Below are 55848 nucleotides of genomic sequence, written 5' to 3' on the forward strand. Positions count from 1 at the left end.
CTCGCGCACGCAGTACTTGCACCACCGAGGACGATTAGCTCAGCGGGAGAGCGCTTCCCTGACACGGAAGAGGTCACTGGTTCAATCCCAGTATCGCGCACGCAGTACTTGCACCACCGAGGACGATTAGCTCAGCGGGAGAGCGCTTCCCTGACACGGAAGAGGTCACTGGTTCAATCCCAGTATCGTCCACGCATCACGCACAGAGGCCGAGGGCCGGAGCTTCGAGCTCCGGCCCTCGGCTGTTTGCCGTTGTCCCGGCCGCGATTCGTGAGGTGCGGCCGCGCGGGCTCCTGTGGTGCGCGGGCTCCTGTGGTGCGTGCGTTCTTGTGGTGCATGCGCTCCGGTGCGTACGGGACGTCCGGGGCCCGGCCTGGACACCCCGGGCGTGTCCAGGCCGTATCGGGCCCACCGGGACATGACGCTCAGGAGGAGAAGAGCATCCGGCCGAAGCTCTTGTGGCCGTGATGACCATGGTGACCGTGGTGGCCGTGATGCCCGTGGTGCGGAGCGCCCCAGGCCGGAGCGGCCGGGGCCGGGTACGCCTGCGGCGGCGCCGGCGGGGGCGGGGCCTGCTGCGCCCACTGCGACTCCAGCCGGGTCAGCGACTCCAGCTCGCCGTAGTCGAGGAATATCCCCCGGCAGCCGCTGCACTGCTCGATCTGGACACCGTTGCGGTTGTACGTGTGCATCGGCGCACGGCACTTGGGACACTGCATCGTCGTTCAGCTCCTCGCCAGTCCATCGGACGTCGCCGGAAGTCTGCCCGGCGACGGCGACTTCACCCTACGGTGCGCGGTCACGGTCTCCGCCGGGGAGCGCGAGGATCCGGGCGCAGGCGTCGACCAGGGCCTGTTCCACCTCGTCCGGGGCACGGCGCTCCGCCGCTGCCCTGACCAGCGCGAGCGCGGCGGACTGGACCGTCAGCGCGCGGGCGGGCACGTCGAGTTCCGGCCAGGGGTCGCCCTCGGTGCACACCGCGGGGCCGGCACCGGCGCGGTAGGCGGTGAGGAACCGCTGCCAGACGTCGGGGGCGAGCAGTCCGGTGGCGTACCAGGCCGCGGGGCGGGCAAGGTCCCAGGCCGGGTCGCCGAGCCCGAGGTCGTCCACGTCGATCAGCAGCCACGGGCCGTCCGGTGCGGGGTGCCTGACGAGCTGCCCGAGGTGCAGATCACCGTGACAGAGGAGCCCGGTCCGGGGTGAGGCGGTCCGGGGCGGTGCGGCCTCGGCTCGGAGCGGGGCCTCTTGGGGACGGTGCGGTGCGGCACCGGCTCGGAGCGGGGCTGTCGGGGACTGGGGAGGTGCGGCCTCGCCGCGGGCCCACGGCGGCAGTCCGGACGCAGCCCACAGCACGGTGGCGGCGGCCGTTCCGGGGGCGTCGGCCGCGCGCAGCCTGCGCAGGGCCCTGGCCACCTTCGCCGGGCCGCGCATCGGCGGTATCGGGCCGGGCAGTTCGGCCACCGGTACGGAGTGCAGTCGGGCGAGGAGGGCCGCGGCCTCCTCCCAGGGCGCGGCGTCGGGGTCGTCCGGCGCCACGGGCGCACCGAGTGGCCACAGGCTGGCCGGGCGGCCGTCCGCGTCCAGCAGCCGGCCGTCACCGAGGGGTGCCAGGAGGATCCCGGCGAGCAGCGGGTGGCGGGCGACAGCGATCCGGGCGGCGAGGTCATCCCGGTCGCTGTCGGGGGCGTGGGCCTTGGACACCACGGGGCCGACACGGACGACGGTGCCGTCGAGCCGGTCCGCGAGCACGACCGCCCGGCCGTCGCCCGAGGCTCCCCGTCCGAGCGCGGCCAGCCGGTCGGTCAGCGGCGTGCCCATGGTGTCCCCTTGCGCGATGCGGTCCGGGCCGTCCCGGTGCGGCCCGGGGCATCGTACGGCTCGCCCGGGGAGAGCTGCCGAGTCCGGTCCGCACTCCCTGGGCCGGATGCCCCCGCCCCTCCTGTACCGGTCATGCATGACCGGTACAGGAGGGCGCCTCCGCGTGCTCAGCGCCTACGCGGCGGCAACCAGCTCACGGGCCCGGTCATTGAAGTCCGCCACGAGTCGGTGCCGGCCGAACGGCTGCATGCGCCGCTGCAGGTCCTGCACCGCCTCGACACACCGCGACGACTTCACCTGTGCCGACAGCTTGAGCGTTCGGACGCCCGCGGAGTGCGCTGCCTCGAGGTCGCGCCGTTGCAGATGGGACACCGCAAGCGCCGCTTGCGACATCGCCCCACGACGGGCTCGCTTCTGCAGGGCCGCGTGACCGATGGACCGGCGGGCGTGTTTCTCGGCCGCCTCGGCGTCGCCCAGGTCGCGGAAGGTGTTCGCGTGCTCCCCATGCAGGTATGCCGGGTCGATGAATGCCGCCCAGTCCGGTTCGTCGGCGAGGTCGACCCGCTCGTACGCGCGCTCCGACTGGACGACGGCGTGCGCGGCCGCCGACTTGTCGCCGAGCAGCGCGAGCGCTCGCGCCTCCAGGCACCACAGGTCCGCCAGGCACGCCGCCGAGGTGGTCCGCGACAGACCCTGACGGCCGGCTTGTGCCAGCCTGCGCCCCTCGCCGGGGTTACCGAGCAGTGTGGCCTGATCGGCCATCCCGGCGAGCACGTGCGCGCCGAGCGCTGGGTTCCGCGACTCCTCGGCAAGGCGCAGCGACTGGATCAAGTAGCGCTGCGCGATGCTGTGCTCGCCGTTGTCGTAGGCCATCCAGCCCAGCAGATAAGTCTGTTCCCCTGCCGCCTCGCACAGGGCGCGCCGCACGTCCTCGCTGTGGGCACGGCGCAACAACGGATACACATGGGCGTTCATGTAGTCGGCGAGCAACAACCGACCCGATCCTCCGCCCTGGAAGATGTCCATCCGCTGGAAGGTCGTGAACATGTTCTTCACTGCGGACACGTCTTCGAGACGGACTCGCGGCCCCGGCTCCGGTTCTTGATCAAGCGTGTTCAGGAGCCAGTCCCGCGAGGGCCCGACCCCCGCGACGGCGGCAAACGGTGCGGCTGCAAGGAACTTTCGTCGGTCCACGTCAGCTCTCCCCAGGTCTGCGACGACTTCCACCGTAGTCGCGTATGAAGGGTTGTATCCGAGCGCGGCGTCGGCCGCCCCGATGTCACCGAGCCCGAGATCGTAGGTGGTGACCCGGAATCCGAAGTGGTCCGAGAACACGGCGGCGAGGATGTCCGGGAGCGGGGCACGAGGCGTCTCGCCGTTGAGCCAGCAGCGGATGCGCGTCGCATCCGGTGAGATGTGGGGCTGCCCCCACTGCACCGCTGTGGACTTCACACGCCGCGCCAGCTCCCCGCGGCTCATCCTCGACCGGACCAGCCACTGCGCGAGGCTGCCGTTCGGCTCCTTCATCCTCAGCTCCTCCCGTGACGAGGGGTAGTGGGAGCGACACCCTTCGACACCCCTTCCGACGGTACCCGCTGCTCTGTCAGAGGTGTTGCCTACTTCGAGGAACCATCCGGTCCCTGCAGCAGACCGCGACAGAGCATCCGTGAGGAAGGCGCATGACCGAACGACGGCGGGGCCCCGGTCCCATCAGCTCACTTCCAACGGACCCGCCACCGCAGGTCCTCTACGCCAGCGAACCGGCATCCGTCGGCCACGCCCGTGACTACGCGCGCGAGGTCGTCGAGCGCGCCTTACCCGGCATCGATCGCGAGTTCGTTCGCGACGTGCAACTCGTCGTGTCGGAGCTGGTCACCAACGCCGTCCGGTACGGAACCGAGCCGGACGACTTCCTGGCCCTGGTTGTCACCGTGACAGCCGGCCGGGTCCGCATCGAGGTGCACGACCCGGTCCGCAGGCGACCGCGCTTCAGGCCGGAGTCCGGGGAACGGCTGCGCGGACGCGGGATGGTCATCGTGGACCACCTCGCGAAGTGGGGCGTGGACGACCGTCCGTTCGGCAAGGTCGTCTGGGCAGAAATGAGCAGATGATCGGCCCGGCGCAGCCGGTGCCGGGCCGATCGCACGGACGGCCGATGGGCCTGGGTCCCCTATGTTCCCGTCCCGCTGCGGCAGGCCGGGCTCCGGTGTCGTGCCCCGACCTCATCTGTGACCTGTTCACGCAGGTCACAGGCCTCGGACGGCGCGATGCCCGGACGGCTCCCCAGCCGTCCGGGCATTCGTGCCGTCCGTCGCACCCCCGTCCCCACGGGGTTGTTGACCGGATGCCTTACCGGGCCGCTCTCCCGGGAAGACGGAGCGCGGTTCAGCGCCCCAGGGCTCCGGCCACGGACGACGCCTGAGTGACGACGGCCTCCCAGCCGCCGAAGGTGACCGCCAGGAGCAGCGCGAGGGGCAGCACCATGGCCGCGGCGACCAGGGGGTGACGCGTGCCGGAGCTGCGGACGCCGATGGTGGCGACCGCCTTGAGTCCCCGCGACCGGCCGATGGTCCGTCCTGCCGTGTCCGCCATTGCCCCCGCCTCCTGATGGTCTGTGGGGCGGCGGGCGTCTGACCTCGGGGGACGAGTGCTCCGCCCGCCGCTTGTGATCAACATTAGGGCCGCATCGGCTCGGGGTCGTCATGCCCTCGTACTGATTGCCGGGCATCCCGGAGGATGACGGTCAACCCGCCGGGATACTCCGCAGGGTGGAGATCCGCCCTCCCGCGTAAGGGTTCTCCCGGCCGGATCCGGTGTCCGTGCGGGTCCCGCACCGGGCGTTCGGTGTGCTTCCGCCGGGCACTCTCCGGCCCGGCACCGGCGCCTCTCCCGACCGTACCGGGAGGGCCGTCGGCGCGAGCGGGAAGGGGGCGGGCCCGACGGTGTGCGGCCCGTCCCGCCCCCGCCGGGACCAGGAGGCCGTTCGGGTACAGGGCCGGAGCCGCCCGCCTCCCGGAGGGGTGGACAGGGGGTGACATCGCTCACGCGCCCCCTCCCCCGGCCGCGACGCGCCCCGGCTGCCGCGGGCGCGTCGGTGGAGCCGTGCGCCGCCGCTCCGGCGGCCGACTCGGGCCCCGGGCGCCGCCCGGCATGGGGCCTTCACCGTCTCAACTGGCCTGCCACAAAAGGAAGTTGATCTTCCGTGCAGCCCCGGCGGGGGCGGGCCGGGCCGCGTCCCGACGGCTCGTTCGGGATTCCTGTCCGGTACTGACACTCCGTCTGACGACGCATGCGCGGCCTATGAGCACACCGGGCCGTCAATCCGTAAGCTGTGCCACGTCAGACGGATGGGCAGCGGAGTGGGGCCTCCCCACCGGAGGTAGGGGTGGGGCATCCCCACCAGAGGTAGGGGTGGGGTATCTCCACCGGAGGTAGGCGTGGGGCATCCCCACCGGAGGTAGGGGACGGACATGGCGATGATGCGGCTCCGGCGCGAGGACCCGCGTGTCGTCGGCTCGTTCAGGCTGCACCGGCGGCTGGGTGCCGGCGGGATGGGCGTGGTGTACCTGGGCTCGGACCGGCGCGGTCAGCGGGTGGCGCTGAAGGTGATCCGGCCGGACCTGGCGGAGGATCAGGAGTTCCGGTCTCGGTTCGCCCGTGAGGTCTCGGCGGCCCGGCGCATCCGCGGCGGCTGCACCGCCCGGCTCGTGGCGGCCGACCTGGACGCCGACCGGCCCTGGTTCGCCACCCAGTACGTACCGGGCCCTTCGCTGCACGACAAGGTCGGCGAGGACGGTCCGCTCTCCGCCGCCCGGACCGCGTCCATCGGCGCCGCGCTGTCGGAGGGGCTGGTGGCGGTGCACGAGGCGGGAGTTGTCCACCGCGACCTCAAGCCGTCGAACATCCTGCTCTCCCCCAAGGGCCCCCGCATCATCGACTTCGGTATCGCCTGGGCGACCGGAGCCAGCACGCTCACCCATGTGGGCACCGCCGTCGGCTCCCCCGGATTCCTCGCCCCGGAGCAGGTGCGGGGCGCGGCCGTCACCCCGGCGACCGATGTCTTCGCGCTGGGCGCGACGCTCGCCTACTGCGCGACCGCGGATTCGCCGTTCGGACAGGGCAGTTCGGAAGTGATGCTCTACCGGGTGGTGCACGAGGAGCCGCAGCTGCACGGTGTGCCCGACGCGCTGGCGCCGCTGATCCAGGCGTGCCTGGCGAAGAACCCGGAGGAGCGGCCGACCACGCTGCAGCTGTCGATGCGGCTCAAGGAGATCGCGACGCGCGAGGCCCACGGCCGGGAGCCGGACCGGTCGCCGGTGGCCCTCGCCGACGACTACCCGCGGCAGCGCGCGGAGCGGCGCCCGGCGGTGGGGCAGGCGTCCCGCGACCGCTCCACGCGCCCCTTGCCGCCAGGGACCGGACCGCACTCCGGGCCGCACTCGGGACCGCACTCCGGGCGGCGTACGCCGCCGCCGCGCAACGGGACGCGCCCCACCGGCCGGCGGCCCGCGCGCCCCACCCGGCCGGGACGCCGTCCCGGCCCGGACCGGCGGCTGCTGCGGCAGCGGCTCATCGTGTTCGTCACGGTGACCCTGCTGGTGGCGCTGGGCATCGCGGCGGCGCAGGGGTGCCAGGGCCCGGCGCGGAGTCTGGGGCTGATCGACCGGCCGGGGCAGAGCACCCTGCGCTGATCCGGGTGCGGTTGCGCGGTGCCTGCCGCCACGGCCGCCGATGCTGCCGACGCGTGCCGGCAGCGGCCCCGGTCGCGGCCCGTGCGGCGCCCGCCGGGGTCGGCCCCGCTCGGTCGGTTCCCTCCGGGAGGCTGCCGCCACCGCGATCGACCACGGCGTCCGGTCGGCCGGGGACACCGGGGCCGTCCCCGAAGCCGTCTCAGTCCCGCGGCCGGCCGGTGGCGACGGCGTAGAACGCGACGGCGGCCGCGGCCCCCACATTGAGGGAGTCGACGCCGTGGGCCATCGGGATCCGGACCCATTCGTCCGCGGCGACCAGTGCCTGGGTGGACAGCCCGTCGCCCTCGGCGCCCAGCATCAGGGCCACCCGGTCCAGCCGGTGCGGAGCGGCCTCGTCGATGGCGGAGGCCTTCGGGTCCGGGGTCAGGGCGAGCAGGGAGTACCCGGCCTCGCGCACCGACTCCAGGCCGCGCGGCCAGTTCTCCAGCCGGGCGTAGGGGACGGAGAAGACGGCGCCCATCGAGACCTTGACCGACCGCCGGTAGAGCGGATCGGCGCAGTCCGGGGAGAGGAGCACCGCGTCCATCCCCAGCGCGGCGGCGCTGCGGAATATGGCCCCGATGTTGGTGTGGTCATTGACGGATTCCAGCACGACGACCCGGCGGGCCGCGGCCAGCAGTTCGTCGGCGGTGGGCAGCGGCTTGCGCTGCATGGAGGCCAGCGCGCCGCGGTGCACGTGGTAGCCCGTGACCTGTTCGGCGAGTTCGGGGCTGACCGCGTAGACGGGCGCCGGGACCTCGTCGATCACATCCCGCATCACGTCGACCCACTTGGCCGACAGCAGCATGGAGCGCATCTCGTACCCGGCGTGGCGTGCGCGCCGGATCACCTTCTCGCCCTCCGCGATGAACAGGCCTTCCGCGGGCTCCCGCTTCCGCCGGAGTTCGACGTCCGTCAGGCCCGTGTAGTCGCGCAGCCGGGGATCGCCCGGGTCGTCGACCGTGATGAGATCAGCCACAGGGTGATCCTGCCTTGTCCCGACCGCGGTGCCAACGGTGGGGGGTCACGCGCGCCCGGCCGGGCCGACGCCGACGACGTCGCCCACGACCACGACGGCCGGCGGCCGGATGCCCTCGGCCCGCACCTTCGCGGCGACATCGGCCAGGGTGCCGTCCACCCGCCGCTGGGCGGCCGTGGTGCCCTCCTGGATGACGGCGACCGGGGTGTCCGCGGGCCGGCCGTGCGCGACGAGCGCGGCGGCGATGGGCTCGATGCGTTCGACGGCCATCAGCAGTACCAGGGTGCCCCGCAGCCGGGCGAGGGCCTGCCAGTCGACGAGCGAGCGCGGGTCGTCCGGGGCGACGTGTCCGCTGGCCACGGTGAACTCATGGGCCACCCCGCGGTGCGTGACCGGGATCCCGGCGGCGGCGGGCACGCTGATGGAACTGGAGATGCCCGGCACGACGGTGCACGGGATCCCGGCTTCCGCCAGCGCCTCGGCCTCCTCCATGCCGCGGCCGAAGACGAACGGGTCCCCGCCCTTCAGCCGGACGACGGCCTTCCCCGCCTTGGCGTGCTCGATGAGCGCGTTGTTGATGGCCTCCTGGGCCATGAACCGGCCGTACGGGATCTTCGCCGCGTCGATCACCTCGACGTGCGGCGGGAGTTCGTCGAGCAGGTCCCGCGGGCCCAGCCGGTCGGCGATCACCACGTCCGCCTCGGCGAGCAGCCGCCGGCCGCGCACGGTGATGAGGTCCGGGTCGCCGGGGCCGCCGCCGACGAGGGCGACGCCGGAGGCGTGGGCCCGGTGGTGCGGGGCGGCGAGCGTGCCGTCGCGCAGGCCCTCGACCACGGCGTCGCGCACCGCGGCGGACCGGCGCGGGTCGCGGCCGGTGAGCACCGCGACGGTCACGCCCTCGCTGCGGCCGGTGGCCGGGGTCCACGCCGTGGCGGCCTCGGCGTCGTCGCTGCGGACGCACCAGATGCGGCGGTCCTCCGCCTCGGCGGAGGCCGTCGCGTTGGCCTCGGGGTCGTCGGTGGTGATCACCACGTACCAGGCCTCCGCGAGGTCGCCCTCGCGGTAGCGCCGCCGCTCCCAGCGCAGCTCGCCGGCCTCGGCCATCGCCTCCACCGACGGGGTGGCGGACGGCGAGACCAACAGCACGTCCGCTCCGGCGGCGAGCAGTCCCGGCAGCCGCCGCTGGGCCACCTCGCCGGCGCCGAGCACGACGACGCGGCGTCCGGCGAGACGCAGTCCGACTGGGTAGGCGGTGGCGGCGTTCTCGGTCATGGCGGTGGGGCTCCTCATGCGGGGAGAAGGGAGTGGTGCCGCTGCGACCCTGGAGCGGCGGAAAGGGGTGCCCTGCTGCGGACACCCTACGGGGCGACTCCGCCCGCGGCACAGGAGATCATCGCAGGCCCGGGGCCCGCGACGGCGGCGGGGGCGGCCCGGTGGCCGCTCCCCGCCGCCGGTGCGGCTACGCCTTCTCCGTGACGCCGGCCGCGTCGAAGGTCGCCACCTCGTGCATCGCCCGCGCGGCGCTCTGCACCAGGGGCAGCGCCAGCAGCGCGCCCGTGCCCTCGCCCAGCCGCAGGTCGAGATCGACCAGCGGCCGCAGACCGAGCTTGGTCAGCGCCGCGACATGGCCCGGCTCGGCGCTGCGGTGGCCGGCGATGCAGGCCGCCAGCACCTCCGGTGCGATGGCCCGGGCCACCAGGGCCGCGGCGCCCGCGCTGACGCCGTCCAGGATGACGGGCGTGCGCAGGGAGGCGGCGCCCAGCAGCAGGCCGACGATCGCCGCGTGCTCCAGGCCGCCGATCGCGGCCAGCACACCGACCGGGTCGGACGGGTCCGGCTGGTGGAGTTCCAGGGCCCGCCGGACGACGTCGACCTTCCGGGCGTGCGTCTCGTCGTTGATGCCGGTGCCCCGGCCGGTGGCCTCGGCGGCGTCCACGCCGGTGTAGACGGAGATGAGCGCGGCGGAGACGGTGGTGTTCGCGATGCCCATCTCGCCGGTCAGCAGGGCCTTGTTGCCGGCCGCGACCAGGTCACGGGCGGTCTCGATGCCGACCTCCATGGCGCGCAGCACGTCCTCGCGGGACAGCGCCGGCCCGGCGGTGAAGTCGTCCGTACCGGCCCGCACCTTGCGCGGCAGCAGCCCCGGGGTCTTCGGCAGCTCGCCGGCGACGCCGACGTCCACCACGCACACCTCGGCCCCCACCTGGTTCGCGAAGGCGTTGCAGACGGCGCCTCCGCCCAGGAAGTTGGCGACCATCTGCGCGGTGACCTCCTGCGGCCACGGGGTGACGCCCTGGGCGTGCACTCCGTGGTCGCCGGCGAAGATCGCCACGGCCGCGGGCTCCGGAATCGGCGGCGGGCACTGCCGGGACAGGCCGCTGAGCTGCGCGGAGATGATCTCCAGCATGCCCAGCGCGCCCGCGGGCTTGGTCATCCGCTTCTGCCGCTCCCACGCCTCGCCCAGGGCCTTGGCGTCCAGCGGACGGATGCCCTGGAGCGTCTCGGCGAGCAGGTCGTGCGGGTCCTCGCCGGGGAGGGCGCGGCGGCCGTACGTCTCCTCGTGGACGACCCAGGACAGCGGGCGGCGCTTGGACCAGCCCGCCTGGAGCAGTTCGGGCTCGTCGGGGAACTCGTCGACGTAGCCGACGCACAGGTAGGCGACGACCTCCAGGTGCTCCGGGAGGCCGAGCGTCCGGACCATCTCCCGCTCGTCGAAGAAGCTCACCCAGCCCACGCCCAGACCCTCGGCGCGTGCCGCGAGCCAGAGGTTCTCCACGGCGAGCGCGGAGGAGTAGGGGGCCATCTGGGGCTGCGTGTGGCGGCCCAGGGTGTGGCGGCCGCCGCGGGTCGGGTCCGCGGTGACGACGATGTTGACCGGGGTCTCGAGGATCGCCTCGATCTTCAGTTCCTTGAACTGCTTCGCCCGCCCCTTGGGGAGGGACTTCGCATAGGCCTCCCGCTGACGGACGGCCAGTTCGTGCATGGCCTGCCGGGTCTCGGCGGACCGGATGACCACGAAGTCCCAGGGCTGGGAGTGTCCGACGCTGGGCGCGGTGTGCGCGGCTTCGAGGACGCGCAGCAGCACGTCGTGCGGGACCGGGTCGGTGCGGAATCCGTTGCGGATGTCGCGGCGCTCGCGCATGACCCGGAGCACGGCCTCGCGCTCGGCCTCGTCGTATCCGGCCGCGGCGGTTCCGGGCATGACGGCGAGGTCGTCCGCGGCTTCCGGGTCGTCGCCGGATCCCTCGGTCGCGCTCTCCGGCTCCGGCTCCGCGGCGTCCGGGGCCGGTTCCGCGGCGTCCGGTTCCGTGGAGGCCGCGCCCGATGCGTCGGAGTCCGGCGCCGGGTCCGCGTCGTTCACGGGCGTTCCGGCGTCTTCGGCGAGCGTTCCGGTGTCGTCCGCGAGCGTCCCGGCGTCGTCGGCCGGTCCGGCGTCGTCCGCGGCCGGGGCGTCGGTGGACTGGTCAGCGGCCGGTTCGGCGGTCGGTTCGGCTGCCTGGGCCGGGTCCGCCGGGGTCTGTTCCGTGAGCTGCTCCTCCTGGGCCGCGGCAGCGGCCGGTGTCCCGGAATCCGGCACCGCGGCAGCGGCCGGTTCCGCGTCGGAATCCGGCACCGCGGCGGGGTCCGGGACCGTCTCGGCGGCGGTCTGATCGGTCTCGGCCTCAGCGATAGGGGCCTGCTCGATCTCGGCCTCAGCGATGGGGGCCTGCTCGGGCTCGGCGCCCGGCGCTTCGGTCCCGCCGGCAGCCTCCGCACCGGCCGCGGCTGCGGCCTCCGGCGAGGCGCCCGCCGTGGCGTCCGCACCGGCCTCGGCCGTCTCCGGCTCCACCGCGTCCGCGGCGTCGGCGCCCGTTGCGGCGTCCGCCTCGGCTCCGGCCTCGGCCTCGGGTGCGGGGTTCGCCGTGGGTGCGGGGTCGGTCCCGGGGGCCGACTGCGGCCGGACGAGCGCGTCGGCCAGCACGAATCCCTGTCCGGCCGTTCCCTCTCCGGCCGTTCCCTGTCCGGCCGTGGGCACGGCGTCGGCGGCGGCGGCCTCGGACGCCCGGTCCTCGGGCGTCGCCTCCGTCGCCGGCGCGCCGTCGGGCTGCACGTCGGCATCGCCCTCGCCCACGGGCTTCTGAGGGGTCGCTGCGGCGTCCGGGGCCGTCGCCCCGTCGTCGCCCCCGGTCGTCGCACCTTCCGGAGCGTTCTCCTCCGCGCCCTCGGACGGCACGGCTGCCTCAGCACCGGCGGCTGCGGCCTGCGGGTCGTCGGAGCCCCCCGGGCCTGCCGGGTCCGCGGACTCGGCGCCGGGCCGCCCCGCCTCCGGGGCCTCGGCCGGGCTCTCCGCGGCGGGATCGGCCGCGCCCGGAGCGGGCTGCGCGCCGGACGGCGCGGGGCCCGCGGCGGGCTCGGCGCCGGGAGTTGCCGACACGTCGGGCGCCGGAACGGTCCCGGGCGCCGCCAGGGCCTCGGCCGCCGTCGGGAGTTCCGCCCCGGGGCCGGGCTCCCCGGCCGCGGGGGACGGACCGGCCGCGTCCACCGGGGTCCCGGCGGGCGGGGTGGCCGTACCCGGCTGCGCCTCCGCCGTCGCGGCGGCCTGCGCCGCGGCGGCCTGCGGGGAGTCCGCCGCGGGCCCCTCCCAGGGCGTGTGCTGCGACGGGATCTCGCCCAGCTGCGGGCCGGGCAGTGACGCCGCGGGCTGCTCCGCGTAGAGCGGTACGGAGGGAGCGTCCTCGCGCGGGACGTCCAGGTACTCCGGCCCGACCGTGGCCGGTCCGGCCGTGCGCGGCGCCGGCGCACCGGCCGGTCCGCGGTCGGCGAGGGAGCGGACGACCCCGCCGGAGGTCTCGGGGACCGGAGGCCCCATGTGGAGCGGCCGCCGGGAGGGCGTGGCCGGCGCCGTCGGGGCGGCGGAGGAGGAGGCGGAAGGGGCGGACTGCGGGGTGGCCGGGTGCGGGATCCGCACCGAGCCGTAGTCGACCGATCCGGTGTCGCGGCCACCGGACTCGTGCGTACCGGACCGGTCCGCCGCGGCCTCCGCGTGCTGCCCCGACAGGCCGTGCGCCCCGGGCTGCGGGGGGATTCCGGACGGATGTATCGCGGGGTCGTACCCGCCCTGGTCCGGCATCCCGGCACCGTGGTGGGGCTGGTGCGGCTGCGTCTGGTGCGGCAGGTGCACCTGCGGCGGGAGCTGTCCGGCGAAGGACGGGTCACCGTGCTGCGCGGGGTCCGCGTAGACCGAGTGCTCGGTCTGCACGGAGTGTTCGGCCTGCATGGAATGCCCGGTCTGCCCAGGATGAGGGGTGTGGACGCCGTAGTCCGGGGCGCCTGGGTACGGGACCTGGGGCGGCTGGTCGCTCCAGGCGCCCTGCGCCCCGGGCATCAGCAGTTCATCGTCCCCGGCACCGGTGCGGCCGGGGTAGGCGTACGCGTCGGGGCCCGGCATGGGACCCGGCTGTTCCGACGGGCCGGCACCCGCGGGGGCGGAGGGAGTCGCGTACTGCGGCATCTCCTGCTGTCCGCCTGCGTTCTCCGGCAGTCCCTCGCCCGGGACCTGGCCGGTGTCAGTCATGCGTACCCCTCGCCCATTGGTAGTGATCCTTCCCACCGCTCGTCCGGCGCGCCCGACCACGGCGCGGCGACCGCCCGTAGGGACAACGAGCGTATGCGCAGCGCGGCACGTCGCGCGTCCCCCGATCGTCGTACCCGCTCACCTCAAACCGGGGGTTTTTTCGGGACATTGGCGAACGAAGCGCCGAACGCCGCGCGGCAGTACAACGGTCCGCCAGCCTACCCCGCGCGGGCAGGTCCACAGGTCAGGGGGCGAATGCCGGACGACCGGCTCAGAGCCGGGGAATGCGGTGGCCGCACAGCAGGAAGGCGACCGCGCGCTCCCGTTCGGACCACGCCGAGGGGCCCGACGTGTCCAACTCCACAGACTGGATCAGGGCGCATTCCACCGCGTATCCCGCATCGGAGAGCGCACGGCCGATGGCCTCGGCGGCGTCCCGGGTCGGGGCGTGGGCGACGATCCGTTCCGGCCGCCGTGCGGCGCAGGCCGCGACGACGGGTGCTCCCCCGCCGCCGACCCGGACGACGTCCGGCTCGGGGAGGTCCTCCAGGATCTGCGGTGCCACGCCGTGCACGAGCTCGAGCTGGACGCCGAAGCGGCGGGCCACGGCGGCGGTGCGGCCGCAGGCGTCGGGGTCCCGGTCGACGGCGATGACGGCGGCGCCGAGGCGGGCGGTCTCGACGGCGGCGGCGCCGCAGCCGGACCCGATGTCCCACACCAGATCGCCGACACGGGGCCCGAGCCGGGCCAGTTGAGCGGCCCTGAGCTGCGGGGACTCCCCTTCGCCCAGTTCGACGGAGCCGTAGTCATAGGAGGGCAGGGCCCAGCCGCGCACGGCGGGCGGGGGCACCGGGTCCCGTCCGGCTATCCAGCCGCCGCCCTGGGTGGCCGCGCCGGGCACGAGCCGGGAGCCGCCGATGGAGATGACGACGTTGGGGTCGCGCCAGGTGTGGTCGGGGACCTTGTCGGAGGTGAGGACGGTGACCTGTTCCCGGTCGGTGCCGAGTTCCTCGCAGATGACGAAGGTGCGGTGCACCCGGCCGAGCAGCAGGGCGAGTTCGGCGGGGCCCGCGCCGGGTGAGGTGAGGACGGCGACCTTGGTGTGGGCCCGGCAGACATTGACCGCGCGGCGCAGGTCCCGGCCGTGGGCGACGACCACCTGGGCGTCGTCCCAGGGCATGCCGGCCCGCGCGAAGGCGGCGGCCACGGAGGAGACGGCGGGGACGACCTCGACCTCGAGCCCGTACTCGGGTGCGCGCAGGGTGCGGACGACGCCGAAGAAGCCGGGGTCCCCGTCGGCGAGGACGACCGCGCTGCCCCGGTGGCCGGCGATCCGGCGGGCCGCGAGGCCGACGCTGCCCAGCCGGATGCGTTCGGCCGTGGGCGGCACTTCCGGCAGCGCCAGGTGGTGCGCGGCTCCGGCCACCAGCGTGGCCGCGCCGAGCGCGGAGCGGGCAGCGGTGGTCAGCGGCGAGCCGTCCCATCCGATCACCGTGACCCGGTCGGACATCGTCGTCAGTCTCCTGGGAGGTCTCAGGTGGTGCCCGCGGGTGTGCGAGCGGGGCACCCGGGGTGCGGGGGTTCGCCCCGGGGCTGCACAGTACCGGGCAGGTCCAGGCCTGTGCGCTGCGGGTGTGCGGCTCGACGCGCGGGGGCGGACCCGCCGGCGGAGCCGCCGTCCGGGTCCGGGCTCTCAGCTCCAGTCGGGGTACGCGGGGTAGCCGCCGGTGTCCGTCAAGGCGCCCGAGAGGTCTTCCAGGTCCTCCGGCAGGAGGCTCCACACGATCAGGTCGGTGCGCATGTCCGTCCAGCTGCCGTTCGCGCCGTTTTCCACCTTGCTGCGGCATATCCCCGCATTGCGCAGGACGCCCTCGCTGATGCAGCCGATCCTCTGGGCGACCTGCTGGGAGGCGGTGTTGTCGGCGGCGGTGCGCAGTTCCATCCGCTCGAACTTCTGGTCCCGGAACAGCCAGAGCGCGACGGCCTGCATCGACTCGCAGGCGTACCCCTCGCCGCGCGCCCAGGGGGCGGTGATGTAGCCGGCCTCGGTGGACAGGCAGTGCCAGTCGGTGTTCCGCAGGTTCACGGTGCCGACGAGCCGCTGGGTGAGGAACTCGGTGACGGCGAAGACGACACCGCGGCCCTCGGTGCGCTGGGCGGGGGCGAGGCGGGTGGCCCAGTCGCGGGCGTCGGCGGCGGTGTACGGCTGGGGGACGGGCGTCCAGGCGGTCACCAGTTCGTCGCTCATCATGTCCGTGAGCGCGGGAACGTCCGCTTCCTCGAACGGGCGCAGCACCAGCCGTTCGGTACTGATGGTGATGTCCGGGAAGGTGGATGTCATGCGCCGCTCCATAGCCAGGGACCTGCCAGAAAGCCCAGCATGCAGCATCGGCCTGCGAAAACGCAGCCTGGGGGGTCATCTCGCAGGGTGGGAACGGGAGATGACGGAGTGCCGGGAGCGGCCGAAGGCGATGGTCCCGCGCCCCGCGCGGGGGTGCGGAACCATCGCCTCACCGTTCGAACGCCCGCCGCGGCCGGGGGCCGGGGCGCGGTGTCCGTATCCGGCCCGACGCCCCGGCGTCACCTCGGTGTTCGGGAACGACCGGACGTTCCGGTTCGGCCGGGTGCCGTCCGGCGCCGACAACCCTGCGGCGCCGGACCGGGCACGCGGCATCCGGTCCCGGCAGTCCTCCGGGACCTGGTGCGGAGAACGGGCGGGACCGGGTACGGAGAACCGGCGGGGCCGGGTGCGGAATCCGTGAGGGACGCCGGCACCCGGCCCCGGCGGGGTGCGGTCGGACGGGGGATCAGAACGACGCGGTGACGGAGCCGTTGTACTTGTCCTCGATGAACTTCTTGACCTCGGGGCTGGTGAGGAGCTTGGCGAGCTTCTTCACTCGCGGGTCCTTCTCGTTGCCCTTCTTCACGGCCAGGAAGTTGCCGTAGGGGTTGTTCTTGGGCGACTCCAGGACCAGCGCGTCCTTCGACGGCTTGAGCTTCGCGTCGATGGCGTAGTTGCCGTTGATCACCGAGGCGTCGACATCGTCGAGGGAGCGGGGCAGCTGGGCGGCCTCCAGCTCCTTGAACTTCAGCTTCTTGGGGTTCTTCGCGATGTCCTGCGGGGTGGCCTCGTTGCCGACGCCCTTCTTGAGCTCGATGATGCCGCGCTCGTCCAGCAGCTTCAGCGCGCGGGCCTCGTTGACGGTGTCGTTGGGTATGGCGACGGTGGCGCCGCTCCGCAGGCCGTCGGCCTTCTTCACCTTGTGCGAGTAGAGGCCCAGGGGCTCCAGGTGCACGGTGACGACGGGCACGATGGTGGTGCCCTTCTTCTTGTTGAAGTCGTCGAGGTAGGGCTGGTTCTGGAAGTAGTTGGCGTCGACCGAGCCGTCCTGGGTGGCGGTGTTCGGCGTCACGTAGTCGGTGAAGGGCTGCACCTCGAGCTCGAGGTTCGCCTTCTTCGCCAGGTGGGTCTTGACGTAGTCCAGGATCTCCGCGTGGGGGACCTGGCTCGCGGCGACCTTGAGCGGGGCGTTCGCGTCGGCCTTGGCGGAGCCGGATCCGGTTCCGCAGGCGGAGAGCCCCAGGGTGAGGGCTCCCGCGGCGAGGACGGACGTTGCGATCTTGGCAGTGTTACGCACGAAAAGTGCCTTTCTCCATGGGTGGTACGCCCTGCTGGGGGTGGTGCAGGGAGATCAGGGGTTGATGGTCGTCGCGCCCGGCGCGGGCCGGCTGAGGATCCGCCACCGGGTGCCCGCCGAGACCGACCGGCCGCGCTTGGACAGACGGCGGGCGGCCAGGTCACCGGTCAGCTGGACCGCGGTCACGATCACGACCAGGACGCCGACGGTGATGAGCATCAGGTCCGTCTCGAACCGCTGGTAGCCGTAGCGGATGGCCACGTCGCCCAGGCCGCCGGCGCCGACGGCCCCGGCCATCGCCGAGTAGCCGATGAGGGCGATGACAGTGGTGGTGAGCCCGGCGACAACGGAGGGCAGCGACTCCGGCAGCAGGGCCTTGCGGACGACGGTCCAGGTGCTGCCGCCCATCGCCTGGACGGCCTCGACCAGCCCGTGGTCGACCTCGCGCACGGAGGTCTCGACGAGCCGCGCGAAGAACGGGATCGCGCCGACGGCGAGGGAGACGATCGCCGCCTCCGGGCCGATGGTGGTGCCGACGATCGAGCGGGTGAAGGGGATCAGCGCGACCATGAGGATGATGAACGGCAGCGAGCGGCCGATGTTCACGACCACGCCGACGACCTTGTTCACCACGATGTTCTGCAGCAGTCCGCCGCGGTCGGTCAGGACCAGCAGTACGCCGAGCGGCAGTCCGCCGACGACCGCGAGCAGGGTGGACCAGCCGACCATGTAGAGGGTGTCCCAACAGGCCTGCGACAGCAGGGGCTGCATCTCCGACCAGGTCACTTGGCGCCCTCCTTGGCGAGCTCGACGGCGGCCTCGGGGCCGGCGACGTCCACTTGCAGTCCGTGTTCGCGCAGGAAGCCGATCGGGACGACGTTCTCCTCGAAGCGTCCGGGCAGTTCGATGCGCATCCGGCCCACCTGCCGGCCGCCGACGGTGTCCATGGCGGCGCCGAGGATGGAGATGTCGATGTTGTAGGTGCGCGAGAGCTGGGAGATCACCGGCTGGGTGGCGGCCTCGCCGTGGAAGGTGAGGTCGACGACCGTACGGTCCGGGCCGGAGGCCTCACCGCCGACGGGGAACAGCTCGTCCGCCAGCTCGGAGCCGGGGGTGGCGAGGATGTCGGAGACGGTGCCCGACTCCACGATCCGGCCGCCCTTCATCAGCGCGGCGGAGTCGCAGACCGACTTGATCACGTCCATCTCGTGCGTGATGAGCAGCACGGTGAGGCCGAGCTGCCGGTTGAGGTCGCGCAGGAGCTGCAGGATCGAGCGGGTGGTCTCGGGGTCGAGCGCCGAGGTGGCCTCGTCGGAGAGCAGCACCTTCGGGTCGCCGGCCAGTGCGCGGGCGATGCCGACGCGCTGCTTCTGGCCGCCGGAGAGCTGCGCCGGGTAGGCCTTGGCCTTCTCGGCGAGGCCGACCAGGTCGAGCAGTTCCAGGGCCTTGCGCGACCGCTCCCGCCCGGAGACCCCGAGGATCTCCAGCGGCAGTTCCACGTTGTCCTGCACGGTGCGTGAGGACAGCAGGTTGAAGTGCTGGAAGACCATGCCGATGTGGCTGCGCGCCTGGCGCAGTGCGGCGCCCGCGCGGCTGCCGCCGGGGAGGATCCCGGGGCCGCGGCCGGTGAGGGCGGTGAGGTCCTGGCCGTCCACGGTGACCGTGCCGGAGCTGGGGCGCTCCAGCAGGTTCACACAGCGGATGAGGGTGGACTTGCCGGCGCCGCTCTGGCCCACGACGCCGTACACCTCGCCCTCGCGGACGTGCAGGTCGACGCCGTCCAGGGCGGTGACCTCACGGCCTCGTGAGCGGTAGACCTTGGTCAGGCCCGTTGTGGTGATCACAGGGGATTTCCATTGCTTCGAGTGCGCGGCGGGATCGCCGCCGGGCACGGGGGCATTCGTCTCGGGGCGCGCCACGGTGCGGGGGGTGGTCCGGACGGGCCGGAGGGAACGTGACGCGGGAGGGCGCGGTCCGCAGCGTCAGTGCGTGCGGAGCAGCGGGGCTCTCTCCTGCCGGATCGGGCAGGGGGAAGCGGTCTCGCTTCGGGGCGCGAGGCTCAGGCGGGGGCCCTCAGCGGTCACACATTCGACACAGGCAACGAGCACCGGGCGTCGTCATCGCCTCGGTCGCAGGGGTGCGGCAGCTCGTCGTGGTCATGCGGGCCAGTAAAGCAGACACGTATACGGGCCGATCAAATGCGTCCACATAGCGGACGCATTTGATCACCCTTTGAAAAGCCGCAGCTCAGAGGCGTGCAGAGAGCTCGATTCCGGTGTCCGTGGGACGTGCGGAGACCGCCGAGAGGTCGGTGACGAGCGTGTCCGCGCGCAGTTCCGCGGGCTCGTGGGTGGTGGCCAGCGCCACGGTGTGCATCCCGGCGGCGCGGCCCGCGGCCAGCCCGGCCGGAGCGTCCTCGAAGACGACGCAGCGCTCCGGAGCGGCGCCCAGCTTCTCGGCGGCGAGCAGGAACGGCTCCGGGTCAGGCTTCCCGCGGGTGATGTCGTCGGCGGCGACGAGCAGCGGCGGACGGATCCCGGCCTCGGCCAGCCGCGCCTCGGCGAGCCGGCGGGTGGCGGAGGTGACGACGGCCCAGCCGCCGTCGGGCAGCGAGGAGAGCAGGTCCCGGGTGCCGGGCAGGATCACGACGCCGCCGCGCGCGTCCTCGACCTCCAGCTGCTCGATCCGGGCCAGGGCCCCGGGGATCCGCTCCGCGGGCAGCAGATCGGCGATGATCTCGGCCGCGGGACGGCCGTGCAGCGGAATCCGGGCGAACTCCTCGGCGGATATGCCGTGCTCCCGTGCCCAGCGGGTCCAGCACCGCAGCACCGACTCCATCGAGGAGATCAGGGTTCCGTCCATGTCGAACAGCAGCGCGTCAGCGGAGATCTTCATGAGGCGGGAGCCTACGTTCCGGTTCCGGGGGCGCGCGCAGCCGGGCGTTTCGGGCGCATTAGAGTCGTCCCATGCTTGTCAACCGCTTGACCGCGCGCGCCCGGGGGCCGCGCACCTCCACGGTGAGGTACCGGTGATCGACGCGCTGACGATCGCGGTCGGTGCGACCGCGCTCGCCCTCGCCGCGTGGTGCGGATTCGCCTTCCACCGTGACCAGCCGACCAAGGACTGGCACTTCATCGGCATGGCCGTGGTGACGCTGCTCGTCGTCGTCCAGCTCGCCGTCGGTCTCGTCCGGTTGGCGGGCGGGGAGAAGCCGCACGACGGCACCGCCATGTTCGTCGCGTACCTGCTGGGCGCGGCCGCCGCCGTGCCCGCGGCCGGATTCCTCTCGCTGTCCGAACGGACCCGGTGGGGGTCGGCGACGGTGTCGGCCGGTGCCCTGGTCCTGGCCGTGCTCGAGGTGCGGCTGTTCGACATCTGGGGAGGATCGGGTGCCTGAGCCCGCCGCGTCACACGAGTCCGCCGCGGCGCCGGAGTCCGCCGCCGCACGCGAGTCCGCCGCCTCCCGGGAGCCCGCCGCGGCGCCGGAGTCCGCGACCGCGCGGGAGTCCGTCGTCGGTCCCCGCCGCCCGGCGGACAGCACGCCGGAGCCGGCCACCGGGGCCCGCGCCGGACGCCTCGGTGAGGGACCCGGCCGGCTGCTGGTGCTGCTCTACGGGGTCTTCACGGTGGGCGCCACGTCCCGTTCCGTGGTCCAGATGCTCATGAAGTTCGACGAGGCGCCGCTGGCATACGTGCTCTCGGCCGTCGCCGCGCTGGTCTACGCGTTCATCCTGGTCTCGCTGGTCCGGGGCGGCGAACGGGCCCGCCGGCTGGCGATGGTGTGCTGTGCCGCCGAACTGGCCGGCGTCCTCACCGTGGGCACCTGGACCCTGGCCGAGCCGTCCGCCTTCCCGGACGCCACCGTCTGGTCCGACTACGGCATGGGCTATCTCTTCCTGCCGCTGGTGCTGCCGGTGACCGGACTGCTCTGGCTGCGCCGGGCCCGCCGGGCGTGACCGCCCGACGGGCCCGTGCCCGGAGGAACGCTCAGGCGCCGGCCACGAGGTCCGGCACCCCGTCCCTCTCCGGGGTGACCGTCTTCTCCGGGGTGACCGTCTTCTCCAGGGTGACCATGCTCAGCTTCCGGGAGATCTGCTCGGTGGAGACGGGCTCGTAGCCGCAGCGGCGGTAGAGCCGCAGATTCCCCTCGCTGCGGTGTCCGGTGAGGAGCCGGTACCGCTTGGCCGCCGGCTCCCCGGACAGCCGCTGCTCGATCGCCCGGAGCAGCCGTCCGCCCAGACCGTGGCGCTGCATCCGCGGATGCACGATCAGATGGGCGATGCCCGCCGTGCCGTCCCCGTCGACGGTGCCGCGCACCGAGCCGACGACCTCCTCGCCGAGCCGGGCCACGAGCACGCAGCCCCGGCCCAGTTCGGCGCGCAGGGCGTCCAGGGACTGGGTCAGGGGTTCGAGGGTGTAGTCGCCGTAGAGTGCCGCCTCGCTCTGGTAGCAGAGGTACTGGAGCTTGAGAATCTGCTCGGCGTCGTGCTCGGTCGCCGCAGAGATGGTCACGCTCATGCCCATGTGCGCATGCCTCCCCTAGTCGGTCCGTCCGGGCGCGAGGAGGGTGGTTGGCCGCGCCCGGGCCGTGGGCCCTTCCGTGGAGCCGCCGTGGGGTGCACGCCGCCTCCGTGGCGCCGGTCGGCTAACGCTCCTTTCCCCGAAGTTCGGGAGCCGCAACCTCCGCCAGGAGCATTCTGCGCAAACATCCAAGGCATCGGGAACGCGTCGGCCCCAAACTCCCTTGTGAGATACCCAACTCGCCTGCGACTTCGCGGTACGTGGGGTCTTTCGGCGACAACATCGCAGTCAGCAGCCCCGGGCAGCGCCCGGGGAGCCGGGCCACGGCCGTACGCACCGCCCGGCACGTCTCGGCCACCAGCACCCGGTCCTCGACCCCGGGGGACGGGTCCGGCGCCCGGTCCACGGCGGGCCCGCCGGTGCCGGCAGCCCGGTGTCCGGCGGGAGCGGCCGCCCCGTACGGCACCTCGTGCAGCGCCCGTCGCCGGGCGAGCCGTCCCTCGGTGCGCACGGCGGCCCGCAGCCAGGCGGCCGGAGAGGCCGGCGGCCCGGCCTGCCGGCTGCGCTCCAGCAGCCGCAGCCAGACGCTCTGTTCGAGATCCGCCGGCTCGACTCCGGTGCCGTACGCCTCGGCCGCGGCCTCGGCGGCGAGCAGCGGGCGCAGGGCGGTGAGCAGATCGCTGGATGTCATACCGGGCGGGACATCCGGGGCGTGTGCGCCGGTTTCACCGCGCGGACCGGCTCACCCGTCCGTGTCAGTCCGGGGTAGCACGCGGGGCTTCCGGCGGACGGTCGCGTTCCGGCGAGGGCAGCCGTTCCGGGAGAGGCCGGAGGACGGCGCACCGCCACCGGGCGCCCCGGGACCGTGCGGTCCGCGGGGGCCCGGTGGCGGTGCGTGCCCCTCGGGTCAGCTCTTGCCGAGGAAGGCGTCCCGGGCGAGCAGCGCCGTGTCGCAGTTGTCGGAGAAGATGCCGTCGATGCCGGTCTCGAAGTACCGCTTGAACGCCCCGAAGGCGTCACCGTAGGCGTTGGGATCCGTGCCGCGCCGGAAGTCGGCGGGCAGGAAGCTGTTCTCGTTGCGCATGGTGTACGGGTGCAGCAGCAGCCCGGCCGCGTGCGCGTCCTTGACCAGCGTCGTCTCCTTGCCGAGGTTGCCCTTGGCGTCCTGAGGAATGATCAGGTTCAGCCAGGGTCCGATGCCGTCGGTGAAGCCGGCCATCCACTTCAGGCCCTCGGGCTTGACCAGGTCGGCGACGGTGCGGGGGTCGCCCGCCTCGACGAAGTCGTACGGCCGGGTGTCCGCGGCGTCCAGCAGCACGATGCTCGGGGTGGACACCATCTTGCGCAGCCGCTGGATGCTGCTCGGCTCGAAGGACTGCAGGAAGGTCGGCGAGTCCTTGCGGTGCCGGCCGTGCGCCCGGAGCAGCTTGACCAGGCGCTCCTCCAGACCGAGGCCCAGCTTCCGGAAGTAGGTGGGGTGCTTGGTCTCGACATAGAGCCACACCGGCCGGCCGCGGCGCCGGCCCTGCTCGTCGGCCCAGCGGAGGACCTCCTGGAAGGTCGGCACGGCCCAGCGGCCGTCGTAGAGGGTGTTGTGCTGTCGCGTCTTGGGGATGCGCTCCTTGGCGCGCAGGGTCTTCAGCTCGGCGAGGGTGAAGTCCTCGGTGAACCACCCGGTCAGGCTCTTGCCGTCGACCTTCTTGGTCGCCTTGCGTGAGGCGAACTCGGGGTGGTCGGCGACATCCGTGGTGGCGGTGATGTCGTTCTCGTGCCGGCAGACGAGGTGCCCGTCCTTGGTGGGCACCAGGTCCTGCTCGATGATGTCCGCCCCCATGTCCAGCGCGAGCTGGTACGAGCCGAGGGTGTGCTCCGGTCGGTAACCGCTGGCGCCCCGGTGGCCGATGACCGTGGGCACCGGGAGACCGCGGACGCCGCGGTCCGCCGCCCGTCCGTCGGCCGCGGCGGTCCCGGCCCCGCCGAGAACGGCCGCTCCCGCGCCGAGGGCCGCGACCCCCAGGAGGGCGCGCCGCCCCGGCTGCATCTCCTGCTGCATGAGCACTCCTCGATGTGATCGGCTGCGATCAAGTCCATTCGGAAAAACTTCGGATGATCGTATGCGGCACCGCACTTCGCAGGGGAGACACCCCGCAGAACGCGGGAGTAACAGACATCAACACCACGTATCAGTCGGGTGAACCCGACGTGCGATCGTGGTTGACCCGCGAGTATCGTCCTCACCTGCGCACTCGTACGGTGGACTGGTTCCCCCTGGGTGCACCAGCCGACCACCACGACCGGAGGGCCCGTTGTCCCGCATCATGCTCAAGGCGTTTCTCGGATTGCTCATGCGCGTCCTGTTCCGCCCGAAGGTCGAGGGCATGGAGCACATCCCGGAGTCGGGTCCGGTGATCCTGGCCGGCAACCACGTCACCTTCATCGACTCCATGTTCCTGGCCCTCACCGTGAAGCGGCAGGTCTTCTTCATCGGCAAGGACGAGTACGTCAAGGGCAAGGGCGTCAAGGGCCGGCTGATGGCGTGGTTCTTCACCACCTCCGGCATGATCCCGGTCGACCGGGACGGCGGGCGCGGCGGTGTCGCGGCGCTGATGACCGGCCGCCGGGTGCTGGAGGAGGGCAAGGTCTTCGGTATCTACCCGGAGGGCACCCGCTCCCCCGACGGCCGCCTCTACCGCGGCCGGACGGGCGTCTCCCGGCTGGCGCTGATGACCGGTGCCCCGGTGGTCCCGTTCGCGATGATCGGCATGGACAAGGTGCAGCCCGGCGGCAAGGGCCTGCCCCGGATCAGCCCGGTGACCGTCCGTTTCGGCGAGCCGCTGGACTTCGCCCGCTACGACGGCATGGACCGCGACCGCTATGTGCTGCGGGCGGTGACCGACGAGGTGATGAGCGAGGTCATGCGACTGTCGGGCCAGGAGTACGTGGACATCTACGCCACCAAGGCGAAGGCCGCGTAGCTTCGTAGCTCGTAGCTTCCGCGCGCGGCGGCCGGAGCGCCGACGGCCCGTCAGGGCCCGCCCGGACTCCGCGCCGCGGTCCCGGCCGCGGCACCGCGGACACCTGAGAGGCCCCCGCCCGAGGCGGGGGCCTCGTCGTATACGGGCCCGCGTCGCCGCGTCGTGCACCGGGCCGCGTCGTGCACCGGACCGGGCCCACACCTCGCCGCCCGGCCACATCGCGGGCCGCCGGCCCGGCTCTGCGGCGGGTCGGCCGCTCCCCTACTCCTCGGCGCCCTTGCGGGTGCCGGCGATGCGCTGCGCGTAGTGCTGCACGATCTGGGTCTCCGCGTCCTGCAGATACGCGGCCAGCAGCTGCTCCGCCTTGACCGGGTTGCCGGTGCGGAGGGCGCCGAGGATCTGCCGGTTGCGTGCCAGGTACGGCTCGTGGAAGCTGCGCTTGTTGTCCATCATGTGGAAGACCAGGCGCAGTTCGGCCAGGATGCCCTGCATCAGCTCGTCGGTGCGCGGGCTGTTGGCGAGGGCCACCAGGTCGCGGTGGAAGTGGATGTTGGCGGTGCCCAGGTCGAGCCAGGAACCGGCCTCGGCGGCCCGCTCCCCCTCGGCGACGGCGGCCTCGGCCGCCTTGAGCTGGTACGGCGGGGCGCCCAGATTCCGGATCACCGCGCACTCCACGAGCGTGCGCACCCGGAAGATGTCGACGACTTCCTTGACCGCCGGGATCCGGACGAAGACACCCCGGTTGAGTTCGTGGGTGAGCAGCCGCTCGTGGGTGAGCAGCCGGAACGCCTCGCGGAGGGTGTTCCGGGAGATGCCGAGGGCTCCGCCGATGGCCTCCTCGGAGAGCTTGCTGCCCGGTGGCAGAAAACCTTCGGCGATCCGCGTCCGCAGGATGTCCGCCACGCGTTCGGCGGTGCTGGTGCGGCCCAGCAGGGCACGGTCACCGGCGAGCGCCGCCGGATCGACCTCGGTTCCCACGGTCTGTTCCTCTCGGAGAGGGCCCAATCGTCACCGGTGCGGTCCACACCGCTCCGCTGCGCATTCTAGGTGGCCCGAGTGAGAACAAGGCAACAGACTTCTTGTCGGATCGTTCAACGATAACTAGCATGAGATGCGGCTGCCGACCCCGGCGGCATCCCCACCTCGCGCCCGGCCACCGGGCCGGTGACCTGCCGGCCGTACAGCCCGGCGGACCGGTACCGGGCCCGGCCCGCCTCCGGACCGCACCGCGGACCGAGGCGGCACGGGACCGACGGCGGCACCCCCGGGCAGCGGCCGTGTCCGTCCGCGAGGCCGTGTCCTTCCGACAGGAGAGGAACGTGATGACCGCTACCGCCGCCCCCGGAGCACTCACGCCGGAACGGGCCCGCGCCCTCTTCCGGGACGGCACGGCCGCGCCCACCACGGGCTGGTCGGCCGGGTACACGCAGGTCAACCTGGTCTCCCTGCCCCAGGACTGGGCGTACGAGTTCCTGCTGTTCTGCCAGCGCAACCCCACCGCCTGTCCGGTCCTCGACGTCACGGACCCGGGGGGCCACTCCACGCCGCTCGCGCCCGGGGCCGACCTGCGCACCGATCTGCCGCGCTATCGGGTCTGGGAGCACGGCGAACTCGTCGACGAGCCGGACCGGGTCGTGGACCGGTGGCGTCCGGAGCTGGTCACCTTCCTCATCGGGTGCAGCTTCACCTTCGAATCGGCGCTGGCCGAGGCGGGGGTGCCGCTGCGCCATGGGGAACAGGGGCGGAGCGTCCCGATGTTCCGGACCACGGTGGAGTGCCGTCCGGCGGGGCGGCTGCGCGGGCCGATGGTGGTCAGCATGCGGCCGGTGCCCGCGGATCTGGTGGACACCGCGGTCCGCGCGACCGCGCTGATGCCCGGGGTGCACGGCGCCCCGGTGCACACCGGCGACCCGGCGGCCCTGGGCATCGACGCCCTGGACCGGCCGCACTTCGGCGATCCGGTCTCCCCCGCCCCGGGCGACGTCCCGGTCTTCTGGGGCTGCGGAGTCACCCCGCAGGCCGTACTGATGGCGTCCCGCCCGCCGTTCGCCATCACCCACGCACCCGGGTACATGTTCATCACCGACGCACGGGACACGGACTACCGCATAGCGTGACCGGTCGTGAGGACCGGTCCGAGACCCTCGGGAGAACGAAAAGCGATGTCAGGCACAGTCGTCGACCTCAACGCCGACCTGGGTGAGAACTTCGGACGGTGGACCCTCACCGACGACGCGGCCCTGCTGTCGATCGTCAGCAGCGCCAATGTCGCCACCGGATTCCACGCGGGCGATCCCAGCACCATCCGGCGGGTCTGCGATCTCGCCGCGGAGCGCGGCGTACGCATCGGGGCCCAGGTCTCCTACCGGGATCTGGCCGGGTTCGGACGGCGGGCGATGGACGTGCCGCCGGACGAGCTCGCCGACGAGATCACCTACCAGATCGGCGCCCTCCAGGTGTTCGCCCGGGCCGCCGGTGCGGACGTCGCCTACGTCAAGCCGCACGGCGCGCTGTACAACCGGGTCGTCACCGACCGGGAGCAGGCGGCCGCCGTCGTCGCGGGGATGCGGCACGCCGATCCGGCGCTGCCGGTGCTGGGCCTGCCCGGCTCCGCCCTGCACGCCGCCGCGGAGGCGGCGGGCCTGCGGACCTTCGCCGAGGCGTTCGTCGACCGGGCCTACACCGCCGAGGGCACCCTGGTACCCCGGCGGCAGCCGGGAGCCGTCGTCACCGATCCGGACCGGATCACCGCCACGGCGCTCTCCCTGGCCCTCGACGGGAGGACGAGCGCCCTCGACGGGACCGATGTCGCGGTCCGGGCCCGGTCCCTGTGCGTGCACGGGGACACCCCCGGAGCCGTCGCCCTCGCCCGCCGGGTCCGGCAGGCACTGGAGGAGGCCGGGGTCAGGGTGGAGGCCTTCGTATGAGGGTGATCCCGGTCGGGGAGGACGCGCTGCTGGTCGACCTCGACGGTGCCGAGCAGGCGCAGGCGCTGTACGCGGAGCTCCGGCGGCGCGGCGCGGCGGGAGAGCTGACCGGCGTCCGGGAGATCGTGCCCGCCGCGCAGACGGTGCTGCTCCGGGGCGTCGACGCCCCGGAGGGGCTCGCGGCCGAGCTCCCGCGGTGGCGCGTACCGCCGCTGACCCTGGACGAGGGCCCGCTGGTGGAGATCCCCGTGCGCTACGACGGCGCGGACCTCGCCACCGTCGCCGCGCTGTGGGGGGTGGCGCCCGAGGAGGTGCCGGAGCTGCACGCGAGCCATGAACACCGGGTCGCCTTCTGCGGGTTCGCCCCGGGATTCGGCTATATGACCGGGCTTCCCGAGGAGTACCACGTGCCCCGCCGGGACACCCCGCGCACCTCCGTCCCCGCCGGGTCCGTGGCCCTCGCCGGGCCGTACACCAGCGTCTATCCCAGCTCCTCCCCCGGCGGCTGGCAGTTGATCGGCACCACCGGGCTCCGGCTGTGGGACGTGAACCGTGACCCGGCGGCGCTGCTGGCTCCCGGTACCCGGGTGCGGTTCGTCCCGGAGGGCCCGGCCCGGCCGGGTGCGGAATCCGGGGCCGTGCGGCAGCCCGCGCGGACTGCGGGGCGGTCATGACGGGGGCCGGGCTCGACATTCTCCGGGCGGGTGCCCTCACCACCGTCCAGGACCTGGGGCGCTTCGGCCACGCGGCCCTCGGCGTCCCGCGGTCCGGCGCCCTGGACCAGCCCGCGCACCGGCTCGCCAACCGGCTGGTGGGCAACGCCCCCGGGGCGGCGACCCTGGAGACGACCATGACCGGGGTCGCCCTGCGCGCCACCCGTCCCGTCATGGCCGCCGTGACCGGGGCTCCGGCGCCGGTACGGGTCGACGGCCGGCCGGTGCCCTGGGCGGCTCCGGTGCGGCTGCCCGCCGGAGCGGTGCTGGAGGTCGGCGCCGCGTCGGCGGGGCTGCGCAGCTATGTGGCGGTCAGCGGCGGCATCGCGGTGGAACCGGTGCTGGGCAGCAGGTCCACCGATCTGCTCTCCGGTGTCGGCCCGCCGCCGCTCGCGGACGGGGACACCCTGCCCCTGGGCGGGACGTTCGGGCATCCCGCCCCCGCCGACATCGCCCTGTGGCAGGCGCCGCCGCGGGAACTGGTGCTGCCGGTCCTGCCGGGGCCGCGCGACGACTGGTTCACCCCGGCCGCGTGGCACACCTTCACCTCGGCGCGCTTCACCGTCTCCTCGCGCAGCAACCGGATCGGGCTGCGCACCGAGGGGCCCGCGCTGGAACGGGCGCGGACCGGCGAACTCCCCAGCGAGGGCATGGTGCTGGGCGCGGTCCAGGTGCCGCCCGACGGCAAGCCCGTGGTCTTTCTGGCCGATTGCCCGACGACCGGCGGCTATCCGGTCATCGGGGTGGTACCCGAGGCGCATCTCGCCGCCGCCGCGCAGGCCGTACCGGGGCTGCCCGTGCGCTTTGTGACGGCGTCACGGCGCCGGCCGTCGGCCGCGGCCCGCCCGGCGCCCGCTGCGGCGGGGCGGGGCTGAGGGGACTGGACCGAGGGGACCCCGACGACGCAACGGAGGTGAGGCCCGGTGGGCCGCGGGTGAGACCGCGGCCCACCGGGCCGATGGTTTCTCCGGCCCATGGTCTTCTCCGGACGATGGCTTTCTCCGGCCGATGGCTTTCTCCGGTGCAGCGCCGACTCCGCAGCTCAGCAGGGGATTTCAACACACGCTCTCGCGTGCCGCGCCATGTCACACGCCACACGCCGTCCCCGCCACACGCCGTCCCCGCCACACGCCGTCCCCGCCACACGCCGTCCCCGCCACACGCCGTCCCCGCCACACGCCGTCCCCGCCACACGCCGTCGCAGGCCTTCCGTGGACGGAAGGCCTGCGACGTGGCGGCGAGGGAGGCGCCTTGATGAGGAGTCCGAGCGGCTGCTCCGGCTCCTACGCTTCGAGTTCCTGGCCCCGGGTCTCGGGCAGGCCCAGCAGGGCCACCAGCGCGATCACATAGCCGATCGCCCCGTAGATCAGGGCGCTGCCCACCCCCGCGCTGCCCGCGGAGAATCCGACGGCCGTGGGGAAGAACGCGCCGACCGCGCGGCCCACGTTGTACGTGAAGCTCTGCCCGGTGCCGCGGACCGTGCCGGGGTACAGCTCGGCGAGGAAGGAGCCGAAGCCGGAGAAGATGGCCGACGAGCAGAAGCCGAGCGGGAACCCGAGGAACAGCAGCAGGGTGTTGGAGCCCGCGGGGATGTTGATGTAGGCCATCAGCAGACCCGCGCTGAGGACCGCGAAGAGCGCGAAGGACTTCTTGCGGCCCAGGAAGTCGGTGACGTACCCGCCGGTCAGATAGCCGCAGAACGCGCCGGTGATGAGCAGGAAGAGATAGCTGCCGGTGCCGACGACCGTGAGACCCCGCTCGGCCTTGAGGTAGGTCGGCAGCCAGGTGGCGATGGTGTAGTACCCGCCCTGGACACCGGTGGCGAGGAGCGACGCGAAGAACGTCTTGCGGGCCAGGTCGCCCTGGAAGATCGCCGACAGCGGGAGGCGGGTCTCCTCCTTGGCCAGGCGCTCGGCCACCGCGGGGGCGTCCTTGACGTTGCGGCGCAGGTAGAGCAGCAGCAGGGCCGGCAGCGCACCGGTGAAGAACATGACCCGCCAGGCGAGATCGGGCGCGACGGTGTCCATCACCACCGTCGACACGATGACGGCGAGGCCCCAGCCGACCGCCCAGGAGCTCTGGATGAAGGCCAGCACCCTGCCCCGGTAGCGCGCTCGGGCGTACTCGGCCACCAGGACCGCGCCGGCCGCCCATTCACCGCCGAAGCCGAGCCCCTGGAAGGCCCGGCAGACCAGCAGCATCGGGTAGTTGACCGCGAAGCCGCACAGCACGGTGAAGACCGCGTAGGTGCCCACCGTGATCATCAGCGTCCGGACCCGGCCGACCCGGTCGATCAGGACCCCCGCGAGGATGCCGCCGAACGCGGACACCAGCAGGGTGACCGTGGTCAGCAGCCCCGTCTGCGCCTGCGTGAGGCCGAAGTAGGCCGCGATGGCGACCATGCTCAGCGGCAGCACCTGGAAGTCGTAGGAGTCCAGGGCGAATCCGCCGAAGGCCCCCTTGAAGGCGCGTCGGCCCTGGGGCGTGAAGGACCGGTACCACCCGAGGCGGCCGGTCACCTCGTCGGCGACGGGCGGGGAGCTGGTGGGTGTGGCTGTCACAGGGCACCTCACTGGGGAAGGACGGCAGTCCAGGACGGATGCCGCGCCGCGCCGGCGAACGGACGGAGCGGACGCCGTGGCCCCGCCGACGCGGGACACCGACGGCGGGCCGTCGACATGCATCCTGGCATGAGAGACAACGTAGGTATCGTTGAACGATCCCTCAAGAGTTCGGGAAGGATTTCCTCAGCATCGGTTGTGTCACGGCCGCCGCGACGCGCCGGAACGGGGAGCGACCGCTCCGGGGCCGACGCGGCCCGCGCGATGGCCGGCAGGGCCTCCGACCTGGGACGTTGCGGGCACGGAAGCGGAAGCCGACGAGGCGCCTCGGCCGGGTGACGGGCCTGCGACAGGCCGGGGCGGCGTCCGGGCCGATCTTCACCGCCGTCGCGCCCTCGGCGTCACCGCCCCGCCCCAGGCACGGCCACCGCCACGACTTCCAGCACGGAGACATTGAGGAATCGTTCAACACCGATAGAGTGCGGTGTCGGCTCCGCGACGGGGCCCCTGGGCTCCGCTCGGTTCAAGCGCCGTTGCCCGAGCGGAAACGGCCCCGGCCGCTCCCTCGATGCCTCGAAGGAGCGGCCGGGGCCACACTCGCGTCTTCCGACTCCTGCTTCCTGCCCCCTGGCCCCTACCTCCTGGCTCCTGCTTCCCGCATCACTGCGCAGCGAGCCAGGCCGTCAGACCTCCGCTCCGGCGGCCGGGGCCGCTTCCGGCTCGCGGCCGTCGCCCTCGGGCTCATCCCGCTCGCCGTCCTCGAGCTTCTGGCCCCGCAGCAGGAACCAGGCCGCCGCGGCGGTCGCCAGGAGCACGACGGCGCCGAGGCCGGCGGCGATCCGCAGCCCGTCGACGAAGGCCTCCTGCGCCGACGACAGCAGCGCACTCCGCACTCCGCCCGGCAGCCCCGCGGCCACCTCCACGGCGCCGCCCAGCGACTCGTGGGCCGTGGCCGACACGGTCTCCGGCACGCCCGCCGGGGCGGTGAAGCCGCGGTAGACGCCGGTGACCACCGAGCCGAGGAGCGCGATCCCCAGGGCCGCGCCGAGCTCGTACGCCGTCTCGGAGACGGCCGACGCCGCGCCCGCCTGCTCCTTGGGGACGCTGGAGAGGATCACGTCCGCGGTGACGGTGAAGGAGAAGCCCGCACCGATGCCCACCACCAGCAGCGCCGCACCGAGCATCGGGTAGCCCGCCCGCACGTCCAGCAGGGTCAGCACGGCGAGCGCGAGGCCCACCGCGGCCAGCCCGCCCGCGACGACCATCCGCACCGAGAAGCGCCGGGCGAAGGTTCCGGCGACGAGTCCCGCGGACACCGCACCCACCGCGGCGGGCAGTTCGGCGAGCCCGGCCTCCAACGGCCCCCGCATCTGCACGAGCTGGAAGAACTGCGAGAGGAAGAAGACCAGACCGGAGAGGCCCAGAACGGTGAGCAGGTCCGCCAGCACCGCGCCGGAGAAGCCCCGGTTCCGGAAGAGCCGCATGTCCAGCAGCGGCGCCCGGAGGGTGAGCTGGCGCCGGGCGAACACCGCCAGGGCCAGGACTCCGACAAGCCCCGCGGCCACGCCGTCCCAGCGGAGCCCGTGGGCCGCCAGCTCCTTGACGCAGTACACGACGCCGACCATGCCGACGAGGGACAGCGCGACACTGAGCAGGTCCCAGGGGCCGGGGTCGGGGTTCCGCGACTCGGGCAGCAGCTTGGCCCCGACCAGCACCAGGACGGCCATCACCGGAAGGTTGATCAGGAAGACCGAACCCCACCAGAAGTGCTCCAGCAGGAATCCGCCGACCACCGGCCCGACGGCCGCGCCCGCGGACGCCATGGCACCCCAGATGCCGACGGCGAGACTGCGCTCCCGGGGGTCCGGGAAGAGGTTGCGGATCAGCGCCAGGGTCGCCGGCATCAGCGTCGCACCGGCGACACCCATGAGGCCCCGGGCCACGATCATCATCTCGGGCGAGGTGGCGTACGCGGCCAGCGCCGAGAGCCCGCCGAACGCCACCGCACCGATCAGCAGCAGCTTCTTGCGCCCGACCCGGTCGCCGAGGCTGCCCATGGAGACCAGGAGTCCGGCGATGACGAAGGAGTAGACGTCCCCGATCCACAGCAACTGGGTGCCGGACGGGCGGAGATCCTCACTGAGGAATGGCGTGGCCAGACCCAGGACGGTCGCGTCGACCGCCACCAGCAGCACGGCAAGCACCAGGACGGCGAGCGCGATCCAGCGTCCGGGCGCTCCGCCCGGTATCGCACTTCCCCCTCGCTTCCGGCCGGTCGTACCCGAGGCCGACAGACGCTCGGCGGTCTCGCTGCTCACTGCTCCACTCTCCGAATCATTCCGCCGAGCAGCAGCTCGGCGACCAGGTAACCGGCGTCCTTGGACGCCACTCTGCCCTCCTGGACGGTCCAGGCCGAGGCGGCGATCAGGGCGTAGAGCGCCTCGGTCAGCCAGGCGGGGGTCAGGTCGATACGGAACAGGCCCTGCTCCTGCCCGCGCCGGAAGAGGGCGCCGACCCGCTCGTCGATCCGGTTCCAGCCCTCGTCCATGAGCTCGGGCTCGAACAGCTGGTTCTCGCTGTAGAGAAAGGCCAGGAAGCCGGAGACCGGGACGGCCTCGGCGACGAGCCGGCGCACCGCCTCGACCGGGTCCCCCTCGTCGATCCGGGCCGCCGTCACACAGGCCTCCACCTGCCGCACACCGAGTCCGCCGAGCGCCTTCACCAGGGCGTCCCGTCCGGCGAAGTGCCGGTGGAGGGTGGCCCGGCTGATGCCGGCGGCCTTGGCGATCTCGTCCATGGAGGCGGTCGCCTTGCGGCTGAGGAGGGCGGCAGCGTCCCGCAGCACCCGTTCACGATCGACTGACATGAGACGACTCTAACCCGAGTGAGACATCATTGTCTCACGCGATACATAGAAGGCTCCGACGAGGCAGCAGTGTGTGACGTTCGCATGACGGAGGGCGCCGCCGGGGCGGCGCGGGAGGCCGCGCCCTCACGGCCGGGCACAACCTCAGGTGATGACGCGCGCAGGCGTCCGCAGGTTGCCTGAGTCCTGTCGTCCGGCACGAGCCCCGGAACCCCGTCGAGCCCCGGAACCCCTCCGAGTGCCAGGCGTCGCCGCGGCGGGCCGCCGCCCCCGGCCGAGGACACCGAGCAGAGCGGCGGCGCATTCGGCCGGAGCGCCCTCGTGGACGAGGCGGCCGGGGACAGGGATCAGCTCCACGGCAACCGGGACCGATGCCGCCAGTACGCGGCGGGCTCTTCCGCGATCCCGGCGAGCGAGGCGATGTCGCCGTCGTCCAGCCGGAGGTCGGCGGCGGCGAGGTTGGAGGCGAGCTGACCGGGGGTGGCCGCGCCGGACAGGACGGTTCCGGCCCACGGCTCGTGCAGCACCGCCGCCAGCGCCACCGTGTCGCACCCCACCCCCCGCCGCTCGGCGACGCGGGTCACCTCGGGCGGCGCCACCTCGGGCGCGGCCAGCCGGCCGTTGGCCATGGACTCCTTGACGATGACCTGGAGGCCCGCGTCCCACGCCTCGGCGAGCGCCGGGCCGGCCGAGCTCTCCAGCAGGTTCCAGGTGGACTGCACGCTGCGGAAGAGCCGTTCGCCGTCCACCGTCACCTCCAGGGCCGCGCGGATCGCGTCGGCCTGGGCGGGCCCGCTGGTGGACAGGCCGATCGTGACGCCCTCCGCCGCCAGGCGGGCCAGGCGCTCGTGGAGTCCGCGGTCGGTCAGGGCCGGGCTCTCCGGAGTGACGGAGTGGATCTGGTACACGTCGAGCCGGTCCCCCAGAACCGCGCGGGTCTCGGCGTACTGGCGGTCGAACGCCGCCGTGCTGTGGTCCTTGACCTCGTGCACCTCGGCATCGGTGCGCCAGTCGGCGGTGTAGGTGTAGCCCCACTTGCTGCCGACCGCCACGTCCCGGACGTCGGGGCGGCGGCGCAGCCAGTCGGCGAGGAATTCCTCGGACCGTCCGTAGGAGCGCGCCGCGTCGTAGTAGCGCACGCCGCGGGCGTACGCGGCGTCCAGCAGGGCGTGGGTGTGCTCGCGCAGCGCGTCGACCGTGCGCTCCGCCGGAAGGTCGCGGTCGCGCCCGAGGGTGATGTAGCCGGGCCGGCCCACGGCGGCGAGGCCGAGTCCGATACGGGCCGTCGGCGCGGTGCCTCCCGCGCCTCCGGCACGGCGGGCGAATGCCATTCCGGCTCCCTGACGTGCTGTCCGACGGTGGGTTCGCCCGTCACCGTAGCCGATGGCGGCACCCTCCCCCGCAGGTGACGGGCTGTTCCGCGGGGCTGCGGCAGAAGCGGGGAACCGAGTCGTGAGGGCCTGAGGGCCCCCGGGTGCGTGATGTCCCGGATGGTCACACTGCACCCCGGAGCGGTCGCAATAATCACGTGTGGTAGGCGTTCGCCCCATGAGACGCTGGCGGCCGGTCCGCCACGGACGGTCGCCGGGCGTCCCGCCGGAGCGGGCGACACGGCGCGGACGGCCACTCGGCTCTCGCGGCCCGGGAGTTCGGCGCCCGCCGCCGAACCTCACCGTCGATGAGCGGTGATGCCCGGCAGAAGAAAGGGCTTTCCGTTGTCATTGCGATGCGTTCGCCATTGCCGCACCGAATTGGATCGCACCATGCGCACCTTTATCGGAGCGCTGTGCACCACCGCCGGAAAAGCCCTCCCGTCCTTTTCGATTCGCGCCGCACTCAGGGGCGTCGCGCGCCACGTCCGGGCCCCTCGGGGAGAAATGGAGAAGCCCCCCGGAGGCCCTCGGCGCCGGGCCTTCCAGGAGGCTTCCTCTCCCCCTCGCCATGTGGCTTGTCGCGAAAGGCCGCCCGCTCCGTCGGTGAGCCGACAGCCCTGCGGCACCTCACGTCCTCAGCACCGGCCCGGCGAGCAGTCGACCGCCCTGCAGAGCCATGGCCTGCACCGACGCCCCGGCGAGCGCGGCGAAGGACGCGTGGTGGTCATCGGCCGCCGCCGCGGCCGCCGGGAACAGTGCCCGCGCCGCCGCACCCCCGGCCGGCCCGCCTCTCAGCAGCCGCGCAACGGCCGTACGACCGAAAAGCCTTTCCATGACTCCCCCTTCGGTAATTCCCTGAACAGTGACCGTGTATCCCGTCCTCATTGCTGTCTCTCCCCCCATACATGACGGCTCCGGCGACGGACACACTTCTCCCCCGTCCGCACCGGGCACGGGCGTTGGTATTCGTCCGTGGCGCTGCCGTGCTCAACTGGTATTCACTCTAAGGGGAGGCACTGACAATGAGCCCCTCAATTCCGCGGGGCGCGAGCTCGGGGGGCTGTGCGTACGGGTGACCGGGCGGGGACATGCCCGGAATGGGTGGTTCGCGGGCAGCGCCGGCTGAGGTCCGCCCGGAGGCGTGGGGCAGCCCGGACGGAGGCGGGCGGTCCGGGCGTCGCAGGCCTCTGACCAGGTGATTCCACGTGGAGCAACGGTCCGTGGGGGTACGCGGGCCCATGGCGCCCCGGCCGGAGCGGAGCCCTCCGGGGCAGGCCCGGACGTGCCGTGCGGACCGTGCGTAACAGAACAGGAACAGAAGAGAACGGACAGGCGGGAACACGAGGAGCCGGTCCCGCGGAAGGCGCGGGAGGGTGCCGCGCAGAACGGTGTGCGGTCCAGGGCCGGCGGACGGAACGGGCCCCGCTCCGGGCGGTCGTACCGCTCGGAACGGGGCCCTGCGCCGTCGCCGGCCGCGTGGCGCGGCCGGTCAGCCCTTGGCCGCGGCCCACTCCTGCTGCCGGGTCAGATCGGCCTTGACCTCGGCGAGTTGCGCGGCCACCGCCGACGGCGCGGTGCCGCCGCGGCCGCTGCGCGCGGCGAGCGCGCCCGGCACGTTGAGCACCGTGCGGACCTCGGGCGTCAGGTGCGGGGAGATCCTGGCGAACTGCTCGTCCGTCAGCTGGTCGAGCTCGATGCCGTGCGCCTCGCACTCCTTGACGCACTCGCCCGCGACCTCGTGCGCCACCCGGAACGGCACGCCCTGCCTGACCAGCCACTCGGCGATGTCCGTGGCGAGGGAGAAGCCCGCGGGCGCCAGTTCCTCCATGCGCTCCCGGTTGACGGTGAGCGTGGCCATCATCCCGGTGAACGCGGGGAGCAGCACCTCGAGGGTGTCGCAGGAGTCGAAGACCGGCTCCTTGTCCTCCTGGAGGTCGCGGTTGTACGCGAGCGGCAGCGCCTTGAGGGTGGCCAGCAGACCGGTGAGATTGCCGATCAGGCGGCCGGACTTGCCGCGCGCCAGCTCCGCGATGTCCGGGTTCTTCTTCTGCGGCATGATCGACGACCCGGTGGAGAAGGCGTCGTGGAGGGTGACGAAGGAGAACTCCTTCGTGTTCCAGATGATGATCTCCTCGGCGATCTTCGAGAGATCGATGCCGATCATGGCGGTGATGAAGGCGAACTCGGCGACGAAGTCCCGGGACGCGGTGCCGTCGATGGAGTTGCCGGCGGAGCCGCGCTCGAAGCCCAGGTCGGCGGCGACGGCCTCCGGGTCGAGACCGAGCGAGGACCCGGCGAGCGCGCCCGATCCGTAGGGCGACACCGCGGTGCGCTCGTCCCACTGCCGCAGCCGTTCGGCGTCCCGGCCCAGCGCCTGGACGTGCGCGAGGACATGGTGGGCGAAGAGCACCGGCTGGGCGTGCTGGAGGTGGGTGCGGCCGGGCATGGCGACGTCCGGGTGGGCCTCGGCCAGGCCGATCAGCGCCCCCTGGAGGTCGGCGATCAGGCCGCCGATGATCCGGGCGTGGTCGCGGAGGTACATCCGGAAGAGGGTCGCGACCTGGTCGTTGCGGGAGCGGCCGGCGCGGAGCTTGCCGCCGAGGTCGGGGCCGAGCCGCTCCAGCAGGCCGCGCTCCAGGGCGGTGTGCACGTCCTCGTCGGCGATGGTTCCGGTGAACGAGCCGTCGGCGACATCGGCCTCCAGCCGGTCGAGACCGGCGAGCATGCGCTCCAGCTCGTCGGCGGTGAGCAGCCCGGCCTTGTGCAGCACCCGGGCGTGCGCCCGCGAGCCGGCGATGTCGTACGGGGCGAGCCGCCAGTCGAAGTGGACGGACGCCGACAGCTTGGCCAGGGCCTCGGCGGGTCCGTCGGCGAACCGGCCGCCCCAGAGCCGGACGTCACCGGACGCCTTCTCCTGCGACTCCTGCGACTGCGCGCCGTTGCTCAACTCTCTGCTCCTCGTGGCTGGGATAGACGCCCGCCTCCCCACCGGGGGCGGGGAGGCGGGCGGTGGTACGGACGTTACCGCGGGGCGGCGTCGGTCCCCGTCAGGCCAGGTCGCGCTTGGCGGCGATCTTCGACGAGAGGCCGAAGATGTCGATGAAGCCCTGCGCCTTGGACTGGTCGAAGGTGTCGCCCGAGTCGTAGGTGGCCAGGTTGAAGTCGTACAGCGACTCCTCGGAGCGCCGGCCGGTGACGACGGCCCGGCCGCCGTGCAGGGTCATCCGGATCTCGCCCGACACGTGGGCGTTGGCCTCGGCGATGAACCCGTCCAGCGCGCGCTTCAGCGGCGAGAACCACAGGCCGTCGTAGACGAGCTCGCTCCACCGCTGCTCGACCTGCCGCTTGTAGCGGGCCAGCTCGCGCTCGACGGTGACGTTCTCCAGCTCCTGGTGGGCGGTGATCAGCGCGATCGCGCCCGGGGCCTCGTAGATCTCCCGGGACTTGATGCCCACGAGGCGGTCCTCGACCATGTCGATCCGGCCGATGCCCTGGGCGCCCGCCCGCTCGTTGAGCTGCTGGATCGCCTGGAGGACGGTGACCGGCTTGCCGTCGATGGCGACGGGGACGCCCGCCTGGAAGGTGATGATCACCTCGTCGGCCTCGCGGGGCGTGGCCGGGTTCTGGGTGTACTCGTAGACGTCCTCGATCGGCGCGTTCCAGATGTCCTCCAGGAAGCCCGTCTCGACGGCGCGCCCGAAGACGTTCTGGTCGATGGAGTACGGGGACTTCTTGGTGGTGGCGATCGGGAGGTTCTTCTGCTCGCAGAAGGCGATGGCCTTGTCCCGGGTCATCGCGTAGTCCCGGACCGGGGCGATGCACTTCAGGTCGGGCGCGAGGGAGGAGATGCCGGCCTCGAACCGCACCTGGTCGTTGCCCTTGCCGGTGCAGCCGTGCGCCACGATCGAGGCGTTGTGCTTGTGCGCGGCGGCGACGAGGTGCTTGACGATGGTCGGCCGGGAGAGGGCCGAGACCAGCGGGTAGCGGTCCATGTACAGGGCGTTGGCCTTGATCGCCGGGAGGCAGTACTCGTCGGCGAACTCGTCCTTGGCGTCGGCGACCTCGGCCTCCACGGCACCGCAGGCGAGCGCGCGCTTACGGATGACGTCCAGGTCCTCGCCGCCCTGGCCGACGTCCACGGCAACGGCGATGACCTCGGCGCCCGTCTCCTCGGCGATCCAGCCGATGGCGACGGAGGTGTCCAGGCCGCCCGAGTAGGCGAGTACGACGCGCTCGGTCACGGGTTTCTCCTTACGGTGCAAACGCTGATGGGTATAAGTATGCAGCCCTCTGCATGATTCGTCAATGTCGGCCCGTGCGGAGTCGTACCGTCCGGTCGGCCCGCCCGCGGACGCCCCGCCGGGCCCGTTCCCGGACCGCTGTCGGGCCCGTCCCCGGACCGCCGCCGGCCCGCCGGCCATCCGTAACCGGAACCGAATGAGCAACCCGGCCCGCAGTTGCGTACCAGTGGGCGAGCCCCGGCGCCTCGTAACCGTCCCGGGGTGATCCGGGAGGGCGGCACCGTGGCAACGATGCAGATGATTCAGGAGGGCGGCAGGGCCGCCAGACGACGGGCGGAAGCGCGGATGCGGCCACGCCGCTCCCCCGCCACACCCCTGTTGGCCGTGCTGTGGGCCGGGGTGGCGGGCGTGGTGGCGCTCTGGTGGCAGGGCACCACCGCCGTGACGGCCACCGCCGACTGGCTCACCGGCGCGGGGCGGATCACCGGACTGCTGGCCGGCTACTCCACCGCCGTGGTGATCGCGCTGATGGCCCGGGTACCCGCGCTGGAGCGGCGTGTCGGCTCCGACCGGGTGGCCCGCTGGCACGCGATGGCGGGCCGCTACACGGTGTTCCTGGTCCTCGCCCACTTCCTGCTGATCCTCGGGGGCTACGCCGTCGAGGCGGGCACCGGCCTGGTGGAACAGACCGTCACCGTGGTCCTGGAGTACCCCGACATGATCGAGGCCACGATCGGGACGGTCCTGCTGCTGGTCATCGGCGGTGTCTCGGCCGCCGCCGTCCGCCGGCGGCTGCGCTACGAGACCTGGTACTACCTGCACCTGCTGACCTACGCCGCGGTCTACCTGTCCTTCTGGCACCAGCTGTCCACCGGCTCCGAGTTCGCCGCCGTCCCCGCCGCGCAGACCGCCTGGTACGCGCTGTACGGCACGGTCACCGCGCTGGTGCTGTGGTACCGGGTCCTCGTCCCCGTCCGGCTCAATCTCCGGCACCGGCTGCGGGTGGAGTCCACCGTCCAGGAGGCGCCGGGGATCGTCTCGGTCATCATCCGCGGCGAACGGCTGGACAGACTCGACGCGCAGGCCGGGCAGTTCTTCCGCTGGCGCTTCCTGGCCCCCGAGCTGCGCTGGACCTCCAACCCGTACTCGCTGTCCGCGCCGCCCGCCTCCGGCCTGCTGCGGATCACCGTCAAGGAGGCCGGTGACCACAGCGCGGCCCTGGCCGGCCTGAGCCCAGGCACCCGGGTGTGGGCGGAGGGCCCGTACGGAGCCCTCACGGCGGCCCGCCGGCAGCGCGGCCGGGGCACCAAGGTCCTGCTGATCGCCGGCGGCGCCGGGATCACCCCGCTGCGGGCGCTCTTCGAGACGATCCCCGCGGGCCCCGGCGACCTGACCCTGCTGTACCGGGCGCGCAGCCAGGAGGACCTGGCGCTGTGGGGCGAGCTCCAGGCCATCGCCCGGACCCGCAAGGCGCGGCTGCTGTACGCCGTCAACGGCCCGGACGGCGAGCGGCCGGAGATCAGCGCCGAGTCCCTGAGCCGCGTGCTGCCCGACATCGAACGGCACGACGTCTACCTGTGCGGACCTCCCGGCCTGGCCGAGGAGTCCCATGCGGCCCTGCGCGAGGCCGGAGTCCCGGCCCGCCGAATCCACCACGAGTCCTTCGAATTGTGAGCAGATGAAAACGCACCCGATCCGCCGCATTCTGCTGACCAGTGCGGCCACCGTGTCCGGCGTCGTCCTGCTGCTGGCCCTCAAGGCCCCCGGCCTGCCGGGGTCCTCCGCGGAGGCGGGCGCTCCCGCCGCGCAGGCGAGCGCCCCGGCGCAGCCCGGGAACGCCGGGGGCCAGGGGGCCGGGCAGGCCCCGCCGTCGTCCGGAGGGGAGAGCGGCGCCCGGACGGTCACCGGGAAGGCCGTGCGCACCGACTACGGGCCGGTCCAGGTCCGGATCACCCTCTCGGGCGGCCGGATCACCGCGGCGACCGCCGCGCAGGCCCCGTCGTCCAGCCCGAAGTCCAAACAGATCACCGCCAAGGCGGTGCCCCGGCTGGGTGAGGAGGCGGTGGCGGCGCAGAGTGCGGAGATCGACGCCGTCTCGGGCGCCACGTACACCAGCCAGGGCTACCAGGAGTCCCTGCAGAGCGCCCTGGACGAGGCCCGATGACCGACCTCCGGCGCGTGCGCCGGGTCGAACACGCCATGGGGACGGTCTTCTCCTTCGACATCCGCGGTGAGGGCGCGGCTCAGGCCGAAGCGGCGGTGGAGGCGGCGGCGCGCTGGCTGCACCGGGTGGACGAGCTCTTCTCCACCTACAAGCCGGAGAGCGAGCTGAGCCGGCTGTCCCGGGGCGAGCTGACCCAGGCCGAGTGCGATCCGCTGATCGCGGAGGTGCTGTCGCTCTGCGAGTCCGCGGAGGCGCGCAGCCACGGCTGGTTCAACGCCCGCTACGGGGGCCGCCTGGATCCGACGGGGCTGGTCAAGGGGTGGGCGGTGGAGCGCGCCTCGCTGCTGCTGACCGCGGCCGGGGTCACCGACACCTGTATCAACGGCGGCGGGGACATCCAGTTGAGCGGCCGGCGCGATCCGGGCGGCCCCTGGCGGGTGGGGATCAGCGACCCGCTCCATCCGGGCCGGTTCGTGACCGTGGTGGAGGGCGAGGGCGAGCTCGCCGTGGCCACGTCCGGGACGGCGGAGCGCGGCTGTCACATCCTCGACCCGTACACCGGCTCCCCGCCCCGGCACGGGCTCGTCTCGGTCACGGTGCTCGCCCGCGGACTGACCGCGGCGGACGCCTGGGCGACGGCGGCGTTCGCCTGGGGGCCGGGGTCCCGCGAGTGGCTGGAGGAACTGCCGGACGTGGAGGCCTTCGCCGTCACCGCGGACGGGAGCACCTGGTGCACCGCGGGGTTCGGGCAGTTCGCGCCCGTCGCCTGAGGACGGGCGAGGCGTGAGGCGCGCGGGCCGCGGCACGGGCCCGCCAGGCCGGGGGCACGCCTGGCGTGCCCCCGGCGGACTATCGACGGCCGGCGCTCAGCGGGCCTTCTGAGCCAGGCTCAGCAGGTGGTCGGCGAGCGCCTGGCCGCCGTCCGGGTCCCGGCTGATGAGGAGCAGGGTGTCGTCCCCGGCGATGGTGCCGAGGATGACGTGCAGCTCCGCCTGGTCGATCGCGGAGGCGAGGAACTGGGCCGCCCCCGGCGGGGTGCGCAGCACGACGAGGTTGGCGGAGGCCTCGGCGGAGATCAGGAGTTCACCGGCGAGCCGGCGCATCCGCTCCTCCTTGGCCGACTCGCCGAGCGGCGCCTGCGGGGTGCGGAAGCCGCCCTCGCTCGGTACGGCGTAGATCAGCTCGCCACCGGTGTTGCGGATCTTCACCGCGCCCAGCTCGTCCAGGTCGCGGGAGAGCGTCGCCTGTGTGACGGAGAGGCCGTCGTCGGAGAGGAGCTTCGCGAGCTGGCTCTGCGAGCGCACCGGCTGCCGGTTGAGGATGTCGACGATCCGCCGGTGGCGGGCGGTGCGGGTCTGGGGCACGGCCGGCCCTCCCCCGGACTCCGTCTGGGGGGCCTGCCAGTTCTCCGTGTCCTGCGCCTCGGTCATCGTCGTCATTCTCCGGATCGTCGGTCCCCGTGTGCGGCGTCGAGGACGGCCGGGAGGGCCCGGAGGAACGCGTCCGCCTCGTCGTCGCCGAGGATGAGCGGCGGTGCCAGCCGCACCACGTCGGGTGCGATCGCGTTCACCAGGAGACCGGCGTCCTGTGCCGCCCGCTGCACCTGCGGCGCAGCGGACTCGGTGAGCACGATACCCAGCAACAGGCCCGCGCCGCGGACCTGGCCGACGAGCGGGTGGCCGAGCGCCTCGATGCCGGAGCGCAGCCGCTCGCCCGTCCGCTTCACCCGGTCGAGGATGCCCTCGTCCCGGATGGTGTCGAGGACGGCGAGCGCGGCGGCGCAGGCGACCGGGTTCCCGCCGAAGGTGGAGCCGTGCTGACCGGGTGTCAGCAGCTCCGCGGCCGGCCCGAACGCGACGGTCGCGCCGATCGGCAGGCCGCCGCCGAGGCCCTTGGCGAGGGTCACGATGTCGGGCTCGACGCCCTGGGCCTGGTGCTCGAACCAGTGGCCGGTGCGGCCGATGCCGGTCTGGATCTCGTCGATCACCAGCAGCGTGCCGGTGGCCCGGGTGATCTCCCGCGCCGCGGCCAGATAGCCGCGCGGCGGCACGATCACGCCGTTCTCGCCCTGGACGGGCTCGATGATCACCAGCGCGGTGTCGGTGGTGACGGCGTCCCGCAGCGCGTCTGCGTCCCCGTACGGCACATGGGTGACGTCGCCCGGCAGCGGCCGGAAGGGGTCCTGCTTGGCGGGCTGGCCGGTCAGGGCGAGGGCGCCCATGGTGCGGCCGTGGAAACCTCCGGTGGTGGCGACCATCCCGGTCCGGCCGGTCCGGCGGCCGATCTTGATCGCGGCCTCGACCGCCTCGGCACCGGAGTTGGAGAAGTAGACCCGACCGGGGCGGCCGAAGAGCTGGATCAGCCGCTCCGCCAGATCGACCACCGGTTCGGCGACGAAGAGGTTGGAGACATGGCCCAGGGTGGCGATCTGGTCGGAGACGGCCTGGACGACCGCGGGATGGGCGTGTCCGAGGGCGTTGACGGCGATGCCGCCGACGAAGTCGGTGTAGGCCGTGCCGTCGGCGTCCCAGACGGTGGCCCCCTCGCCGCGGACCAGCGGCACGCGCGGGGTGCCGTAGTTGTCCATCAGGGCGCCCTGCCAGCGCTGTGTGAGCTCCTGGTTGGTCATGACTCCCCCTCGGCCTCGGTGCTGTCGGTGCTGCCGTCCGGCACGACCATGGTGCCGATGCCCTCGTCGGTGAAGATCTCCAGCAGGATGGAGTGCGGCACCCGGCCGTCGATCACCCGGGCGGTGTTGACGCCGTTGCGCACGGCGTGCAGACAGCCCTCCATCTTCGGGACCATGCCGCTCGCCAGCTCGGGCAGCAGCTTCTCCAGCTCGGCGGCGTCGATCCGGCTGATGACGTCGTCGCTGTTCGGCCAGTCCTCGTACAGGCCCTCGACATCGGTGAGGACCATCAGGGTCTCGGCCTTCAGCGCGGCGGCCAGCGCCGCGGCGGCGGTGTCGGCGTTGACGTTGTAGACGTGGCCGTCGTCGGCGCTGCGGGCGACGGACGAGACGACGGGGATCCGGCCGTCCTCCAGCAGCGCCCGGATGGCTCCGGTGTCGGTCGCGGCGATCTCCCCGACGCGGCCGATGTCCACCTGCTCGCCGTCGATGTCGGCGTACCGCTTGGTGGCGGTCATGGTGTGGGCGTCCTCGCCGGTGATGCCGACGGCGAGCGGGCCGTGCTGGTTGAGCAGGCCCACCAGCTCCCGCTGCACCTGGCCGGCGAGGACCATCCGGACGACGTCCATCGCCTCGGGCGTGGTGACCCGCAGCCCGGCCTTGAACTCGGAGACCAGGCCCAGCCGGTCGAGGTGGGCGCTGATCTGCGGTCCGCCGCCGTGGACGACGACCGGCTTGAGCCCGGCGTGCCGCAGGAAGACGACGTCCTGCGCGAAGGCGGCCTTCAGCTCCTCGTTGACCATGGCATTGCCGCCGAACTTGATGACGACCGTCTTGCCGTGGTGCCGGGTGAGCCAGGGCAGCGCCTCGATGAGGATCTGCGCCTTGGGCAGTGCGGTGTGCTTGCGTGCGGTCATGAGGAGTACGCGCTGTTCTCGTGGACGTAGTCGGCGGTCAGGTCGTTGGCCCAGATGACCGCGGACGCGGTGCCCTCGGCCAGGTCGGCGGTGATGCGCACCTCGCGGTAGCGCATGTCGACCAGGTCACGGTCCTCGCCGACCGAGCCGTTGCGGCAGACCCAGACGTCGTTGATGGCGACGTTGAGCCGGTCCGGGTCGAAGGCCGCGGAGGTGGTCCCGATGGCGGACAGCACCCGGCCCCAGTTGGGGTCCTCGCCGTGGATGGCGCACTTGAGGAGGTTGTTGCGGGCGATGGACCGCCCGACCTCGACGGCGTCGTCCTCGGTCGCGGCGCCCACCACCTCGATGCGGATGTCCTTGGAGGCGCCCTCGGCGTCGCCGATGAGCTGGCGGGCGAGATCGTCGCAGACCGCGCGCACCGCTTCGGCGAACTCCTCCTGCCCCGGGGCGACCGCGGAGGCTCCGGAGGCGAGCAGCAGCACGGTGTCGTTGGTGGACATGCAGCCGTCGGAGTCGATCCGGTCGAAGGTCGTCCGGGTCGCGTCGCGCAGCGCCCGGTCGAGGCCGGGGGCGTCGACGTCGGCGTCGGTGGTGAGCACGACGAGCATGGTGGCCAGGCCGGGCGCGAGCATCCCGGCGCCCTTGGCCATGCCGCCGACGGTCCAGCCGTCCGCGGACTCGACGACGGCCGTCTTGTGCACGGAGTCGGTGGTCTTGATGGCGATGGCGGCCTTCTCGCCGCCGTGCGCGGAGAGTTCGGCCGCGGCCTTCTCGACGCCCGGCAGCAGCTTGTCCATCGGGAGCCGGAGGCCGATCAGGCCGGTGGAGGCGACGGCGATCTCGCCCGCGCTGTGCCCGTCCGGATCGCTCGCGCTCAGGACCTCGGCCGCCTTCTCGGCGGTGGCGTGGGTGTCCTGGAAGCCGAGCGGGCCGGTGCAGGCGTTGGCGCCACCGGAGTTGAGGACCACCGCCGAGACCCGGCTCCCCTTGAGGACCTGCTCGGACCAGAGGACCGGGGCGGCCTTGACGCGGTTGGAGGTGAAGACGCCCGCGGCGGCCCGGCGCGGCCCGGTGTTGACGACGAGCGCCAGGTCCGCACCACCGTTCTCCTTGATTCCGGCGGCGATGCCCGCCGCCGTGAACCCCTGTGCTGCCGTGACGCTCACGGTGCGACTCCGATCATGGAAAGTCCCAGCTCCTCGGGGAGTCCGAGGGCGATGTTCATGCTCTGCACCGCGCCGCCCGCAGTGCCCTTGGTCAGGTTGTCGATGGCCCCGATGACGACCACGCGGCCCGCCGCGGTGTCCAGGGCGACCTGGAGCTGCGCCGCGTTGGAGCCGTACACCGCGGCGGTCGACGGCCACTGGCCCTCCGGCAGCAGGTGCACAAACGGTTCGTCGGCGAGCGCCTTCGCGTACGCCTCGCGCAGCCGGGCCTCGGTCGTGCCGGGCTTCGCCTTCGCCGTGCAGGTGGCGAGGATGCCGCGGGGCATCGGCGCGAGGGTCGGGGTGAAGGACACCGAGACCGGCTCACCGGCCGCCGCGGAGAGGTTCTGGATCATCTCGGGGGTGTGCCGGTGGACCCCGCCGACCCCGTACGGGCTCATGGAGCCCATGACCTCGCTGCCCAGCAGATGCGGCTTGGGCGCCTTGCCCGCGCCGGAGCTGCCGGACGCGGCGACGATCACGGCCTCCGGCTCGACGAGCCCGGCCGCGTACGCCGGGAAGAGCGCGAGGGAGACGGCGGTCGGATAGCAGCCGGGGACCGCGATGCGGCGGGCACCGCGCAGCGCCGCGCGGGCGCCGGGGAGCTCGGGGAGGCCGTAGGGCCAGGTGCCCGCGTGCGGGGAGCCGTAGAACCTCTCCCAGTCCTCCGCGTCCGCGAGCCGGAAGTCCGCACCCACGTCGATGATCAGCACCTCGTCGCCGAGCTGCTCGGCGACGGCGGCGGACTGCCCGTGCGGCAGCGCCAGGAAGACCACGTCATGACCGGCGAGGGTGTCCCCGGTGGTCGGCTCCAGCACCCGGTCGGCGAGCGGCAGCAGGTGAGGCTGGACGGCGCCGAGCCGCTGACCTGCGTTGGAGTTCGCCGTCAGGGCGCCGATCTCGATCTGCGGATGCCCGAGCAGAAGACGCAGGAGTTCCCCTCCCGCGTACCCGCTCGCTCCGGCCACCGCTGCCCGCACTGCCATCGAAACCTCCTCATCGATGGCATGACTATACGGAATGCGGCAGCTTTATGCAATGAATATGCGGGGGCCCTCGAACATGCGGCGCCCCTCCGGACCGAATACGACCGGGCATTCCCGTTGGCCGGCGAGTGTTGCGCTCGGCCAGTTGAGCGCACCCCTGGGCGCCCGGCGGGATCGGCGCGCCGGGCGCTTGCGAGGCCCCACCGCCCCCTCACCCCTCAAGCAGCCGGGTGCCGGCGGGGAACGCGAGGGGTCACCCGGAGGGCCGACGACGGTTTCGATCAGCCTCCGTGCGCGGTGAGCGCATACCCCTCCGGCCCCTCGAAGGAGAACTTCGGCCCGAAGGGACTGCCCGCCATCGGCTCGAGGATCTTGACGCCGGCGGCGACGAGCCGGTCGTGGAGCTGATGAGCATCCGGAGTCCGGAACCAGAGCACCACGCCGAGGCCCGGCCGCGGGACGTCGGCGAGGTCGACACCCGGGAGGAGCTCGCGGACGGCGAACGGGCTCGGCTCGGTGTCGAACACGACCGCATGCGGGGGCGAGACCGCGGCCCGGCGCAGCCCCAGGCGCTGCTCGCAGAAGGCCGCCGCGGCTTCCAGGTCGTGAACCTGCAGGGCGACGAAGTCGGGCCCGGCAATGGCGAATGACACGAGTTTCCCTCACTCTTCTATGTCAGGACTTTGACATAGGGAACCTAGGGTGCCGGGATCACCTATGTCAAAATGCTGACATGAACGAGAGTGTGCCGACCGAGCCGTTCCGTCCCTCGGACGACGTCACCCACCACGTGGGGTACCTGCTCAAACGCGCCCAGGCCGCCCTGCGCGGCGCGATGGACAAGGTTCTGCGCGAGCACGGGCTGACCGTGCCGCAGTACGCCACTCTCGAACTGCTGGCCCTGCACCCCGGCATGTCGAACGCCGACCTCGCCCGCGCGACCTTCGTCAGCCGGCAGTCCGGGAATGTCGTCCTGCGGGGCCTGCAGGACGCGGGACTGCTCACCCGCCCTGCCACCGCCGATCACGGGCGGGCACGGCCCGCCCGGCTCACCGAAGAGGGCCACGCACGTCTCGCCACGGTCCAGGCCGCCGTGTACGCCGTCGAACAACGCATGGTCGAAGCGATCCCGCCCCAGCGCGTCGCGACACTCCTCACCGACCTCGACCGCATCGCAGCGGCCCTGGAAGACTGACCCGCCCAGCCGGTGCGAAGGGCCTGATGACGACAGTGACGGTTGCGTTGGCGTCGAGGCGGGCTCTGCCGGCCCGACCCTGCAGGGTGCGATCGCGCGGGCGGATGCCGGTTCAGGTCTCGGAGGCGGTTGCCGCCGAGGCCCGACGGGGCGGCGGGGTGGCCACGGGGAGCTCGCGCAGCTTGCGGACGGGGGAGCGGAAGACCGGGAAGAAGGCGCAGGCCATACAGATCGCGCCGGCACCGACGGCCACGCGTACGCCTGCCGTCTGGCCGATGAGGCCGCCGAGAGCGGAGCCGATCGCCAGGGCTCCGGTGAGCAGGAATCGGAAGGTGGCGTTCATGCGGCCGAGCAGCGGATCCGGCGTCATGTGCTGACGCAGCGTGACGCCGAGGACGTTGGCGATGCCCGTCTTGGCCATGGTGAGAAGCCATCCGGCGCCGGCCACCCAGAGCCACGGTCCGTCGTCGACGAGGGCGACGGCGAGTGCGGCGGGTGAGAACCAGAGGCCGGCCAGTCCCAGGGTGCGCCCGTGGCCGAGGCGGGCGGCGAGGCGGCCGGCGACACCGGCGCCGAGCAGAACGCCCAGGGCGCCGGCCGCCCAGTACGCCCCGAGCGCCCCGGCGGGCAGGTGCAGTTCGCGGACGAAGAGCACGGGCAGCATGGCATTGATCATCTGCGCGCCGAGGTTGCTGAGGGCCGCGGTGAGCGCCAGCGCGCGCAGCTCGCGGCTGCCGAGGACATGGCGCAGTCCCTCCGCCACCTCGGCGCGCAGGCGTTTCCGGCCGGCCGGTGCCGCGGCAGGGGCGTGGCACCGGCGGATGCCCGTCAGACCGGCGGCGGAGGCCAGGTAGGCGATGGCCCCGCCGAGAATCGCCAGGGGCGCCGTGCAGAGCTGGACCAGGAGGCCACCGGCGCCGCGGCCGGCGATGCCGGCGCCGGCCATCAGGCTCACCAGGACCGTGTTCGCCGGCACCAGGCGTTCGCGGCCGACCAGTTCGGGCAGGACGCTCTGCGAGCCGACATCGAAGAACACCGTGGCGCAGCCGGTCAGCAGCACCACCACGTACAGCTGCGGCAGCGACAGCACCCCCAGCCACCAGGCGACGGGGATCGAGGCGAACAGCACGGCGCGGGCGGCGTCGGCGGCCACCAGCACCCGGCGGGCGTGCAGTCGGTCCACCCAGGCTCCCGCGGGCAGTCCGACGACAAGAAAGGCGGCGGTGGACAGCGCGGCCAGCGCACCGGCCTGGCCGGGGCCCGCACCGAGGGTGGTGACGGCGAGCAGCGGAATCGCCACGTAGCCGACATCGCTGCCCAGGTGGCTGAGGGCGCCCGCGGCGAAGAGCGTGCGGAAGTCGCGCAGCCGCCAGGGGGAAAGGGATGCTTCGGTCATGTGCCGTACCGTGCGCGGCCGTTGACCGCTTCACCATTGTTTTACCCTGAGCTGAATGATCGAGATCGAACTCGGCATGGAGGACGTGGCCCGCACCCGCTTCGCGATCTCCCCGCTGTGGGAGGTGGTGGCCAGCGTCCGGGTACTCAAGGGCGTGGACGAACACGGCCTGCACCGCACCTGGGCCGACCGGGTGCGGCAGCGGCTGGCGGCGGCGGGCCTCGACCCGAGTCCGCTGTTCGACCTCGTACCGACGCGGACGCACTCGGCCCGGACCGGGCGCATCCCGGGGTTCGTCTGCCCGCCGCCCACCACTCCGCTGCCCTCGCTGGACATGGAGCTGGCCACGGTCCGGGCCACCCCGCCGGCGCTGCTGCACACGACGGCCGAGGTGCCGCCCGCGCGGATGGCGGCGCTGCACGCCGACCCGGCAGCGGAGCTCGGGCGGCTGGCCGACACGATCGAGGCGTACTGGGAGCTGGCCCTGGCGCCGTACTGGTCGCGGATCCTGACCCTGCTGGAGGGCGACATCCGCTACCGCGCCGGCCGCCTGGTCGAAGGCGGCGCCCAGCACCTGTTCGCGGACCTCGACCCACAGGTCACCTGGGTTGGAGGCACCCTGCAGGTGGCGCACCGCGCCGCGTGCGGAGCCCGTCGGCCGGCCGGCCGGGGGCTGCTGCTGGTCCCCTCCGCCTTCGTGTGGCCGCGGGTGTTCTCCGTGTTCACCGAGCCGTGGCTGCCCTCGCTGCGCTACCCGCCGCGCGCCGTCGGCACCCTCTGGGACGCGCGGCCCGCGACCGTCTCCGCCGCCCTGGCCGGGGTGCTGGGCCGGTCCCGCGCGACCCTGCTGACCGAGCTGAGCGCCCCCGCCTCGACCACCGGCCTCGCGCGCCGCACCGGGCTGACTCCCGGCGGCGTCTCCCAGCACCTGACGGCCCTCCGCACGGCCGGCCTGGTCAGCGCCCACCGTGCGGGCAGAGAGGTGCTGTACGCACGCACCCGGGCCGGAGAGATCGTCGTGGAGGCCGCAGGCGCAGGATCGCCACCGACTGCCACCCCCGTCTGAGACCGGCGCTCACGTGTGCCATCAGGCCCCGCCGGCTCACCACGGTGCCCAGCCGCGCCGCACCGGCCCCGATCACGGCATCCGACCCGCCCCCACCTGCGCCCCGTCCCCACGGCACCCGCCCCGCGGCACCGCGTGAAGGCTCCGGAAGGCGGGGCGCTAGCATATGAGCACCGCCTAGCTCGAAAGATACGCCTGTGACTGTCAACGAGGACTCGTTCACCAACTGGAAAAACCGCGAGGAGATCGCGGAGTCGATGATCCCGATCATCGGGAAGCTGCACCGGGAACGGGACATCACGGTCCTGCTCCACAGCCGCTCCTTGGTGAACAAGTCGGTGGTCAGCATCCTCAAGACCCACCGATTCGCACGTCAGATAGCCGGCGTGGAACTCTCGGTCACCGACACCCTGCCGTTCCTCCAGGCGCTGACCGCGCTCGATCTCGGCCCGTCCCAGATCGACCTCGGCCTGCTCGCCGAGACCTACCGGGCCGACGACCGCGGTCTGACGGTGGAGGAGTTCACCGCCGAGGCCGTCGCCGGTGCCACGGGCGCCAACAAGATCGAGCGCCGCGAGCCGCGCGATGTCGTCCTCTACGGCTTCGGCCGCATCGGCCGCCTCGTCGCCCGCCTCCTCATCGAGAAGGCCGGCTCCGGCAACGGCCTGCGGCTGCGCGCCATCGTCGTCCGCGGGGGCGGCGAGCAGGACATCGTCAAGCGCGCCTCGCTGCTGCGCCGCGACTCCATCCACGGCCAGTTCCAGGGCACGATCACCGTTGACGAGGCGAACAGCACGATCGTCGCCAACGGCAACGAGATCAAGGTGATCTACGCCAACGACCCGTCCGAGGTCGACTACACGGCGTACGGCATCAACAACGCCATCCTCATCGACAACACGGGCAAGTGGCGCGACCGCGCCGGCCTGTCGACGCACCTGCGCCCCGGGATCGACAAGGTCGTCCTGACCGCCCCGGGCAAGGGCGACGTCCCGAACATCGTGCACGGCGTCAACCACGACACGATCAAGCCGGACGAGCAGATCCTGTCCTGCGCCTCCTGCACCACCAACGCGATCGTCCCGCCGCTGAAGGCGATGGCGGACGAGTACGGCGTGCTGCGCGGCCACGTGGAGACCGTCCACTCGTTCACCAACGACCAGAACCTGCTGGACAATTACCACAAGGCCGACCGTCGCGGCCGGTCCGCGCCGCTCAACATGGTCATCACCGAGACCGGCGCCGCCTCCGCCGTCGCCAAGGCGCTGCCCGACCTCGACGCGCCGATCACCGGCAGCTCGATCCGGGTCCCGGTGCCGGACGTCTCGATCGCGATCCTCAGCCTGCGGCTCGGGCGCGAGACCACCCGCCAGGAGGTCCTCGACCACCTGCGCGACGTCTCGCTGACCTCGCCGCTGAAGCGCCAGATCGACTTCACCACGGCCCCCGACGCGGTCTCCAGCGACTTCATCGGCTCGCGCCACGCCTCGATCGTCGACGCCGGCGCCACCAAGGTCGACGGCGACAACGCGATCCTCTACCTCTGGTACGACAACGAGTTCGGCTACTCGTGCCAGGTCATCCGCGTGGTTCAGCACGTGTCCGGTGTGGAGTACCCGACCTTCCCCGTCCCGGAGGTCTGATCGGGCACCCGCTCTCCACCGCCGCGGACGAAGCGGCGGATGAAGCGGCGGACGAGCAGCCAACTGTTGTACCTGCCAGGGCCGCAGCCGGAACATCCCGGCTGCGGCCCCGGCCTTTCCACGGGCGCCGACGGCTGCCGGACCGCTCCCCCTGCCGACCGCGACGAACGGGCCCGGGCACGGAGCCGCCCTCGTGAGGAGCGGCGCGGCGCACCCCGGAACGGTCGGGCCGGGCGCGCGGGCGGACGCCGGCCCACGTGCGGTATGGCAGGTGTCACCCGTGCTCCGTAGGCTCGGAGAAGCGGCAGGGGGGCTCGGTGACGGGTGCCCCCGGGTGCCGGACCGCAGGCGGCGACGCGCCGCCACCACCGCCTCCGACGGGGAGTCATCGATGACCACACCGCGCGACCTCTCGATCGCCGCCATGGACGAGGCGCCCCGCCGCCCCGTGGAACAGGGCGACCTGTCGCTGGCGCTCGCGGGAGCCGAGGTGATCGACCTGCTCGGGGCGGGGGCCGTCACCCTGGACGACGACCGCATCGTGCCGGGCGGCCACCGGCCGGCGCTGGCCGACCGTCTGCTGGACGAGGCGGCGCAGTCGCTCGTCCGGGAGGCGCCGTACGAGTCGGTCGACGACTGGCTGTGGCGCCGGGGGCACGGTCTGCATGCCGCCTATGTGGCCGCCCTGGAGGCGGACGGGCAGCTCACCCGGGAGCGCCGCCGCGGGCTGTCGTTCCGGGCCGGCCGGACGCTGCCGGCCGACACCCCCGAGCACCGGCAGGCGACGGAGCGCTGGACCTCCGACGAGCCCGTCCTCGCCGCCCTCGGGGCAGCGGTCGGAATCCGCGACGAGCCGGCCGAGGACTCCCTGAGCACGGCCGACGAGGCGGTGGTGACGGTGGTGGCCTCCGTCCACGACGCGCTGCGGGAGCTGGAGGCGGTACGGCAGCGGCGGGCCATCGAGAACGCGGCGTTCGACAACGTCTGGCGCGGCCCGTGACGTGAACGGCCCCTCAGGACACGCCGGACCAGCGGAGCACCGCGGTGGTGGCCGCCGCCGCGATCACGGCGACCAGGAAGGGCGCCCGCCGCAGCGCGAGCGCGCCGCCCACCAGGACTCCGGCCGGCCTGGCCCATCCGGCGAGGCTCTGTCCGTCGGCGACGGCCGAGGTCGCTACGAGGGCGAAGAGCAGCACGGTGGCGGACACCGTCAGCATCCGCCGGGCCCGTTCGGACGGTTCGAACCGGCCGTGCGACAGCGGTCCGGCCATGCGGAGCGCGTATGTTCCGACGGCCAGCACCAGGACAGCCCATGGCGTCATGCCCGGCTCACCCCCTTCGACCCGTCTCCCGTGGCGGACCCGTCTCCCGTGCCGGACTCGTCACCCGTGGCGGACTCGTCACCCGTGCCGGACTCGCCCCCCCGTGCCGGAACGGACGAGCACCACCAGGCCCGTCAGCGCCAGCAGCACCGGCACCCCCGGTGGCAGGAAGGGCGTACCGGCCAGGGCCACCACCGCACCGACCAGCGCCGCGCCACGGGCCACCGGATCGCGCAGCGCCGGGAGCACCAGCGCCAGCAGGACCACGGGCGAGGCGGCGTCCAGACCGAGGGCGGCCGGGTCGCCGACCACGCCGCCGGCCAGCACACCCAGCACGGTGCCGAGGTTCCAGACCAGGAACATCAGGATTCCGCAGGTGAGGTAGACGGCCCTGCGGCGTGCCGGGTCGCGCTCCGCCATGACGAAGGCCACGGATTCGTCGATCAGCAGATGGGAGGCGGACCACCGCCCGAGTCGGCGCAGGTCCAGCACATCGGCGACGGCGAATCCGTACGGCAGGAGGCGGGCGTTGAGCACCAGCCCCATGACCACGGCGGCCACCGCTCCCCCGCCGCCCAGCACCACACCGAGCGCCGCGAACTGGGCGCCACCGGCGAACACCGCCAGGGACATGACCACCGGGACCCAGGGCGGCTCACCGCCGGAGACGGCGAGCGCGCCGAAGGACACCCCGACCACTCCGTCGGCCAGGCACACCAGCCCGATGTCTCGCAGGAGCGGGGGTTCGAGTATTCGCCAGAACGAACGCATGGCCGATATGGTGAACACCTGGCAGAGTGTTCGTCAAGCCGAACGAAGCGACCGATGGAGCGAACAGATGGTGGAGCAGGCCCCCCGCCCCCCGCTGGACAGGATCGCGGCGGCGATCCGCCGGGAGCGCGGGCGCACCGGACTGTCCCTGTCCGAGCTGGCCAAACGGGCCGGTATCGCCAAGTCCACGCTCTCCCACCTGGAGTCCGGCACCGGCAACCCCAGCGTGGAGACGCTGTGGGCGCTGAGCGTCACCCTGGACGTGCCGTTCAGCCGGCTCGTCGATCCGCCGCGCCCGCGGGTGACGGTGCTGCGCCGCGGTGACGGCGTCGCCGTACCGTCCGAGCAGTCCGACTACGTGGCGACGCTGCTGTCGTCCTGCCCGCCGAACGCGCGCCGCGATCTGTACCTGGTGCACGTGGAGCCCGGCGTTCCGCGCAGCTCGGACCCGCACATGCCGGGCACGATGGAGCACGCGGTCATCTGCTCCGGGCGAGCGCTCATCGGCCCCGACGACGATCCCGTCGAGCTGGGGCCGGGCGACTACATGGCCTACCCCGGCGATGTGCCGCACCTCTGCCGGGCCCTCGAACCCGGCACCTCCCTGCTGCTCGCGATGGAGCACAGCTGACAGCACCGCTGATCATCGGATCACCGCGGTGCGTCACTCCGCGTCGGCGAGTTCCGCGATGACCTGGGCGTGGCAGGGCAGCGGGACGCACCAGCACCCCAGCCTGCGGCCCCGGAGGTCCGGGAGCAGGGCGAGGAGATCGGGGCGGTCCAGGAGGTAGGCCCGGTACTGCTCGAGGACCTCCTCCCGGGTGCCGTCCCGCCCCGGACGGAACGGGCTCGCCAGCGGTGACCCCTCCAGGTGCCAGCCACCACGGTGCATCGCGCGGCCGACGTACACCACGTCCGCGTAGTCGGGGTCGCCCCGGTGGCCCTTGAGATTGACGACGGTGGTCCTGCGCATACCCCTATCCTCCGGCCTCGGCCCACCGCGGGGCGAGCGGCACAGGCCGGCATCCGCGCCCGGTGCCGGGCTCGCGCCACCGGCCCGGCTCCGTACCGCCGGCGCGAGAGGCGTCCGGTGTCAGACCGCCGCCTCCGCGCACGCCGTACGGAGCCGGGTCACCCCTTCGGCGATCTCGGCCGGGCCGGCGACCCCGGCGAAGCTCAGCCGCAGCCGGGGCGCCGGCGCCTCCGCGGCGTAGTACGGCCTGCCCGGCGCCACGGCGACCCCGGCGCGCAGCGCGGCGCCGGTGACCGCGCCCTCCTCCGTGCCGTCGGGCAGCCGCAGCCACAGGTGGTAGCCGCCGGAGGGGACGTGGTCCACGGTGAGGCCCGGCAGTTGGCCACGGAGCTCGGCGGCCATCACGTCCCGCCGGGAGCGGAGCTCGGCGGCGACGGTCCGCAGATGACGGCTCCAGGACGGGGCGCCGACGAGCTCCAGGGCCGCCTCCTGGAGCGGCCGGGGGACGAAGAAGCTGTCGACGACCTGGATCGCCCGCAGCCGGGACTGCACGGGTCCCCGCGCGGCGAGCGCGCCGACGCGCAGGCTGGGTGAGGCCACCTTGGTCAGCGACCGGAGGTGCACCACGACGCCGTCCGGGTCCTCCGCGGCGAGTGGGGGCGGCAGCGGTCCGGCGTCCTCG

The 55848-nt window shown here is 73.1% G+C and carries 52 protein-coding genes and 1 tRNA gene; 18 read left to right on the plus strand and 35 right to left on the minus strand.

Annotated elements, in window-relative coordinates:
* Nucleotides 1-120 precede the first annotated feature (120 nt).
* Nucleotides 121-192 (plus strand) — tRNA-Val (locus ABT112_RS14495).
* 233 nt (nucleotides 193-425) lie between these two features.
* On the opposite strand, the gene ABT112_RS14500 is transcribed toward ABT112_RS14495, so the two are convergent.
* The 3 genes from ABT112_RS14500 to ABT112_RS14510 all read right to left on the minus strand — a co-directional run bounded on the left by ABT112_RS14500 (nucleotide 426) and on the right by ABT112_RS14510 (nucleotide 3345).
* Entirely contained in the window at nucleotides 426-719 is a 294-nt protein-coding gene (locus ABT112_RS14500) for a TFIIB-type zinc ribbon-containing protein (RefSeq protein ID WP_351509277.1), read from the minus strand.
* Nucleotides 720-786: 67 nt separating this feature from the next.
* Nucleotides 787-1818, minus strand: a complete 1032-nt coding sequence (locus tag ABT112_RS14505) for a phosphotransferase (RefSeq protein ID WP_351509279.1) — start codon at nucleotides 1816-1818, stop codon at nucleotides 787-789.
* Nucleotides 1819-1992: 174 nt separating this feature from the next.
* Nucleotides 1993-3345 (minus strand): NsdA family TPR-like regulatory protein, encoded by a 1353-nt coding sequence (locus ABT112_RS14510; protein ID WP_351509281.1) that lies wholly within the window; start codon nucleotides 3343-3345, stop codon nucleotides 1993-1995.
* Between the two features lie 152 nt (nucleotides 3346-3497).
* Between ABT112_RS14510 and ABT112_RS14515 the strand changes: the two genes are divergently transcribed.
* Nucleotides 3498-3929: an ATP-binding protein gene (locus ABT112_RS14515; protein WP_351509283.1), complete on the plus strand. Its 432-nt coding sequence runs from the start codon at nucleotides 3498-3500 to the stop codon at nucleotides 3927-3929.
* Nucleotides 3930-4203: 274 nt separating this feature from the next.
* Here the strand turns inward: ABT112_RS14515 and ABT112_RS14520 are convergent, their stop codons facing one another.
* Nucleotides 4204-4410, minus strand: a complete 207-nt coding sequence (locus ABT112_RS14520; protein ID WP_351509285.1) for a hypothetical protein — start codon at nucleotides 4408-4410, stop codon at nucleotides 4204-4206.
* An 878-nt stretch (nucleotides 4411-5288) separates the two neighbouring features.
* Between ABT112_RS14520 and ABT112_RS14525 the strand changes: the two genes are divergently transcribed.
* Entirely contained in the window at nucleotides 5289-6509 is a 1221-nt protein-coding gene (locus tag ABT112_RS14525) for a serine/threonine-protein kinase (protein WP_351509287.1), read from the plus strand.
* Between the two features lie 199 nt (nucleotides 6510-6708).
* Here the strand turns inward: ABT112_RS14525 and ABT112_RS14530 are convergent, their stop codons facing one another.
* From ABT112_RS14530 to ABT112_RS14570, 9 genes are all read right to left on the minus strand, one after another.
* On the minus strand, nucleotides 6709-7527 hold the full coding sequence (locus tag ABT112_RS14530) for a TrmH family RNA methyltransferase (RefSeq protein WP_351509289.1): 819 nt from the start codon (nucleotides 7525-7527) through the stop codon (nucleotides 6709-6711).
* A gap of 45 nt (nucleotides 7528-7572) precedes the next feature.
* Nucleotides 7573-8799: a uroporphyrinogen-III C-methyltransferase gene (gene cobA, locus ABT112_RS14535; protein ID WP_351509291.1), complete on the minus strand. Its 1227-nt coding sequence runs from the start codon at nucleotides 8797-8799 to the stop codon at nucleotides 7573-7575.
* Between the two features lie 187 nt (nucleotides 8800-8986).
* On the minus strand, nucleotides 8987-13081 hold the full coding sequence (gene cobT, locus ABT112_RS14540) for a nicotinate-nucleotide--dimethylbenzimidazole phosphoribosyltransferase (RefSeq protein WP_351509293.1): 4095 nt from the start codon (nucleotides 13079-13081) through the stop codon (nucleotides 8987-8989).
* 271 nt (nucleotides 13082-13352) lie between these two features.
* Nucleotides 13353-14591 carry a precorrin-6y C5,15-methyltransferase (decarboxylating) subunit CbiE gene (gene cbiE / locus ABT112_RS14545; RefSeq protein WP_351509295.1) on the minus strand — a complete coding sequence of 413 codons (1239 nt, stop codon included), beginning with the start codon at nucleotides 14589-14591 and terminating at the stop codon, nucleotides 13353-13355.
* Between the two features lie 183 nt (nucleotides 14592-14774).
* Complete coding sequence (locus tag ABT112_RS14550; RefSeq protein ID WP_351509297.1) at nucleotides 14775-15434, minus strand: GNAT family N-acetyltransferase; 660 nt, start codon at nucleotides 15432-15434, stop codon at nucleotides 14775-14777.
* 454 nt (nucleotides 15435-15888) lie between these two features.
* On the minus strand, nucleotides 15889-16719 hold the full coding sequence (locus ABT112_RS14555; RefSeq protein WP_351509299.1) for a MetQ/NlpA family ABC transporter substrate-binding protein: 831 nt from the start codon (nucleotides 16717-16719) through the stop codon (nucleotides 15889-15891).
* 54 nt (nucleotides 16720-16773) lie between these two features.
* A complete protein-coding gene (locus tag ABT112_RS14560) occupies nucleotides 16774-17505 on the minus strand; it encodes a methionine ABC transporter permease (RefSeq protein WP_351509301.1) in 732 nt (243 codons plus the stop codon).
* A complete protein-coding gene (locus tag ABT112_RS14565) occupies nucleotides 17502-18563 on the minus strand; it encodes a methionine ABC transporter ATP-binding protein (protein ID WP_351509303.1) in 1062 nt (353 codons plus the stop codon). The genes ABT112_RS14560 and ABT112_RS14565 overlap by 4 nt, the downstream gene beginning before the upstream one ends.
* Before the next feature lie 403 nt (nucleotides 18564-18966).
* Nucleotides 18967-19614, minus strand: coding sequence for an HAD-IA family hydrolase (locus ABT112_RS14570; protein WP_351509305.1), 648 nt, complete (start codon nucleotides 19612-19614; stop codon nucleotides 18967-18969).
* A gap of 133 nt (nucleotides 19615-19747) precedes the next feature.
* On the opposite strand from ABT112_RS14570, the gene ABT112_RS14575 reads away from it, so the two are divergent.
* Nucleotides 19748-20116, plus strand: coding sequence for a hypothetical protein (locus ABT112_RS14575; RefSeq protein WP_351509308.1), 369 nt, complete (start codon nucleotides 19748-19750; stop codon nucleotides 20114-20116).
* A 199-nt stretch (nucleotides 20117-20315) separates the two neighbouring features.
* The gene (locus ABT112_RS14580) at nucleotides 20316-20675 is read left to right on the plus strand and encodes a hypothetical protein (protein WP_351509380.1); all 360 of its coding nucleotides are present in this window, start codon (nucleotides 20316-20318) and stop codon (nucleotides 20673-20675) included.
* 31 nt (nucleotides 20676-20706) lie between these two features.
* Here the strand turns inward: ABT112_RS14580 and ABT112_RS14585 are convergent, their stop codons facing one another.
* The 3 genes from ABT112_RS14585 to ABT112_RS14595 form a co-directional block, all read right to left on the minus strand.
* Nucleotides 20707-21243 carry a GNAT family N-acetyltransferase gene (locus tag ABT112_RS14585; RefSeq protein ID WP_351509310.1) on the minus strand — a complete coding sequence of 179 codons (537 nt, stop codon included), beginning with the start codon at nucleotides 21241-21243 and terminating at the stop codon, nucleotides 20707-20709.
* A 121-nt stretch (nucleotides 21244-21364) separates the two neighbouring features.
* Complete coding sequence (locus tag ABT112_RS14590; RefSeq protein ID WP_351509312.1) at nucleotides 21365-21931, minus strand: RNA polymerase sigma factor; 567 nt, start codon at nucleotides 21929-21931, stop codon at nucleotides 21365-21367.
* Between the two features lie 216 nt (nucleotides 21932-22147).
* Entirely contained in the window at nucleotides 22148-23293 is a 1146-nt protein-coding gene (locus ABT112_RS14595; protein ID WP_351509314.1) for a glycerophosphodiester phosphodiesterase, read from the minus strand.
* Nucleotides 23294-23546: 253 nt separating this feature from the next.
* Here ABT112_RS14595 and ABT112_RS14600 point away from each other — a divergent pair, with 253 nt between their 5' ends.
* A complete protein-coding gene (locus ABT112_RS14600) occupies nucleotides 23547-24215 on the plus strand; it encodes a lysophospholipid acyltransferase family protein (RefSeq protein WP_351509316.1) in 669 nt (222 codons plus the stop codon).
* 261 nt (nucleotides 24216-24476) lie between these two features.
* On the opposite strand, the gene ABT112_RS14605 is transcribed toward ABT112_RS14600, so the two are convergent.
* Nucleotides 24477-25193 (minus strand): GntR family transcriptional regulator, encoded by a 717-nt coding sequence (locus ABT112_RS14605; RefSeq protein ID WP_351509318.1) that lies wholly within the window; start codon nucleotides 25191-25193, stop codon nucleotides 24477-24479.
* 344 nt (nucleotides 25194-25537) lie between these two features.
* On the opposite strand from ABT112_RS14605, the gene ABT112_RS14610 reads away from it, so the two are divergent.
* From ABT112_RS14610 to ABT112_RS14625, 4 genes are read left to right on the plus strand one after another with little or no spacing between them, the layout of a single operon-like run.
* Nucleotides 25538-26332 carry a putative hydro-lyase gene (locus tag ABT112_RS14610; protein ID WP_351509320.1) on the plus strand — a complete coding sequence of 265 codons (795 nt, stop codon included), beginning with the start codon at nucleotides 25538-25540 and terminating at the stop codon, nucleotides 26330-26332.
* 45 nt (nucleotides 26333-26377) lie between these two features.
* On the plus strand, nucleotides 26378-27142 hold the full coding sequence (locus ABT112_RS14615) for a LamB/YcsF family protein (protein ID WP_351509322.1): 765 nt from the start codon (nucleotides 26378-26380) through the stop codon (nucleotides 27140-27142).
* Nucleotides 27139-27816, plus strand: coding sequence for a 5-oxoprolinase subunit B family protein (locus ABT112_RS14620; RefSeq protein ID WP_351509324.1), 678 nt, complete (start codon nucleotides 27139-27141; stop codon nucleotides 27814-27816). Before ABT112_RS14615 ends, ABT112_RS14620 begins: the two co-directional genes overlap by 4 nt.
* The gene (locus ABT112_RS14625; RefSeq protein WP_351509326.1) at nucleotides 27813-28730 is read left to right on the plus strand and encodes a 5-oxoprolinase subunit C family protein; all 918 of its coding nucleotides are present in this window, start codon (nucleotides 27813-27815) and stop codon (nucleotides 28728-28730) included. Before ABT112_RS14620 ends, ABT112_RS14625 begins: the two co-directional genes overlap by 4 nt.
* Before the next feature lie 408 nt (nucleotides 28731-29138).
* Here ABT112_RS14625 and ABT112_RS14630 read toward each other — a convergent pair whose 3' ends face one another.
* From ABT112_RS14630 to ABT112_RS14660, 7 genes are all read right to left on the minus strand, one after another.
* The gene (locus ABT112_RS14630; RefSeq protein ID WP_351509328.1) at nucleotides 29139-30416 is read right to left on the minus strand and encodes an MFS transporter; all 1278 of its coding nucleotides are present in this window, start codon (nucleotides 30414-30416) and stop codon (nucleotides 29139-29141) included.
* Nucleotides 30417-31099: 683 nt separating this feature from the next.
* Entirely contained in the window at nucleotides 31100-32665 is a 1566-nt protein-coding gene (locus ABT112_RS14635) for an MFS transporter (protein ID WP_351509382.1), read from the minus strand.
* A 65-nt stretch (nucleotides 32666-32730) separates the two neighbouring features.
* Complete coding sequence (locus ABT112_RS14640) at nucleotides 32731-33282, minus strand: TetR/AcrR family transcriptional regulator (RefSeq protein WP_351509330.1); 552 nt, start codon at nucleotides 33280-33282, stop codon at nucleotides 32731-32733.
* Between the two features lie 347 nt (nucleotides 33283-33629).
* Nucleotides 33630-34613 (minus strand): aldo/keto reductase, encoded by a 984-nt coding sequence (locus ABT112_RS14645; protein ID WP_351509332.1) that lies wholly within the window; start codon nucleotides 34611-34613, stop codon nucleotides 33630-33632.
* 669 nt (nucleotides 34614-35282) lie between these two features.
* Nucleotides 35283-35489 (minus strand): hypothetical protein, encoded by a 207-nt coding sequence (locus ABT112_RS14650; protein WP_351509334.1) that lies wholly within the window; start codon nucleotides 35487-35489, stop codon nucleotides 35283-35285.
* A gap of 655 nt (nucleotides 35490-36144) precedes the next feature.
* Nucleotides 36145-37602, minus strand: coding sequence for an argininosuccinate lyase (gene argH / locus ABT112_RS14655; RefSeq protein WP_351509336.1), 1458 nt, complete (start codon nucleotides 37600-37602; stop codon nucleotides 36145-36147).
* A 100-nt stretch (nucleotides 37603-37702) separates the two neighbouring features.
* Nucleotides 37703-38896, minus strand: a complete 1194-nt coding sequence (locus ABT112_RS14660) for an argininosuccinate synthase (protein WP_351509338.1) — start codon at nucleotides 38894-38896, stop codon at nucleotides 37703-37705.
* 291 nt (nucleotides 38897-39187) lie between these two features.
* Between ABT112_RS14660 and ABT112_RS14665 the strand changes: the two genes are divergently transcribed.
* The 3 genes from ABT112_RS14665 to ABT112_RS14675 are packed head-to-tail and all read left to right on the plus strand — an operon-like array spanning nucleotide 39188 to nucleotide 41830.
* Nucleotides 39188-40570, plus strand: a complete 1383-nt coding sequence (locus ABT112_RS14665; RefSeq protein WP_351509340.1) for a ferredoxin reductase family protein — start codon at nucleotides 39188-39190, stop codon at nucleotides 40568-40570.
* Nucleotides 40571-40574: 4 nt separating this feature from the next.
* Nucleotides 40575-41060: an FMN-binding protein gene (locus tag ABT112_RS14670; protein ID WP_351509342.1), complete on the plus strand. Its 486-nt coding sequence runs from the start codon at nucleotides 40575-40577 to the stop codon at nucleotides 41058-41060.
* Nucleotides 41057-41830, plus strand: coding sequence for an FAD:protein FMN transferase (locus ABT112_RS14675; RefSeq protein WP_351509344.1), 774 nt, complete (start codon nucleotides 41057-41059; stop codon nucleotides 41828-41830). Before ABT112_RS14670 ends, ABT112_RS14675 begins: the two co-directional genes overlap by 4 nt.
* Nucleotides 41831-41926: 96 nt before the next feature.
* Here ABT112_RS14675 and ABT112_RS14680 read toward each other — a convergent pair whose 3' ends face one another.
* The 6 genes from ABT112_RS14680 to ABT112_RS14705 form a co-directional block, all read right to left on the minus strand.
* Nucleotides 41927-42490 (minus strand): arginine repressor, encoded by a 564-nt coding sequence (locus tag ABT112_RS14680; RefSeq protein ID WP_351509384.1) that lies wholly within the window; start codon nucleotides 42488-42490, stop codon nucleotides 41927-41929.
* Nucleotides 42491-42495: 5 nt separating this feature from the next.
* Entirely contained in the window at nucleotides 42496-43689 is a 1194-nt protein-coding gene (locus ABT112_RS14685; RefSeq protein WP_351509345.1) for an acetylornithine transaminase, read from the minus strand.
* Entirely contained in the window at nucleotides 43686-44606 is a 921-nt protein-coding gene (gene argB, locus ABT112_RS14690; protein ID WP_351509347.1) for an acetylglutamate kinase, read from the minus strand. The genes ABT112_RS14685 and argB overlap by 4 nt, the downstream gene beginning before the upstream one ends.
* Nucleotides 44603-45775, minus strand: coding sequence for a bifunctional glutamate N-acetyltransferase/amino-acid acetyltransferase ArgJ (argJ, locus tag ABT112_RS14695; RefSeq protein ID WP_351509348.1), 1173 nt, complete (start codon nucleotides 45773-45775; stop codon nucleotides 44603-44605). Before argJ ends, argB begins: the two co-directional genes overlap by 4 nt.
* Nucleotides 45772-46800, minus strand: coding sequence for an N-acetyl-gamma-glutamyl-phosphate reductase (gene argC, locus ABT112_RS14700; protein WP_351509350.1), 1029 nt, complete (start codon nucleotides 46798-46800; stop codon nucleotides 45772-45774). Before argC ends, argJ begins: the two co-directional genes overlap by 4 nt.
* Before the next feature lie 281 nt (nucleotides 46801-47081).
* Nucleotides 47082-47453, minus strand: a complete 372-nt coding sequence (locus tag ABT112_RS14705; protein ID WP_351509352.1) for a VOC family protein — start codon at nucleotides 47451-47453, stop codon at nucleotides 47082-47084.
* 80 nt (nucleotides 47454-47533) lie between these two features.
* On the opposite strand from ABT112_RS14705, the gene ABT112_RS14710 reads away from it, so the two are divergent.
* On the plus strand, nucleotides 47534-47995 hold the full coding sequence (locus tag ABT112_RS14710) for a MarR family winged helix-turn-helix transcriptional regulator (protein WP_351509354.1): 462 nt from the start codon (nucleotides 47534-47536) through the stop codon (nucleotides 47993-47995).
* A 112-nt stretch (nucleotides 47996-48107) separates the two neighbouring features.
* Here the strand turns inward: ABT112_RS14710 and ABT112_RS14715 are convergent, their stop codons facing one another.
* Complete coding sequence (locus ABT112_RS14715; RefSeq protein WP_351509356.1) at nucleotides 48108-49391, minus strand: MFS transporter; 1284 nt, start codon at nucleotides 49389-49391, stop codon at nucleotides 48108-48110.
* A gap of 55 nt (nucleotides 49392-49446) precedes the next feature.
* Between ABT112_RS14715 and ABT112_RS14720 the strand changes: the two genes are divergently transcribed.
* From ABT112_RS14720 to ABT112_RS14730, 3 genes are all read left to right on the plus strand, one after another.
* The gene (locus ABT112_RS14720) at nucleotides 49447-50457 is read left to right on the plus strand and encodes an ArsR/SmtB family transcription factor (protein ID WP_351509358.1); all 1011 of its coding nucleotides are present in this window, start codon (nucleotides 49447-49449) and stop codon (nucleotides 50455-50457) included.
* A gap of 197 nt (nucleotides 50458-50654) precedes the next feature.
* Entirely contained in the window at nucleotides 50655-52100 is a 1446-nt protein-coding gene (locus tag ABT112_RS14725) for a glyceraldehyde-3-phosphate dehydrogenase (protein WP_351509359.1), read from the plus strand.
* Between the two features lie 391 nt (nucleotides 52101-52491).
* Nucleotides 52492-53100, plus strand: a complete 609-nt coding sequence (locus tag ABT112_RS14730; protein ID WP_351509361.1) for a GOLPH3/VPS74 family protein — start codon at nucleotides 52492-52494, stop codon at nucleotides 53098-53100.
* Nucleotides 53101-53113: 13 nt separating this feature from the next.
* On the opposite strand, the gene ABT112_RS14735 is transcribed toward ABT112_RS14730, so the two are convergent.
* Nucleotides 53114-53422 (minus strand): AzlD domain-containing protein, encoded by a 309-nt coding sequence (locus ABT112_RS14735; protein WP_351509363.1) that lies wholly within the window; start codon nucleotides 53420-53422, stop codon nucleotides 53114-53116.
* 78 nt (nucleotides 53423-53500) lie between these two features.
* The gene (locus ABT112_RS14740) at nucleotides 53501-54211 is read right to left on the minus strand and encodes an AzlC family ABC transporter permease (RefSeq protein WP_351509365.1); all 711 of its coding nucleotides are present in this window, start codon (nucleotides 54209-54211) and stop codon (nucleotides 53501-53503) included.
* A 49-nt stretch (nucleotides 54212-54260) separates the two neighbouring features.
* On the opposite strand from ABT112_RS14740, the gene ABT112_RS14745 reads away from it, so the two are divergent.
* The gene (locus ABT112_RS14745; protein WP_351509367.1) at nucleotides 54261-54824 is read left to right on the plus strand and encodes a helix-turn-helix domain-containing protein; all 564 of its coding nucleotides are present in this window, start codon (nucleotides 54261-54263) and stop codon (nucleotides 54822-54824) included.
* 33 nt (nucleotides 54825-54857) lie between these two features.
* Here ABT112_RS14745 and ABT112_RS14750 read toward each other — a convergent pair whose 3' ends face one another.
* The gene (locus ABT112_RS14750) at nucleotides 54858-55166 is read right to left on the minus strand and encodes a DUF4326 domain-containing protein (protein ID WP_351509370.1); all 309 of its coding nucleotides are present in this window, start codon (nucleotides 55164-55166) and stop codon (nucleotides 54858-54860) included.
* A 120-nt stretch (nucleotides 55167-55286) separates the two neighbouring features.
* Nucleotides 55287-55848 (minus strand): aminotransferase-like domain-containing protein (locus ABT112_RS14755; RefSeq protein WP_502975339.1); only part of this gene is annotated, 562 nt, incomplete at its 5' end.

The organism is Streptomyces sp. NPDC002055 (genome assembly GCF_040296705.1).
Taxonomy (GTDB): domain Bacteria; phylum Actinomycetota; class Actinomycetes; order Streptomycetales; family Streptomycetaceae; genus Streptomyces.

Coding starts and splice junctions, on each gene's coding strand:
- ABT112_RS14525 (WP_351509287.1), top strand. CDS start 5,289: ATGGCGATGATGCGGCTCCGGCGCGAGGACCCGCGTGTCGTCGGCTCG.
- ABT112_RS14645 (WP_351509332.1), bottom strand. CDS start 34,613: ATGGCATTCGCCCGCCGTGCCGGAGGCGCGGGAGGCACCGCGCCGACG.
- cobA (WP_351509291.1), bottom strand. CDS start 8,799: ATGACCGAGAACGCCGCCACCGCCTACCCAGTCGGACTGCGTCTCGCC.
- ABT112_RS14720 (WP_351509358.1), top strand. CDS start 49,447: ATGATCGAGATCGAACTCGGCATGGAGGACGTGGCCCGCACCCGCTTC.
- ABT112_RS14640 (WP_351509330.1), bottom strand. CDS start 33,282: ATGTCAGTCGATCGTGAACGGGTGCTGCGGGACGCTGCCGCCCTCCTC.
- ABT112_RS14745 (WP_351509367.1), top strand. CDS start 54,261: ATGGTGGAGCAGGCCCCCCGCCCCCCGCTGGACAGGATCGCGGCGGCG.
- cobT (WP_351509293.1), bottom strand. CDS start 13,081: ATGACTGACACCGGCCAGGTCCCGGGCGAGGGACTGCCGGAGAACGCA.
- ABT112_RS14735 (WP_351509363.1), bottom strand. CDS start 53,422: ATGACGCCATGGGCTGTCCTGGTGCTGGCCGTCGGAACATACGCGCTC.
- ABT112_RS14680 (WP_351509384.1), bottom strand. CDS start 42,490: ATGACCGAGGCGCAGGACACGGAGAACTGGCAGGCCCCCCAGACGGAG.
- ABT112_RS14505 (WP_351509279.1), bottom strand. CDS start 1,818: ATGGGCACGCCGCTGACCGACCGGCTGGCCGCGCTCGGACGGGGAGCC.
- ABT112_RS14620 (WP_351509324.1), top strand. CDS start 27,139: ATGAGGGTGATCCCGGTCGGGGAGGACGCGCTGCTGGTCGACCTCGAC.
- ABT112_RS14750 (WP_351509370.1), bottom strand. CDS start 55,166: ATGCGCAGGACCACCGTCGTCAATCTCAAGGGCCACCGGGGCGACCCC.
- ABT112_RS14610 (WP_351509320.1), top strand. CDS start 25,538: ATGACCGCTACCGCCGCCCCCGGAGCACTCACGCCGGAACGGGCCCGC.
- ABT112_RS14510 (WP_351509281.1), bottom strand. CDS start 3,345: ATGAAGGAGCCGAACGGCAGCCTCGCGCAGTGGCTGGTCCGGTCGAGG.
- ABT112_RS14650 (WP_351509334.1), bottom strand. CDS start 35,489: ATGGAAAGGCTTTTCGGTCGTACGGCCGTTGCGCGGCTGCTGAGAGGC.
- ABT112_RS14570 (WP_351509305.1), bottom strand. CDS start 19,614: ATGAAGATCTCCGCTGACGCGCTGCTGTTCGACATGGACGGAACCCTG.
- ABT112_RS14625 (WP_351509326.1), top strand. CDS start 27,813: ATGACGGGGGCCGGGCTCGACATTCTCCGGGCGGGTGCCCTCACCACC.
- ABT112_RS14730 (WP_351509361.1), top strand. CDS start 52,492: ATGACCACACCGCGCGACCTCTCGATCGCCGCCATGGACGAGGCGCCC.
- argB (WP_351509347.1), bottom strand. CDS start 44,606: ATGACCGCACGCAAGCACACCGCACTGCCCAAGGCGCAGATCCTCATC.
- ABT112_RS14595 (WP_351509314.1), bottom strand. CDS start 23,293: ATGCAGCAGGAGATGCAGCCGGGGCGGCGCGCCCTCCTGGGGGTCGCG.
- ABT112_RS14500 (WP_351509277.1), bottom strand. CDS start 719: ATGCAGTGTCCCAAGTGCCGTGCGCCGATGCACACGTACAACCGCAAC.
- argC (WP_351509350.1), bottom strand. CDS start 46,800: ATGGCAGTGCGGGCAGCGGTGGCCGGAGCGAGCGGGTACGCGGGAGGG.
- ABT112_RS14585 (WP_351509310.1), bottom strand. CDS start 21,243: ATGGGCATGAGCGTGACCATCTCTGCGGCGACCGAGCACGACGCCGAG.
- ABT112_RS14550 (WP_351509297.1), bottom strand. CDS start 15,434: ATGGAGCGGCGCATGACATCCACCTTCCCGGACATCACCATCAGTACC.
- ABT112_RS14665 (WP_351509340.1), top strand. CDS start 39,188: ATGCAGATGATTCAGGAGGGCGGCAGGGCCGCCAGACGACGGGCGGAA.
- ABT112_RS14710 (WP_351509354.1), top strand. CDS start 47,534: ATGAACGAGAGTGTGCCGACCGAGCCGTTCCGTCCCTCGGACGACGTC.
- ABT112_RS14615 (WP_351509322.1), top strand. CDS start 26,378: ATGTCAGGCACAGTCGTCGACCTCAACGCCGACCTGGGTGAGAACTTC.
- ABT112_RS14715 (WP_351509356.1), bottom strand. CDS start 49,391: ATGACCGAAGCATCCCTTTCCCCCTGGCGGCTGCGCGACTTCCGCACG.
- cbiE (WP_351509295.1), bottom strand. CDS start 14,591: ATGTCCGACCGGGTCACGGTGATCGGATGGGACGGCTCGCCGCTGACC.
- ABT112_RS14675 (WP_351509344.1), top strand. CDS start 41,057: ATGACCGACCTCCGGCGCGTGCGCCGGGTCGAACACGCCATGGGGACG.
- ABT112_RS14685 (WP_351509345.1), bottom strand. CDS start 43,689: ATGACCAACCAGGAGCTCACACAGCGCTGGCAGGGCGCCCTGATGGAC.
- ABT112_RS14520 (WP_351509285.1), bottom strand. CDS start 4,410: ATGGCGGACACGGCAGGACGGACCATCGGCCGGTCGCGGGGACTCAAG.
- ABT112_RS14590 (WP_351509312.1), bottom strand. CDS start 21,931: ATGACATCCAGCGATCTGCTCACCGCCCTGCGCCCGCTGCTCGCCGCC.
- ABT112_RS14670 (WP_351509342.1), top strand. CDS start 40,575: ATGAAAACGCACCCGATCCGCCGCATTCTGCTGACCAGTGCGGCCACC.
- ABT112_RS14515 (WP_351509283.1), top strand. CDS start 3,498: ATGACCGAACGACGGCGGGGCCCCGGTCCCATCAGCTCACTTCCAACG.